Raw genomic sequence first — 57,671 nt, 5'->3', positions numbered from 1 at the left:
CATGATGAGTTGTTTGGAAAGTGAAGTGCATACTTTACGTATGAACATGAACATCAACCGTGTATTCAAATTGGTAGATACTTGTGCGGCTGAGTTTAAAGCTAAAACACCTTATTACTACTCAACATTTGAAGCTGAAATCGAAAGAGCAAACGGAGAACGTTATGTTGATAATGAAAGCATTGTAACAGATAGAAAGAAAGTGATCGTATTGGGTTCGGGACCAAACCGAATTGGACAAGGAATCGAGTTTGATTACTCTTGTGTACACGGAGTTTTAGCGGCTAAAGAATGCGGTTATGAAACGATCATGATTAACTGTAATCCTGAAACGGTTTCAACTGACTTTGATACTGCTGATAAATTATACTTCGAACCCGTTTTCTGGGAGCATATTTATGACATTATCCAACACGAAAAACCAGAAGGTGTAATTGTTCAGTTGGGAGGTCAGACAGCGCTTAAATTAGCAGATAAATTATCTAAATACGGTGTAAAAATCATCGGAACTAGTTTTGATGCACTTGACTTAGCAGAAGACAGAGGACGTTTCTCAGACTTATTGACTGAATTGAATATTCCTTTCCCAAGATTCGGAATCGCTGAAACGGCTGATGAAGCTTCTAAATTGGCTGATACTTTAGATTTCCCGCTTTTAATTCGTCCTTCTTATGTATTAGGAGGTCAGGGAATGAAAATTGTAATCAACAAAAAAGAGCTTGAAGAGCACGTTATCGATTTGTTGAAAGCAATTCCAGGAAACAAATTATTATTAGATCACTACTTAGCAGGAGCCATCGAAGCAGAAGCTGATGCGATCTGTGATGCTGATGGAAATGTTTACATTATCGGAATTATGGAGCACATCGAACCTTGCGGTGTTCACTCCGGAGATAGTAACGCAACATTGCCTCCTTTCAACTTAGGAGAATTTGTAATGCAGCAAATTAAAGATCATACGCATAAAATTGCAAGAGCTTTAAAAACGGTTGGTTTAATCAATATTCAGTTTGCGATTAAAGATGATACAGTTTACATTATCGAGGCAAACCCAAGAGCTTCAAGAACGGTTCCGTTTATTGCAAAAGCTTATGGCGAGCCTTACGTAAACTATGCTACGAAAGTAATGTTAGGCCACAATAAAGTAACCGACTTTGATTTCAACCCGCAATTAAATGGTTATGCCATCAAACAACCGGTTTTCTCTTTCAGCAAATTCCCGAACGTAAACAAAGCGTTAGGGCCAGAAATGAAATCAACAGGAGAAAGTATCTTGTTTATTGACGACTTAAAAGACGATCAGTTCTACGAATTGTACTCCAGAAGAAAAATGTATTTGAGTAAATAATCTCAAATCTATCATAAAAAAAAGCTCCAATGAAAATTGGAGCTTTTCTTTTATGTTTTTCGATGTTCCGTAGGAACATGTTGTCGGTAGAGATGTTATTTGTTGTCGTTGTTTTACGTTCCGTAGGAACGTTTGGTGCAGGTGCTATTTTTAATAATGTTGTATCAAACGTTCCCACGGAACGTATAATTCTATTAGGCGTTTTTTCTATCGACGAAACATTCCTGCGGAATGAAACCTTGATATGAATGGGGAGTTGATTTTGTTAACGGAACAAACAAAATAATTGTCAAAAAAAAGCTGTCTCAAAACCTGAAACAGCCTTCTCTTTTATTTTACTCAGTTGTAAATCTTATTCACCTTGACCAAAGTTCATATTGTCTCTGGTATTTTTTTGTACTGAAATAGCACCAAACAATGCTAATAAGAACGCAAACGCATAGAAACCTTTTTCACTAGGTAGGATAGTGGCGTTCCAAAGTCCGACTGTTAACAGGACAATTGACAATAAGGTTCCGAACCAGCAGATTCCATAATAAATATCGGTTACCGGAAGATTTTCAAGTCGGTCTCTTACGCTCTTCTGTAGTGAAACTACGGCAAAAAGACCAAACATTAAAACGGTGAAATAATATCCTTTTTCGTTTAGAAGCATTTCAGCTCTGGCAAGTCCAACAATAAATCCAATTGTTCCTGCTCCAAGGGCAACCCATGATGCCGCTATAAAGGCATTTGATGTTTTTTGTATCATAAATAATACGGTTTTTGGTTAGGTTTTGAAATTTAAGTTTTTTGACGATGCAAAAATCTCTTGGGGTAAATGTAATTATTTTTGATTCATTGGATGATAAAAATAACTTAAAATTTAGTAAGTATAATCCTGTAATTGTTATATGTGAAAAATATAAGGATTACTTTAAAACTTCGAGGGCTTTTAAAATTACAGGATCTGTCTGGTTTTCAATATCCTGCCGGCTGTTTTTGATTTCAATTTTTACAGGTACCCCAGTGTCTTCAAGCAGTTTGTTGTCGGTAGAATAATAGCGCTGGTTTGAAAGTGTAAAAGATATTTTTCCTGATAAATCGGTTCCAAACATGTCCGACATCATTCCGGAAGTATTGGTGCCAATGGTGGTGACATTAGACTGCTGGTAAAGCGAGATCGTAAAATCCTCTGCAGAACTTGCTGTTCTGTCATTCGTCAGGATTACAATGGGTTTTAAATATTGTATTCCGTCATTAGGAACAATAGAGATAGGTTCAGGAGTGGTGAAATTTTCGTAATTCCCTTTCTGTCTGATCGATTTGTAGTGGGTAATTCTTTTTTCGGCAGCAAAACGTCCGGCCAGTTTATCGCCTCCGTGACCGCCTCCGTTTGACCGCATATCGATGATTATGCCTTTGGTATCTGAAAATGATTTCAGAATGCTGTCAAAAAGAGTCAGCATTACCTCAATATCTTCTTTTTCTTTTTGGTCATCAAAAAGACTCCCTACATTTCCAAAACATCTGGAAATCCGGATATACCCAATGTTATTGTTTCTTGCCGAATTGTATAAAGGAATGTCTTTAAACAGAGGTCCGCTGCCTTTTATTTTAGAAAAGCCGCTTTTTTCTAAAGTGATAAAGCTGGTTTCCCATAATTTGTTTTCGATTCCTTTGAATTCATTTAGAAATGCAGATTCTTTTTTGACTTTATAAATAACATCGTCGCCTTTTGAAATGGTAATATGTCCGTCTTTTAGGGGACTTACCATTTTTTCAAATACGGCAATAAGTTCTTTTTCTTTTGTTTTTTTCGTTATTAAAGGACGGAATTGGGTATAGGTGTCGTCCCAGTTTACTTTTTTAAGTTCAAAAAAAGCATAGTTGTCCCTGAATGCTGTCCAGAATGTTTCGAAATCTTTTTCGGGCTGGCTTAGCTTTTTTGTGTTTTGAGAATGAAGAGAAATACAAAAGAGAACTGAAACATAAAAAAGAAAGTGTTTTAATTTCATTACGATGGTTTTAGGTTTGTTTTTGGCTTAAAAATAATTGTTTAAAGATAGAATTAAAAATAAAGAAAGCTCCGTTTCGGGAGCTTTCTTAAAGTGTAGAGTAAGATGTTTTTTATTTGATTAACTGCTGTAATGGTTTTAATTGTTCCATGTCGATTTTTGACTCTTTCAAAACAGACATCAGTGTTATGATGTTGTTTGGGTTCATATTGTTTCCTAACACCCGGACAACAGCAAAACCATTTTCTTTCCTGTTGGCAAAAACGATAAACTCTTTAATGTTTTCATCTGAACCGACATAACTTATCGAAGCGCCGTCCTTACCGGATCCTACCTTCATTAATTCCTGATATTTTGGGTCTTTTAAAATGGAAGTCACTTTTTTGCGTTCCGTTTCAAATTCTGTCTGATTGTTATCGTTGGCTCTGAATGCTAATATATTCATTTTGTCAAACGATCTGATCGCTTCTTTCTGCTCAGTTGATAATTTAGTCTGATCCAGGTTTAAAATGTCTGACGAAACATCAAGAGCAATAAAGTCTTTTTTGTCCGTATTCTCAACAAAGTATTTTTGCAGAGAAGGTTCGGAATTACAGCTTACCAAAGTAAGTAAAGCTAAAATGGCTGTGGTGAAAACGCTGGCTTTCATATTATTTTTTGCCTTTTGATGCTTTTTTCAGGTCAGTACCCCCCGGAAGCTGCATTTTGTCTGTTAGTACCGAAATCTCATTTAAGTCAAAATTACCGGTAAGGGACAGTAAAACAGTATCGTCGTTTTTGGCACCGTCAACAAACATAAGCAATTCTTTGATCTGTGTATCCGTAGCCCCTGATTTTACCATGATTTTGACATTTTTTCCGCTGTCATTTATTCGCATCAGTTCTTCTAAACCGGCTGTTTTGATGTATTTATCAGCAGAAGCTTTCATATCAGCCTCAATCTTAGGGTTTTTAGTTGTAAACACTTTTAGGTAATCCAGTTTTTTGATTAAGTTGATGTACTGCTGTGTTTCTTTGTCAGAAGCATCTACTTTTACTTTGCTCATTAAATCGAACATTTTTTTGTTAACGATTACAGAGGTTACGTCGTCCTGACCGTCAAATTTGTCAAATGCGCCCTGTGCATAAAATGCATTTGTTACTAAGGCAAATACTAGTGTTATGATGAAATTTTTCATTTTTGATTGATTTTAATTACTGTTTAAAAATTTTGTTTTTTGTCTGTTCGTATTCATTAATGTATTGTACACTTTCGATACCTACATTAACATTGTTTGATAATAAGGCTAAAGCTTTTTGTGTTGCTTTTAAAGCTTCTTCCGGATTATCGTAGGTTCCTAATTCTGACTGTGCCGTAACCGGTGTTGTGCTTTTTTCGCTGGCAAAGAAATAGGTTCCAATTCCCAGTAAAACAACTGCCGAAGCTGCGATTGATAACCACGCCGCATTTCGTTTTTTGTCCCGAGCCCTCGGGAGTGGAATCTCCTGAGTCGATTTTTGTTGTTTTACCTGAGAGAAATAACCAAAAATTGGTTTGTACTGCTCCAGATGCTGCGCAACATCCGGCGATGAAAAGTAGTCTCTTAACTGATTTTCTTCGGCAATAGTAGTTTCTCCCTGAAAGTATTTTTCTAATATATTTTCTATTTTATCTAATTCCATAACTGTGTGCATTTACCATTGATTCTCTTATTTTTTTTCTGGCTCTTGAAAGGGCCACCCTGATTGCCGTTTCGTTCATGTTTACAATTTTGGCAATTTCTTCAAATTCATATTGTTCTACATCCCGGAGCTGGATTAACAACTGCAGCTGCTCCGGCATCTGATTTATTATTTTTTCTACCCATTCTAAACTGTCGGCATCTTCCAGTTTCCGGTCTAACTGCGGCTCACGATCAGTAAAGTTATTATGGACAATCTGAAGGTTTCCGGCTCTTTTTGATTTTAACTGGTCCAGACAATAATTTTTGGTCATGGTCATCGCCAGTGCCTCAACATTGTTGTAAGTGTCCAGGTTTTCTTTTTTATTCCATAATTTAACCATTACTTCCTGAGTAGCGTCCTCGGCTTCCTCCGTACTGGTGAGCAATCGTTTGGCCAGACGAAAAACTTTGTCTTTAAAAGGATTAACTAATTCTATAAACACATTCTGGTTCATAAATTAAAAGGTTATTCGTTAGCTTATATAGTCAAGACGAGGCACTATTATTTTTGTTACAGCGATATTCTAATTTTTTCTTAAAAAAAGAATACTACTTAAAACTAAAGGTAGTATTTTTACGTTAGTATTAGACCGAAACCTAATTTTATGAAACCAATTTTAAAATCTTTGTTATTTTTATTTGCCCTGACCTTTTTTCTGCAATCTTGTGAAGATGAAGATGATGTAAGGGTTCCGGCAAATCTGCAGGTAAATAATTTTATCTGGAACGGTTTAAATACGCTCTATTTGTGGAAGGGCGATGTGCCTAATTTAGCAGATGATCGTTTTAGCTCCCAGTCGGAATTGAATGCTTTTTTAGAAGGATATTCAGAACCGGAAGAACTATTTCAGGATTTATTAAATAAACCAATCAGTAAATATCCGAGCAATGCGATTGACCGTTTCAGCTGGATGGTCGATGATTATACTGTTTTGGAACAGGAACTTAGCGGAATTACCAAAAATAACGGGGTAGATTTTAAACTTACCCGAATTTCAGAAGGGTCAAATGATGTAGTAGGTTATGTTCGTTATATTATTCCTAATTCTGATGCATCCGGTAAAGCCATAAAACGAGGTGATTTATTTACTAGTGTTAATGGTACTAAACTTACAGTTTCTAATTATCAGTCCTTATTAATAACTCCGGATACTTATACTTTGGACCTGGCAGATTATAACGGTTCTGCATTTGTTTTAAATGGCAAGTCGGTTACCTTAACCAAGACTATTTTAGAAGAGAACCCAATTTTGATTAATAAAGTAATTGAAACTGGAGGGCATAAAATAGGGTATCTGATGTATAATGGTTTTTATTCTGATTATGATTCGAAATTAAACGAGGCTTTTGGGGAATTAAAAACAAAAGGTATAACTGAGCTTGTTTTAGATTTAAGATATAACGGAGGAGGTTCTGTACGTACAGCAACACGTTTGGGCAGTATGATTACAGGACAGTTTACCGGACAGGTATTTTCTAAGCGACAATATAATTTCAGGCTGATGGCTGGTTTAAGTGAAGAGCAGCTGGAGGAGTTAAGTGAAAGATTTGTAAGCAACTTCAACGGCGTTTCTGTAAACAGTTTAAATCTGCCAACTGTTTATATTTTAACGACTTCTAACACAGCATCGGCGAGCGAACTGGTTATAAACGGGTTAAAACCTTATATTAACGTAATTCAGATAGGAGAGACCACAACAGGTAAAAACGTGGGTTCGGTAACTCTTTATGATTCAGAAGATTTTACCAAATCAAAAGTAAATCCAAATCATAAATATGCCATGCAGCCTCTGGTTTTTAAAATTTCAAATGCTGATGATTTTGGTGATTATACGCAGGGACTGGTTCCAAATTATGTTCAGAATGAGCGTATTTCTAATTATGGTGTTCTGGGAGATCCTTCGGAGCCCTTATTAAGTCTTGCGATATCTAAAATTACAGGTGTAGCGGCTAAAAAAGCACTGAGCGGCGAAGATTTAATTTTACCATATGTCAACGATTCTAAAAAACTAAACGGATTGCGAAATGAGATGTATCTGGAAAGTGCTCCAAAAGAATTATTAAGACATTAAATAAAAAAAGGCTTTCAGAAATGAAAGCCTTTTTTCCAAAAACTAATAAACTAATTCGAAACAAATTAATCATTAAAATAAAAACCGTTTGATCCCACCCCGGTGGTTAACATTTTTTGCAGGTTACCGCTTAAATTATAGATATAAGCTTTTCCGTCTGCAGTAAAGGTTCCGTCAGCTACATAAATGCGGTTATCTTTAACGGCAAAGCCATACACATAACCAGCATCAGAAGTAACAATTGCTGTTGTAGACGGCGCTGCAGCATTTAGAGCCATCGCATAAACAGAGCTTCCTGCGGTATAATAAATTTTATCATCTTCAATATCCATAAAAGCGGCACCGTCTAAACTTTCAGGGAATGTAATTTTAGACACAGATTTGTCTGATATTTTTACTTTAACAAGCTCGCTTCTGTCTCCGTAAGGACCTCTTAAAATATATAAGGTTCCGTTTTCTTCTTCAATACAATCAGCACTGTAACCAATTTCTATTGGAGTTCCTACTGCTTTTGTGGCAATATCTACGACTAATAATTTACTGCTGTTATAAGGTTCTGTAATATATAATTTACCATCCTCTTCTATTAATCGGTTTGCAGTGGCATTTAAGTTAATTTTAGATTCAACAGTGTTGTTTGTTAAATTAATTACCGCTACATAATCGTCTGTATTTCCATTTGGGTTTTCTTCTGGTTTTTCGTAGTTATAGTAGGTATTGGCATTGGTAACATAAGCTTTCCCGTCTTTTACAACACCATATCTTGGATTAGCAAGTCCGCTGTCAATTTTGGCAATTAATTTAAAAGTGTATCGGTTTACAATATTAATCACATTGGATCCTCCTGCAATGATATAAGCTTTATCGCCGTCAAAAAAGATATTTTGGACAAATTTCCCAAGAAGTTCATTTTTTCCGTTTACAGTAGTGTAAACATCTTTTGTGAAAGTACTGAAGTCATTACTTGAAAATGAAACAGTTCCCACATCAGAGCTTCCTTCATTTAAAATGAAAAAACCGTTTTCATACTGTCCTTTTGGTTCGTCAGTATCGGTGTTATCATCATTATCACTCGAACAAGAGGCTAATAGTGATACGCTGAGTGCTATTAAAAGTAATTTACTAAGTTTCATAAATATTAAAATTTTAGAGTTAAATACATATTGAAATTGCGGCCAGGCATAGGTCTGTTTTCCAGACTTTCATAATCTTCATTGAAAAGGTTCAGCACCTGAAAACCTAGTTTGAAAGAATCCAGAAATTTAAAATCATAGTCAATTCCTAAATTAGAGACGGTGTAGGCTTCAATAATTTCATCAGGATTATTATCTGCTCTTGTGTATACAAAACCATTATACAAAAACTGATAATAGGCTGATATCCGGTTTCGGGAATAGGCTGCCGAAGCAGTTACTTTGTTATAAGGAACAAAGAACAGCTGATTTTTGGTTTTTTCATCTTTAGAAGCGGTATAGGCATAAGCCGCATTGGCACTCAGATGATTTTTGCCCAGTTGTTTTTTCCAGCTTAAGAGTGTTTCTGTTCCATAACTATTAACTCTGTCCTGATTTTGGGGAGTCCAGATACCGCTTTGTCCGGGTACCCATTGCAGCAGATCTTTAATTTTCATGTAGTAGAAAGTCTGTGTGAGTGAAATGTTTTTAAATGTAAACACATTTCCAATCTCGGCCTGATAAGAGCTTTCTGGTTTTAAATTAAGATTTCCGCCCGGTTCCCAATACAAATCATTATAAGTTGGAATTCTGAAGTTTCGGGATACATTAAGTTTAAAAGTATACCATTCATTAAACTGATAAGAAGAACCCAATGAAAACAAAACCGGGGACTTATAATTGTCTGTGAATTCTTTTCTGATTCCCAATTCGTTTTTCCAGTTTTTGGAGAAATCCTGTTTTATTAATATTCCTGCTGAACTGATCTCTCTGATATGATCGCCAAAGCTGGTTCCGTAACCTTTAGTTTTATTATAGTCTAAGATTGCGTTAACCTGGGTAGATTTAAAAAAGGTATAGCCTAAATCTGCTTTAGTAATTAGATTTTCGGTTTTACCATAGCTGTAATAGTCTTTTGTGTTGTCGGCGTAATATTGGTAGTTCTCAAAAATATAGGCCGTTTTGAAATTAGCTTTAAGTTTTCCGAAATTACCATCGTATTCGAGAAGGTTTCGATTAAAGCCATTTACATATTTGCTTTTAGTGTCCGATTCGGTAATTAAAGAAGTATTACGATCGGTATTTGAGGTCTGACTGTACAGTTTGAGTGTGTTTTTGGCATCAATTTTATATCCAAGATTAGCACTTGCGGTTATTATATCGTACTGCCCGTTTTGGTTCCAGCGCTGTTCGCCCCTCCAGGTATAACGGTTCAGATATTTATAATCGTTTGTCGAACTGTTTTTGGAAAAGCCAATTTGAGCGCTCCATTTTTTATTAGAGATATTAGTCTTATAATTTATTCCAATCGTATTAAAACTTCCGTAATCCAGTTTTAAATTATTCTCAAAACGATTATTAAATACTAAATCGTTATTTAAATGAACCGTTCCGCCAATGGCACCGCTTCCGTAAATAACACTTCCGCCTCCGGCTTTTATGCTGACCGAATTATAATCGGAACCCGAAATTGTATTAAAATCGGTACTTCCGTTCATTTGCGAATTGATATTGATCCCGTTCCAGATTACGGCTGTCTGCGAAGAAGTAGTTCCTCTAAAGGAAACCGTAGAAAGCATGCCTCTTCCGTATTCTTTGAAATAAAGCGTTGAATTGAAGTTGAGTAAATCGGTCAGTAAAGCTTCGTTTCTGTTTATCACAGAATCATTGAGTTTTACAACAGACTGAGAATTGGAGAATTTTTTAAGCTGGGTATCAGAAACTACCACTTCTTTTAAGGCAATAGAATCTCTCTGCGCCGAAACGAACTGACACAGCATTAAAAGAAAAAAAATAAAACGTATTCTCAAAGTCATAATTTCTCCACTCTTTTTCCCGAGAGCTCGATATTGGTTATAAAGGCAGGTCTCCTGGCTTGCGTCTTGTTGTTTACCTTCCCATTCGCCGGGGCGAGCAGTGGTTTTGCAGTTACAACAAGCATTCTTTTCAGAATTAAGCTTACAGTTGCGGGTACAGCTCAAGATTCTACTTGATTCCCTTTTAATGTGTTTTATAACAAAAAACACAACCTTAATTTGCTGCAAAGATAGAGTTAAAAATATTCATTATTCAAATTTGTTTGGGTTTTAAGAGTAAATAGTCAAACAAAGGCATGATTTATAATTCTATTCTTATAATTTCGCCAAAATTCACTTTATTTTCAAAAGCATCTTTTAAAGGCGCAGAAGTTTGATGACACAAAATACTTCTTATAACACCGGCATGACAAACAATGATTACGGGATGTTTTATTGCTGAAATTTTATCAGCTAAAAACTGCCCGACCCTTTCATGTAATTCCACAAACGATTCACCATTGGAAACCGGAATATTAACAAAATCTTCCATCCAGGGATTTAATTCTTCCGGCGGGATTTCATTCCAGTTTTTCAGTTCCCAGTCACCAAAATTCATTTCTTTCAAACGGTCGTCTTCCTGATAAGAAATGGGATTTATATTTTCCTGAATATGTTTAGCTAAAAGAGCGCAGCGTTTTAATGGACTTGAGAAGATAACAGCTTCCCTTGGTAATCCTGAAACAATTGTGCTGAAAGTTTCATCAAAAGGAACTGCGATATCTACATCAGACTGACCGTAACAGATTCCTTTTTCACAGACTGTTTCGGTATGGCGTACTAAATAAATTTCCATATAAAAAGTATACTGAGATAATATATAATTTCACAAACCTGCTGTGTCGCTCCCAGACAGTCCCCCGTATAACCGTCAATCCATTTTTGAAAATACCGGGCTAAAAAATATCGGGTAATAAAAACCGGAATTATGGCTAAAATCAATCTAAGGTTAAAATAAGCGAATGCAGACAACGGAATTAATCCAAAAAAGAAAGAGCCGAAAACTTCTTTCCAGGTAAATTGTTTCGCAATGGGTTTGCTTTTACTTGAAGCATCTTCACGTGAATAGTCATGAGTAAAAATGATGCTGATTGCAGCCAGGCGACTCAAAGAATGAGCCGAGATAAAAAGTAAATAAATTAAAAGATTACTAGTTGTAAAAAGGGAAATAGATTCTGAAAGCAGTCTGAATTTTGCCAGAAAAAGTAAAACAAGACCAATCGCACCATAAGCGCCAATAGCGCTGTCTTTCATAATAAGGAGGATTTTTTCTTTGGTCCAGCCGCCGCCAAATCCGTCGCAGACATCGGCAAATCCGTCCTCGTGAAAAGCTCCGGTTGTTAAAACTGAGGCAATAATGGCAAAAATAACAGCTGTTTCTACAGAAAGAAAAAGGGAGAAGACATAAAAAAACAGAAATGAAATACTGCCGACAATCCAGCCGATAAAAGGGAAATACCGGGTGGCTTTATTTAAATAATCCGGATCATGATTAATGTTCTTCGGACAGGGAATACGGGTGTAAAACATTAAACAGGTAAAGAAAATATGAAGTTCTTTTTTCATTTAAAGGAGATGAATTGAAAGGTTATATTCTGATAAAACTGAAAACTGAGACCGGGGACCGGGACTAAAAAAACTACTTCCTGCTGACACCCGCACTCTCAAAACTAGCCATTTCATTCAAAAAAGCTTCAGCCGATTTTAAAACTGGAAAAGCGACAGCGCAGCCGGTTCCTTCGCCTAAGCGTAAATCAAGATGTAGAATAGGTTTTGCTTCAAGATAATTTAACAGTTTTATATGTGCTTTTTCAGCAGAACAATGACAGAAAACAGCATTGTCTTTAATGTTAGGATTGATTTTAGAAGCGATTAAATAGGCAGCTGTACAAATGAAACCGTCAACCAGAATAATCATTTTATTTTCATAAGCGGTTAGCATGGCACCTGCCATCAGGATAATTTCAAAACCTCCAAAATAGGCCAGATACTCTTTTAATTCCGGTTTTCCGGGATAATTTTCTAAAGCCTTTTTGAGTATTTTTTGTTTTTCCTGTAATTTCTGGTCACTAATTCCGGTTCCCTTTCCAACGCATTCTTCAATAGGTAAACCTGTTAAAAGACTCATTAAAACAGCAGCAGTCGAAGTATTCCCAATTCCCATTTCGCCAAAACCAATACAGTTCGAACCTGATTTCGCAATATTTTCAACAATAGATTTTCCTTTTTCAAAACACAATTGAACTTCCGTTTCGCTCATTGCAGGTACCTGAAGAAACGACTGGGTTCCTTTGGCAATTTTAGCATCTATTAATTTTGTGTTTGTCGGAAAATCATAATTTACTCCGGCATCAACAATAGATAATTCGATATCATTTTGTTTACAGAAAACATTTATGGCTGCTCCGCCCTCCAGAAAATTAGAAACCATCTGGCGGGTTACATCCTGTGGATAATCGCTTACGCCGTGATTGGCAATGCCGTGATCGGCTGCAAAAACAACGATATTGGGGTTTGTGATTTTTGGATTTAAAGTTTCAAAAACTACTGCTAACTGAAAAGCTAAGGTTTCTAAAGTACCCAGCGAACCAACTGGTTTTGTTTTTGAATCTATTTTTTCCTGTAAAAGAGTATTGAAATCAGCAGTGCTTCCGATTTCAGTTTTCTCTTTTAGTTTAAAATCAGGAATGTTTATTTTGTGAATTTCTGAAATCTCTGTACAGATTGGAGCTTCCGATTTTTGTTTCCAGTGCAGCTGCTGCAGCATGGGCTGATTGTTATAATTGGTAGCCGGTTTTCCGATGCAGAAATAACCCAGCGGTTCTATGTTTTCGGGTAAATCGAGGATTTTTTTAAACTGGTAATAATTTAAAATAGAAACCCAGCCCATTCCGTATCCTTGTTCCGTCAGTGAAAGCCAGATATTCTGTGCCGCACAAACGGAGCTGAATTTAACCGCTTCATTACTGCCGATAGTCCCAATGGTAAACTGGTTCAGAACCGAGCGGTCATAAGCAATAATAAGTCCGATTGGAGCTTCTTCAATAGCTTCGAGTTTCAGCGAATTATACAATTCTTTTTGTTCTTCGTTATCGGTTCGTTCCGCTGCTTTTTTGTTGTAATCCAAAAACAGCTTTTTGATAGAAGTTTTAACTTCATTCGATTTAATGAGATAGTATCGGGTCGCATCTGTCAAGCCAACAGAAGGTGCCCAATGACCGGCCTGTAAAGCTTTCTGAATGACTTCATCAGGAACGGTATCGGTTGTAAAATGCCGGGTGTCACGACGTGATTTTAATATATCGTCTAAGTGGGTCATAAATTTCAAATTCAAAAATCAATATCAATGTCAATTACAATTTTCACTTTATGTAAAGATACTCCACGATATTTGAATTTGAAATTTAAAAGTTTAGAATTTGTTTTTTGATATTGCAATTGCCATTGATATTGATATTGTCATTGATATTGTCATTGATATTGTCATTGTCATTGATATTGCAACTAAATTTTTGTTACCCTTTTATCTTGACCGGAATTCCGGAAACCATCAAAACCACTTCATCTGCTTTTGAAGCCAGAAACTGATTCATCCAGCCTTGCAGTTCTGTAAATTTTCTCCCAATATGAGTTTCTGCGTGAACACCCATTCCGATTTCATTTGTTACAATAATGATATTGGTATTTTCCTGATTGGCAATGGCAAGGAATTCTTTTTTAGCTTCTTCCAAACTTAGCAGAACATCATTTTTAGTATCTGCAAAAAAGTTAGTAAGCCAAAGTGTGACGCAGTCTATCAAAGCTGTTTTTCCGGAGAAATCAATTTTACTTAAAAACTTTTCTTCTTCAATATTCGTCCAGCGTTCGTCCCGTTCCAGCTGGTGGCGGTCAATACGGTTTTGAAAATCAGCATCCCATTTTCGGGCTGTTGCAACATATAGTGGAGTATCTGAAAGCTGCAGTGCCAGATTCTGGGCGTAACTGCTTTTTCCTGACCTTTCGCCGCCTGTAATTAGGTAAATCATTTTTTTAGGGGAGTTATAAGTTAAAAGTTATGGGTTAAGTGCTGCACTATGAGACAAAGATAACGAAGAGTTTTTCAACTCATAACTATAACTCTTAACCTAAATTACCTTTAATAAGGACAGTGACGGCATTTGTTTCCGCAGCAGTTTCCCCGTTTTAAATGAAACCAGGATTTGAATACCGTATTGCCATTTTCAAGATAATAGTCAATTCCTTCAATTAGTTTCTCTGTTTTGGGTAAAGATGCGGCTTTGTTTTTTAAGGCATTTTTGGGAGTGACAGTTTCAACGTAAGCATCTATTTTGTCTTCACAGGCTTCTTTAAAACAAGCAGGACAAAGGCAGTCTCCTCCTTCAGAAAGATTGAAAATAGGCGGATAATCATTACACCAGCATTTATTTTCAACCGAAATATCTCCACAGCTGAATTCAGATTCACAGCCGGAGCAAATTTTTGTTTTAATGGTATTCATAGTGTAAAGATACAAATTGTTTAATTTTGTAAGAATAAAGGTAGACAAAAAAAATAGAAAATGCTTTACCTTTGTTCCTTTCGAAAACGTAAAATATGAGACATTTATTCCCTAAACTGATTTTTATTTCCTCTTTTTTTATCCTCTTTGGATGTAAGAAGAACGAAACGAGCGAAGTAGCAAAATCAGAAACTGTTAAAAACAGTATTGAATATGCATCCGGGCTTTCTATTGTAAAATACAGCGATTATTCGGTCGTAACCGTTTCAAATCCATGGCCTAACGCTAATAAAGACTTCAGGTATATCTTAAAGGAAAAAGAAGCCAAAGTTCCGGACAGCCTTCAGTCTTATACCACAATTCAGGTTCCTTTAGAATCTGTAGTGGTAACTTCGACAACGAATATTCCGTTTTTGGAAATGCTCGAAGTAGAGAATAAATTAGTAGGTTTTCCGCATACAGATTATATTTCGTCTGAAAAAACCAGAGCACTAATTGACAAAGGTTCTGTGAAAAACGTTGGACAAAATGAAAAGTTAAACATCGAACAGTTAATCGAATTAGCGCCGGATTTGATTGTGACTTTTGGGGTCGATAATAATAATCCTATGCTGGATAACTTAAAGAAAAGCGGCCTGAATGTTTTGATTCAGGGCGACTGGATGGAGCAGTCACCATTAGGAAAAGCCGAATGGATTAAATTATACGGGGCTTTGTTTGGTAAGGAAGAAAAAGCAAAAGAATTATTTGATAAAATTGCCGACAGCTATAAACAGGCACAGAAATTAGTAGCCGATAAACCTTCAACATCGAAAGTTTTATATGGCTCAATGTATGAAGATGTGTGGTATGTGGCGAAAGGAAACAGCTGGGTAGCGCAGTTTATGAAAGATGCCAGAGCCAATTATGTCTGGGAAGACCTGCAGGGAACCGGAAGTGAAGGTTTGTCTTTTGAAAAAGTACTGGATAAAGCAAAAGATGCCAATATCTGGATCGCCTCAGGTTCATTTAAAAGTCTGGATGAACTGCAGAAAGCGAATCCGCATTACAGTGAATTTGATGCTTTTAAAAATAAATACGTTTACAGTTTCGAAGGAAAACTGGGAGCGACGGGAGGAACCGTTTATTATGAGCTGGCACCAAGTCGTCCGGATTTGGTTTTAAAGGATTATATCAAAATTTTTCATCCTGATCTGCTTACAGGTTATGAATTTACTTTTGCATCAAAACTGAATTAAATTGGCTGACAAAAAACGAAATACGATTTTATTTGTCATTTTGACCCTTGGTCTTTTTCTAATGTTTTTTGCCAGCATTAGTTTAGGATCGGTTACCATTCCGTTAAAAGAAGTTTTAATGAGTTTAACCGGAGGGCATGCCTCCAAATCGACCTGGGAATATATTATTATCAACTACCGTCTGCCTAAAGCTATTACGGCAGTTCTGGTGGGAACAGGACTTTCGATAAGCGGGCTCTTAATGCAGACCTTGTTTAGAAATCCGCTGGCAGGGCCTTATGTTTTAGGACTAAGCTCCGGAGCCAGTCTTGGGGTTGCTTTTGTGATTTTAGGAGCCGGGTTTCTTCCTTCATTTTTAAGTGTCATTGCCCTGTCTTCCTACGGAATTGTAATTGCTTCTACATTTGGCAGTACGCTGGTATTGTTATTGGTTCTGGTCGTTTCTCAAAGATTACGGGATACCATGGCTATTTTAATCGTAGGATTAATGTTTGGAAGTTTTACAACGGCGATCGTAAGTGTTTTAACCTATTTCAGTACGGCAGAACAACTGCAGAAATTTACCTTTTGGTCTATGGGAAGCCTTGGAAATCTTTCCTGGCCCACAATTGGAATTTTGACATTTTGTGTTGGAACAGGACTGCTCTTAAGTGTTAAAAGTATCAAACCATTAAATGCGCTGCTTTTAGGAGAGAATTACGCCAAAAGTATGGGACTGAATTTTAAAAGAGCCCGTTTAATAATCATTTTTGCAACGAGTATTTTATCAGGAGCGATCACGGCCTTTGCGGGACCCATTGCTTTTGTTGGATTAGCGGTGCCGCATATTGCCAAACTGACTTTTCAAACCAGTAATCATACGGTTTTATTCTGGAGCACTTTATTCTTTGGATCGATTATAATGTTGTTTTGTGATATCGTTTCGCAAATGCCGGGATTTGAAGTCACACTTCCTATAAATGCGATAACGTCTATTATTGGCGCACCGGTTGTTATCTGGCTTTTGGTAAGAAAAAGAAATTTCAAGTAAAAACTTACAAAATATTTTTATCTTTATTTTTTAAACACATAGAAACATAGTTTTAAAAGCTGTTGAAAGGCGTTTCACTTTTTTAAACAATCATTAGATTTTGCAGAAAAGAAGATGGTTTCTATCAATTAATCAAATAAATGATTACTCAAAAGTATTTAGATCAGTTAAGTTATGATGTTATTGGTGCTTGTATTGAAGTACATAAAATAATTGGAAAGGGATTGCTCGAAAACATTTATCATGAATGTTTGAAAGAAGAATTAGCTGAAAGGAAGCTGAATTTTGTTACGGAAATGAAGGTGCCTTTAGTTTATAAAAACAGACAATTAAATGCGGATATGAGATGTGACTTGTTTGTAGAGAATTGTCTGGTGGTGGAATTGAAAGCAGTATTGGAAATAAATCCAATCCATGAAGCACAATTAATGACCTATATGAAACTATTGAAAGCGCCAAAAGGGATTATAATTAATTTTAATTGCTTTAATATTTTTAAAGAAGGCCAGAAAACATTTGTAAATGATCATTATAAACTATTACCGAAATTTTAAGTTCGCAGGCTATGTGTTAATTTACAAGTAAATTTTATTTGAGCTTTCAATACAAAGAAAAACTATGTTTCTATGTGTTTAAAAAACATTCACAATGATAAGAAATATCTTAAAAACATCTAATTTAAATATTGGTTATAAAACCAAAAAAGGGATTACGACTATTGCCGGAAATCTCAGTTTAAATTTGAATTCTGGAAAACTGATTGCTTTAATAGGAGCAAACGGAATCGGAAAATCAACGTTACTGAGAACGATTACCGGAATTCAGCACCCTTTATCAGGAAGTGTTTTTCTGAATGATAAAAATATTACGGGTTACACGCCCTTAGAACTCGCACAGAATTTAAGTTTGGTTTTAACCGAGAAGCTGCCGCCCAGTAATCTTTCTGTTTTTGAATTAGTGGCTTTGGGGCGTCAGCCTTATACTAACTGGGTGGGCACTTTAACGGATGCAGATATTGAAAAAGTCAGAGAAGCCATGCAGCTGACTCAGATCGAGCATCTTTCTCAGAAAAAACATTATCAGATAAGTGACGGACAGTTACAGAAAGTTTTAATAGCCAGAGCACTGGCACAGGACACACCGCTGATTATTCTTGATGAGCCTACTACACATTTAGATTTACTGCACAAAGTTTCGTTGTTTAAACTCCTGAAAAAACTGACTCAGGAAACCCAAAAGTGTATCTTATTCTCCACACACGATATTGATCTGGCCATCCAGTTAAGCGATGAAATGATTGTGATGACACCGGAAAATGTGGTACAGGATACTCCTTGTAATTTAATTTCGGATGGAAGTTTTACGGCTTTGTTTAAAGATGAACATATTCTGTTTGATGCCGAAAAAGGGAAGTTTATTGTGACTTAAAGTATTCAGGTTATTTTAGCCTTAGCCTTTATCAGGTATTTTGCTTTCCAGAATTTTGGTTAAACTTAATAGGTTCAGAAAAGAAAATACCTTATGAAATATTATTTTCTTTTTTAAATCTGCTTCGGTGAACAGCTAAAACAACATTTAATTCGCCGGCATTTGTACTTAAGCCTTCAAGATCAAATTTCATTATCTGACCCGGCTCCACAATATAATAAATGAAATAATCCGTACCATCATCTTCTTTGTTGCGATATTCCCGAACCGTTCTTTCGTTCTCTATATTACTCCACGGAATTAAGTCATTTCCTCTGTACTGAATCCCTTCGGAGTTAATTCTAAACTGAATTTCATCGATTCTCTTTACCGATTTAATAAGAAGAGGAATTTGAAAAACAAAAACAGCAAACAAAATAAGAACCGTGATGCTTTGATTTTCTGTAAAATAATAACCAATCGCTATTAACAGACCAATCAGCAGTACGATTCTCAGGAGAATATCTCTTCTTGTATAATAAATCAGAAATTCTTTGGAATGACTGAGATTATTGGTATCAATAAAAGGTCTCATCTTATTTGCTTAACCCAATTTGTCTTTTAGCCTCGCCAATTACAAAGGCAACAGAATTGGCAATATTAAAAGAGCGGATAAGCGGTGACATCGGAATTGTCAAATGATTTTCAAATCTGGCCATAAACTCTTTGCTTAAGCCAACGCTTTCTTTTCCAAAAACCAGCCAGTCGCCGTCCTGAAATTCATTTTCCAGATACGACTTCTGAGAATGTGAACTCATTAAAAATACCCGGGAATGATCCGGAATCTGCGCCATCCATTCTTCCACATTCTGATATTCGGTTACATCCAGATGTACCCAGTAATCCAGCCCGGAACGTTTCAGGTTTTTATCATTAATGACAAAACCAAAAGGATGAATCAGGTGAAGTTTGCTTTCGGTCCCTACACATAATCTTCCAATGTTTCCGGTATTATTTGGTATTTCAGGTTCTACAAGAACTACGTTTAGCATTTTTTTTGAGTTATGAGTTAAGGGTTAAAGGTTATGAGTTATGAGTTATGAGTTATGAGTTATGAGTTATGAGTTAAGGGTTGTGGGTTATTAGTTATGGTTTTTTTGGAATTATCTACGGGCTCATTATCTAATTTAAAATCGGGTACTTCAAGAACTTCTCCGGCTTTTAAGTGCTGCAAATATACGTTTCCTATCCGAACCCGCACCAGACGTAAAGTAGGAAAACCTACTGCAGCAGTCATTTTTCGTACCTGACGAAATTTTCCTTCTCTTACCGTAATCGAAGCCCAGGAGGTTGGACCGTGGCGTTCATCTCTTATTTTTTTGGCACGCAGACCAAAATCCGGGATTTCAGTAACAATAAATGCTTTACAGCGTTTTGTTTTATATTTACCGCCATGAAGACCTATTTCGACTCCGTTCTGCAATTGTTCGATTGCTTCGGGAGTAATTACACCATCGACCTGAACATAATACTCTTTGTCTACTTTTTTGCTTCGAACCAGTTCGCTCATATTTCCATCAGTGGTCAGCAGAAGCAAACCTTCAGAATCTTCGTCTAAACGCCCAATCGCCATAGTTCCCTCAGGGAAATCATGTAATTCGCCCAAAAGTTTTTTCTTTCTTTTTAGTTCATAAATAAACTGGCTCAAATAGCCGTAAGGTTTAAAAAGAATGAAGTGTCTGTGCATTTTTTAATTTTTTGCAAAGATAGTTCTTTCACAAAATAAAAAACGAACATTTAATAAGGGATACCGGTGCTGGATTTCATCTTTTTTAGCCATTGATATACAAACCAGACTGCGGTGATAATAAAAACAGCAATTAAAATAAAGTAATGATCGGCAAAAAAATCATGAAAGTAACTTCCGGCCAGAATATAAGCAGAAGCCATACAAAGTTTGATGAGAATAAATTCAGCATTGGACCAGCTGGTTTTGATGGTAAAAAAGTTCATAATAAATAGAGTTTAAGTTATAAAAACAGCAGAATAAAGGTAAGAAAAATAGTAGATATTTTTAAGTCCGCAAACCCAAAGTAGTGTTAAACCTTTTTCTTTTACAATTTAGAATTCGTAATATTAATAGAGAAACTGAAAATAATAAAAGTATGGAAACGAATAATTTAGGCTCTAAAAAGATAAACGGAGTACAGAAAAACACAGAGAAAACCAAAGCAAAAAATGTTTCGCATGACGAAAAATCAAATACGACTGATTTAAAAAAAGAGGTTGTGACAGATGCTGGCGGTAATACCAAAATAGTAGAAAGAGCACGAAATGTAAACGAAGACATCAAAGTCAAAAAAACGATAGACCCTGATAATCCAAATGCAGGAAGGGGAGTGACTACTGATGAGGAAGCTAAAAAGACAGTGGAGAATAAAGACCGGAATTCGGATATAACACCTGATCGGTATCCGGATTCACATCCGGACAATAAGGAAAACCGTGGGAATATGAAACTGGATGAAGAAAAAGAATAAGCATTTTTTTTGGATTTGAGCTGCTTAAATGTAAAATAACATTTGATTGTGATAAAGTCTTAATTTTATGATAAACCCTTATTTTTCTATGGCTGACGGCTAATATCTTTGTAAATTACAGCTACAAATTTAAATCGTAATACTATGTCACTTTTAGAAAATAAAGTAGCTTTTGTGTCTGGAGCAGGTTCAGGAATTGGACGTGCAGTAGCAGAAGCGTATGCCCGTGAAGGAGCAAAAGTTGTACTTTCGGATATCAATACAGAACACGGTGAAGAAACCGTAAAACTTATAAAGGAAAAAGGCGGGGAAGCCTTTTTTGTAAAAGGCGATTCGTCAAGTGCCAGTGATAATAAACATATGGTTGAAGTAACGGTTTCAAAATACGGCCGACTGGATATTGCCTGTAACAACGCAGGTATGGGAGGTCCGGCCAAACCAACCGGGGAATATGAGCCTGAAGCATGGGACCGTGTCATAGCACTTAACTTAAATGGTGTTTTTTATGCCTGCCGCTACCAGTTAGAACAGATGGAAAAAAACGGAGGTGGGAGTATCGTAAATATTGCTTCTATTCACGGACAGGTAGCAGCTCCGTTAAGTCCTGCTTATACAGCCTCTAAACATGGAGTGGTAGGACTTACAAAAAATATTGCGACTGAATATGCTCAGAAAAATATCCGCTGCAATGCTGTTGGGCCGGGTTATATAGAAACTGCTTTGTTAAAAGATAATTTAAATAAAGATGCTATGAATGCAGTGGCTGCAAAAGCGCCGATGAATCGTTTAGGAACAGCAGAAGAAATTGCAGAACTGGTCACTTTTTTAAGCTCTGAAAAATCCTCATTTACAACCGGAAGTTATATCATTGCCGATGGCGGATATACAGCGGTTTAGTTACTGTAATAAATAACAATGCACAAAAAGCTGTTCTGTCCGGAACAGCTTTTTTTATGAAAAAAAATAAAAATATAGCGATTAAGGTGTTTTTTCTTATTAATTAATAAAGAGGGCAGTGTGAAATCAAAAAGAACAAAACGTCTGTAAAAACGCATTATGTTTGAATAATTGTGTTTTTGTAAGTGTAAATTCCGATTTTTAAAAATACATAACTAAAAAATAACTTACAATTAGTTTATGGTTTTAGAATATTCCTTTAACTTTAAAGAAACTAAGTTTGATTTCTAAAAACTCTATTTTTAATGTATACGTTTATGAAAAACATTTACCCCCTAAGGCATTTAATAGCCATTTTTAGTTTTTTTTATTCCGTGAGCCTTTTGGCGCAGACGTTTCCGACCCCTCAGAATTTACCTTATCAACAGGATTTTTCTTTTGCTCCGACTATCACAGATTATCCTTCAGGTTTTCAGGGCTGGACTGCCAGTACGAGTCCGGGATCTGTTTTTAATACCAATGCGGTATTAACGGCAGACAGGCCTTTGACAGCCAGTAGTACCGCAGCGACTACCAGTGGTAATTTTCATAATTACGATGGTAAAATAGGCTTTTTGAATACCGGTTCATTAGACCTTACTATTGGTTTTGCTTTTAATGCAGCTGGTCAAAGCGCCATACAGGTTCAATACGATGTGATGACGATTCGTAATCCTTACGATATTCCTCCGACAACCGGAAATACCCGTATCAACGAAATGGTTTTACAGTACCGTGTTGGTACTACTGCGTCGTTTGTTTCTTTACCTTCTACCGTTTACAGTAACAACGATGTAAAACAGACTACAGCGGTCACAACCCCGCAGAATGAACAGACTATAAAAGTAACGCTGCCGGCTGAATGCGACAATCAGCCTGTGGTTCAGATAAGATGGATTTCCAGACAGGTTTCAGGAGCAGGTTCCCGTCCGTCATTTGCTATTGATAATATCGATATCAGAAGTGATGTACTGCCTCCGGTCACTATTACCGGTTATCCAAAAACCGACCACATTTTATCAGATAGTTTTGATTTTATTACCAAAACTGACGAAGCTGCTAAAACGTATTTTGTATTATTGCCAGGAGGAAGCCCCGAACCTTCTGCGGCACAGATCAAAGCCGGACAGGGTGCTTCAGGTGCAGCTGCATTACAGTCCGGATTTTTGGATATCATCAATCCTTCTCAGGAATATGTAAAAAGTTTTACAGGACTGGAACTGAATACGGCTTATACCGTTTTTTCTATAGCAGAAGATCCGCATGGAAACATTCAGGCAGTTGTTAGTAAAGTAGATGTTACGACTTCAAGTGTAGTGGTTCCTGCTATTTCGGCCTCGGTTACTTCCTTAGATTTAGGATTTTCAGAATCCGGCTATGATTCAGAAGTTTTAAATTACCAGATTCAGGCATCCAATCTTACTAATGATGTAATCCTGACTGCTTCGGCAGGTTTTAGCCTGTCAAAAGACAATACAGCCTTTACATCGTCGATAACATTTTCTGTTGGAGACTTTGTTTCCAATACGGCTCAGACGGTTTATGTAAAATTTACACCAGATGCTGTAAATATATTTTCCGGAGAGATTACCCATGAATCAACCGGAGCAGTAACCAAAACAGTAACCCTTACCGGAACAGGAATCAATCCTTATATACAGGGATTTAATGATGCTAATGTTTTGTCGAACAGCGGCTGGACACAATACAATGCCGCAGGAACCAATAATAAGTGGACTTATACCGCAGTTGCCAGAAACGTAAATTCAGGTACAGGAGCTGTTTTAATGAACGGATATTCGGATTCAGGACCAAGTAAAGACTGGCTGATTTCGCCTAAACTGCATCTGGACAGTTTTAACCAGTTTGCTTTATTGTCTTTTTACTCCCGTAAATTTTATGCCGGACCATCTTTAAAATTAATGGTTTCCACTGATTATGACGGCAAAAGTAATCCGGAAACAGCCACCTGGGCAGAAATTGACGGGAAATTCCCAACGGTAACCGGAACCTATACCAAATCAGAATATATTGATTTAAGCGGATTTAAATCGCCAAATACGTATGTTGCCTGGGTTTATGAAACAACGGCAGGAGGGAACAACTTTGCCGCAGAGTGGTCAGTAGATGATATTGCCATTACTGATGAAGCGGGTTATGTAAATTCAAACCCTGTTTTAGATTTTGGCGATGTGAGTGCCAATACTTTTTCTGACAGCCAGTCTTTTGTTTTTAAAGCTGAAGGTTACGGCGATATTACCATCACGGCTCCTGCAGCTTACGAATTATCACTGGACGATACGACATTTCAGTCAAGTGTTTTGATAGAAACAACAGCTGCGGCCAATAACAAAACGGTATACGTAAGGTTTGCCCCAACAGTTAAAGAATTAACTATTTCAGGAGTTTTAACAGTAACCGGAACTTCATTAAACAAACAGATCGGTTCACTTACGGGTTCTTCATGGCCAAAAGCAGATACTTTTGATGTGGTAACGTATAACCTGGAGTTTTTCGGTACGGATGTAAAAGGAACTGACGGTGTGGAATTTGGTCCGACAGATGATGCGCTCCAGATTGAAAATGTGGCCAAAGTAATGAACAAACTAAATGCAGATGTCTATGTAGTTCAGGAAGTCTCAGACGATCCGTCAATTGATAGTTTAATTGAAAAAATTAACATCAACGGAAAAACATTTGATAAAACTATTTCTGCTTCCTGGTCGTATTCCTTTCAGGAACCGGATCCTAATTTTCCTCCTCAAAAATTAGTAGTGCTTTATAATACACAAACCACTACGGTAAAAAACACCCGTGTTATGTTTAAAGAATTCTACGATGAGGTTCGTGCCGGAACAAAAACGTTAGCCAATTATCCGGGCGGAAACGGCAGCAGTTTTTTCTCATCAGGACGTTTGCCTTATATGGTTACGATAGAAACGGATATTGCCGGGGTTAAAAAAGAAATTAATCTTATCGACCTTCATGCCCGTGCCAACAGCGGAACTGATGTTTCAAGATACAATATGCGTAAATACGATACCGAAGTTTTAAAAGACAGTCTAGATACCCATTATGCTAATTCTAATTTGATTATTTTAGGGGATTATAATGATGATGTAAAAGCCTCTGTTATTGCAGGACTTCCTTCTTCGTATGAAAATTTTGTGACGGATACAGATGGTTATAATGCCCTTACTTTAGGAATCAGCCAGGCAGGGGCCTACAGCTTTTTGAGTTCGGGAGGCTTTTTAGATCATATCATGATTTCAGACGAACTGAACGATGAATATATTACGAACTCAATCGCGGTTTATGATCCTCGTAACGATATTACTAATTATACCACAACAACTTCAGATCACGGACCGGTAATTGCCCGTTTTGAACTGAAAGCAGATGTTTTGTCTACACCTGATTTTGGAGCCCGGAACGGATTCTATGTTTCTGCTTATCCAAATCCGGCTTTTGATGTCTTAAACCTGAGCCTGAAAACAAACGATACTAAAAATCTTAAATTGAGACTTTATGATGTAAACGGACGCGCTTTAGGAAAGCCTGTTGAAATTACAAGCAGTCAGGAATTAAGTACTACTGTAATGTCAGTTCGCGATTTACATCCGGGAGTTTATATTTATACCGTTTCAGAAAATAATAAAGTTGTTTTTAAAGGAAAAGTTCTTAAGAAATAATACCCGATAGATAACTTCCATAAAAAAGGGCTGTCTCAAAATTTTGAGACAGCCTCTTTTGTTTTTATAATAAAAGTATATGGATTTTCAGGTAAATATTACAGCTGCTGCCTGGAAATAAGAAATATTCTAATGGTTGTTTTTTAACTTTTACCGCCGTTTGACTAAGTGCTTTTCTTTATTTAAAAATTGACATTAAGACCAAAATTCAGCCCCCATTGAAATTGATTAAAAGACTGATTGTTCAGCGGGTTTACATAATAATTTACAGCAGGCTCCACAAAAACATTGGTTTTCTTATAAACACGATATTGTATAGTACTACTAAGCGTAGAGCCATACACATAATCGTTGGCATTAACATTTTCGCCAATAGAATTTCCGTCGATGGCAATACTGTTTGAAATTAATTTTCCAACAAAACCTCCCGTATTCAAATTAATGCTCGTTTTATTTTTACTGAAAACAGAATAGGAAACTTCCAAAGGCATTTCGATATATCGTAAATTCTGGTCTAAATTACCCGTTTCGATATTATTGCTCTGAATGACTTCTTTTGTACTGTTTGAAACCAAAACATAGTTAGGGCTGCTCGCCAGTTGAGGAACAGTTGAATTTTTTACAAGATAATCGCTGGAAGCAAAAAGTGCCGTGTTTCTCACATTCATATAAGAAACATTCGATACACTCTGCCCAAGTTCGTTAATTTTAAAGCCCGAAGCCACGGCCCATTTTTTATTGATTTTATATTGTGTTTTTACACCATAGGAATTACTCTGTTTAGAATCGTTGGTGTTTCCTAAAGTTTTATTGTTGCCGTAATTTTCAGAATTGGCTACACCTGCAAATAACTGCAAAGCCCATTTTTCTCCTTTTGAAAGCAGTTTATCCTCTTTTTTCTTTTTCTCCTCTGTGCCGGCAATGCCTTTTTCAAGATTTTGAAGTTCAGCCAGTTCAGCCGAATCTTTTTTAGTTAAGGCAGAAAGAGTCTCTGAGGTAGTATTATGTACTGCATTTTGTTTTTGCACAGCGGCAATAGTATTGCTGCCCGGCTCAGTTTTTAAAATACTTTGTCTTTCTTTATTTGAATTGACAGTATTGGGCTTTCCGTTTAAAGAAGGGCTCAGGTCATTATACACAATCGCATTTGGATTGGTGTTTTTCGAAGCGGGTTTGTTTTCAAAAATAGAATTTGACAAAACAGAGTTAGATCCATTATTGAATTTGTTTTCTCTTCCGGCATTAAATGTTTTTTCAGCCAGTACTTTGTCTGCATTTCGCTTTTCAGGATCCTGTGAAGGTTTTTTCGAAACGGTATTGAATGCATTGCTTCTGGTCGAAATAAAAGACTTTTCAGCCACAGCATTTTGTTTCGAAATACCGTTTTTATCATTTAGAGACGGATTTTGAATTCCCTGATTAAAGCGGTTTTCCCTGGCCGGACGGAATGATTTTTCAACAACTGCATTGTTGTTTTCTTTTATTGCTTTAGAAACAGGCAGGACGTTAGTTTTGTTTTTAGATCCGGAAGGAGACAGCGATACTGTTTCTTCCGCTTGATTTAACGAACTGCCGTGTGATTGATTTGCCGTTTTTTCTGATGATGAAACTCTGCTTTCGCCTGCGGATTGTTCTTTGAGAATATTTTCTTTATCGGATCTATTTTTATTGGTGTCTAAATTTGGTAATTCATTTTTTTGGTCAAGTACAACATTGCTGTTTCCTGATGCAGGTTTTATTTCAGCATCAGAATTAAAGTGAAGGACAGAAGGGAGCAGTAAGCCCAATAATAAGCATGCAGCCGCAGACCACCAAAGAATTGCCCTCTTCTTCTTTTTAGGCTGGTCCAGTTTTTCTTCAATCTGACCCCACAATTCAGGAGGCGGAACACTGGAAAAGTCTTCCATTGATGAAAAAATATCTTCTATTTTTTGCTTCTTCATGCTGTCTTAAAATTTTTTATACTCAGTATTTTTTTTTGCAAAATGTGCTTGGCACGGTTTAAATTTGATTTTGAAGTACCTTCGGAGATTTTGAGCAGTTCGGCTATTTCTTTATGTTTCATCTTTTCAAAAACATACAGGTTAAAAACCGTTCGGTACTGATCAGGTAAATCCCGTATGTATTCTAACAGTTTTTCCTGCTCGATCGGGATGCTGTCCAGTTCTTCTTCTTCAACAAAATCAGTATCGGGATCAAATACATCCAGAAAGAAACTTTCTTTTTTCTTCTTATTCAGAGTCTCGATAAGTTTATTTATGAAAATGCGTTTCATCCAGCCTTCAAAACTTCCTTCAAATTTATACTGGCTTATTTTTTGAAAAACAATGACAAATGCTTCCTGGAATACATCTTTGGCGTCATCTTCATTTTTCATATATTTTAAGCAGATACCATACAAAACAGGAGAAAACAACTGATAAATTTTCAGTTGTCCCTCCCTGTCATTTTTCATGCACAGCTTAATATATTTTTCTAAATCGTCTTTCAAAAAATGGGTTACTTTTGGTTTTGCAAAAATAGTTCTTAAAAGCTTACAAAATGATTTTTGCGGCTGATAAGAACTAGTTTTTGTTTTTTTAGTTTTTTGATTATAAAGGACTTGTTTCTTTTTTTACTCCTTTTCAGGGCAAACAGGTTCCTTTTTTATCCGGGTTATTTTAAGCTGTTGATTTTTTCTTTAATAGCCATTTTGAAAGCTTTTACTTCAGAGCTCTGGTCATCCGTATCATTATTGTCGATGTAAATCTTAGTGACACTGATTCCCTGACGCCATTCAAAATAAACACCGCCCTGGTCTTCAGAATCCGGAGTACCATAGGTTTTAGTCTGACCTTTTAACGCCGTAATTTCAGTTGGAACTCGTTTCAGGAATAAAGTATATTCGCTGTTTTTGGTTACTGCGTTGTATTTGTACTGTTCAAAATTGTATTTATCTGTAATAACCCCTAAAAATTTCAAAATATTGTAATCATTGATCTGGAAGAAATTGTTAGTACTTCCGAAACCTCCAATAATCATTGTATCAGGACTTTGATTTGTTCTGTTGAAAAGGATCGTTTTAGATGTTTTCGGGATCAGAATAAAATCAGTAGGATACGTTGGAGCCTGTGTAATATTTTCTCCGGCAAGAGGCGCTTTTTCATAAAAGCTGACGATAATTTCACAGTTATTTTCTACAATAGAAGTGATTTTTATAGCATAACCGCTTGTAGGTTTTACTCCCGCAAAAAGCGCCACCATGTAATATTTTGAAAAATCGATTACAGGATCGCTTGCTACTTCACAGGTATTGGCATGTTTGGTAAAATAAGCATCCATTTTTTCCTGCGATGTTATGATCAGGGCACTTGGAGTGTTTGGCAGCGTTTTTACACTATAATTACATAAAAGAGGAAAACCGCTGAAAGCTAAATCAGCATTACTTCCGCAGTCAACATTAAGATCGTCATTACTAAGAGAACAGGCACTAAATCCAAAAGCTATAAACAAGCTCAACATTAATTTTTTCATGATAGAATTTTAAATAGGTTATATCATGTAGATGCTGCTTTTTTTAAATGGTTGCGTGCCAAAATATTTTTTTGTGAAACAGGCGTGAAAGAAAAATGTTTGTTTAATTTAGAATCAGTACTAATTCGTGAAAATTTGATTTAAAAACACAGAACTACGTATTAATGCGTATTTTTACTTAATAAAAACTTAGTTATGTTTGATTTCCTCCCGTATTTACTGGCTTTTGTTATTGCCTTGTTTCTGGGTATTTACCTTGGCAGACTGTTGTTTTCGGCCAGATTTCAGTCCGAAAAAGTGGGACTGGAAGAAAGACTTCGTGCTGGCTCTGCACAGCTTCAGCAGCAGAAAGAACAATTTGAAAATGAACGTATTCATTTTCAGAAACAACTCCAGCTCACTAATTCTGAAAAGGAAATTATCAGGACAGAAAAAGACAGTCTGGCTATTCAGCTTTCTAAAAAAGAAGTTGATTTTGAAAATTTATGGGAACGCCATAAAGAACAGAAAAGTGAAATAAACGAACTTCAAACTAAGTTTACCAAAGAGTTTGAAAATCTGGCCAATAAAATTCTCGAAGAAAAATCGGCAAAATTTACTGAGCAGAACAGCGAAAATATGAAAAATATCCTGCTGCCGCTTCAGGATAAAATTCATGTTTTTGAACAAAAAGTAGATCAGACCCATAAGGAAAGTATTGATTATCATGCGGCACTTCGACAGCAGATTATTGGTTTAAGCGAAATGAATGCCCAAATGAGCAAAGAAACCCTGAACCTGACCAAAGCACTAAAAGGAGACAGCAAGATGCAGGGTAACTGGGGCGAATTGGTTTTAGAGCGTGTTCTCGAAAAATCAGGACTGGAAAAAGGCCGTGAATACGAAGTACAACAGAGTTTTATAAATGCCGAAGGAAACCGTGTAATGCCCGATGTAGTGATCAATCTGCCCGACGGTAAAAAGATGGTCGTCGATTCTAAGGTTTCACTTGTGGCCTATGAAAAGTGGGTAAACGAAGAATCGGATATAATAAAAACTGAATTTTTGAAAGAACATGTTTTATCTATAAAAAGACATGTAGAACAGCTGGGGAATAAAAACTATCACGATTTGTACCGAATGGAAAGCCCTGATTTTGTCCTGCTTTTTATTCCCATCGAACCCGCTTTTGCTATTGCCTTAAATGAAGATCCTGCTTTATACACCAAAGCCTTCGACCGGAATATTGTTATTGTAACTCCAAGTACCTTACTGGCGACTTTAAGAACAATCGACAGTATGTGGGCGAATCAAAAACAGCAGGAAAATGCTTTTGAAATTGCACGGCAGGCCGGAGCATTATATGATAAATTTGAAGGTTTTGTAACTGATTTACTGCGGATAGGCAATAAAATTAAAGACACCAAAACAGAATATGAAAATGCCATGAATAAACTGGTATATGGTAAAGGAAACCTCATTACCAGTGTTGAAAGATTAAAGAAAATGGGAGCCAAGGCCAAAAAATCGCTTCCTGAAAATATCATCAACAGAGCTGGTTTAGATACTAATGAAAATGAATTATTGAATTAAATACATACCCAATTTCCAAAAACAAAAAACATGACTGCAGATTACAAACCCGTTTCCTCATCAAAAATTAGTATTTCAGAATTAATGCTTCCGTCGCATACCAACTTCAGCGGTAAAATTCACGGAGGGTACATTTTGCAGCTGCTGGATCAGATTGCCTTTGCATCGGCATCCAAATTTAGCGGTAATTACTGCGTAACGGCTTCTGTTGATACAGTAAACTTTTTAAAACCAATTGAAGTAGGCGAATTAGTGACCATGAAAGCATCCGTAAATTATGTAGGACGCAGTTCCATGATCGTAGGTATCAGGGTCGAAGCAGAAAATATCCAGACCGGAGTTATTAAACATTGTAATTCTTCCTATTTTACAATGGTTGCCAAAGATAAAGACGGAAAAAGTGTTCAGGTTCCCGGGCTTATTTTATCTAATCTGGAAGAAGTCCGTCGTTTTAGAAAGGCTGTTAAACATATCGAAGTGAGGAAAGAAGTAGAAGAACACGAAAAAATTGCCAATGTCAGTTCTATTGAAGATCTGGCAAGCTTAGATAAATACAACGTCCTGCTGGAAATCAGCTAAATTTTCCTATCTTTATTTTATACACTTTTAAATTTAAGATACTATGGTAAAGTTTGGATATACAATTTTGTACGTTGATGACGTTCAGAAATCAATTGAATTTTATGAAAATGCGTTTGGTTTTGAAAGGAAATTTATAAGTCCGGATAATGATTACGGAGAACTGAATACCGGCGAAACCACTCTTTCGTTTGCTTCTAAAAAGCTGGGAGCCCAAAATCTGGAAGATGGTTTTCTGGAAAGCAGTTTAGAAGACAAGCCTTTTGCGATCGAATTAGCCTTTGTAACAGAAGATGTGGGCGATTTGGTGCAAAAAGCAACTTCTTTTGGAGCCGTTTTGGTAGCCGAACCTAAGAAAAAACCATGGGGACAGGTTGTGGCATATGTAAGGGATACAGACGGATTTTTACTGGAAATCTGTACGCCGGTACACGGATAAAAGCGCGCCAGGCTGCCTTTTTAATACTCACTAATTAAGTGTTTTATCTCCGAAATATTCACAAATATTTAGCATTAATTCAGAAACTCTGTGTGAAGAAATTTCGTAACTTTAGTAATAACCAATTCGGTTACGGAATTATTTCACGGAGTACTGCCGTTCTATTTTTTACAGTCCAGTATTTTTTCTTCTCAAAATGAAAATAGAATGACATAATTGTTTAATTGCTGACGATTATGAAAAGAACTACATTACTTATTTTACTTTTTACCGCATTTTCGCTATTAGCCCAGGATAAATTTAAAACCAGTACGGCAATTGTAAATTTTGAAGCTTCAGTTCCTTTTTTTGAAGAAATAAAAGCGGTAAATAAGCTTGGAACCATTGTTCTTGAACCTGCCACCAGTACACTAATCTGTACGGTAATTATCAAAGATTTTCGTTTTAAAATGGATCTGATGCAGGAACATTTTAACGATAATTATATTGAAAGCCATCGTTATCCAAAATCAGTTTTTAAAGGTAAGATCGAAAAATTTGACCTGAAAGATATTGATGATTCTGAAAAAGAATATACGGTAAAAGGAAAACTATATCTTCACGGAAAATCAAAGATGATTGAAATGAAAGCCCTGATAAAGAGAGTTTCTGAAGGCATACAAATTTCGTGTAACTATCCTATTTCGGTTGCGGATTTTAATATTGCCATTCCGGGCACAGTTGCCAGTAAAATTTCAAAAACAGCCAATACTTACTTATTTGGAGTGGTACAAAATGAGAGAACGATGTATGCAACTTTAAAGTAAGGACTAGTGAATACAGCTGATAAGGGCTTTTTCTAAATCAGTAAACTGAAATTCAAAGCCGGTTTTCTGGATCTTTTCTGATGATGCCCTTTGTCCTTTTAGAACTGCTTCACTCATTTCTCCTAAAATAATTTTTAGAAGGAAAGAAGGAATTTTAGGCAGCCATATTGTATAGCCATATAATGAGGCAAGTAATCTGGAGAATCTTGAATTGGTAGTATTATCTGTTACTGAGGCATTGTACGGACCATACATTTGGCTGTCTGATACAGATTTGCAGTAAATCTGGCATAAATCTTCAATGTGGATCCAGGGTAAATATTGTTTTCCGCTTCCTAAAACAGCACCAAAGCCCGATTTAAAATTAGGGCTTACTTTTTTCATGAATCCTTGATTTCTTCCTAAAACAATTCCGGTTCTGATTTTAACGGTTCTGATTCCCAGTGCTTCAATCGTATCAGCCGCATTTTCCCATTGTACACAGGTTGTGCCCAAAAAGTCGTCTGCCGGAGGAGTTTCTTCTGTGCATATTTTATGACTGGTTACAGCACCATAATACCCTATTCCCGAGGCCGATATAAAAGCATTTAGTTTTTTGTTGTTTTTTTTCAATACAGAAAAAATTAATTCAACAGGTTTTACCCGGCTGTCCAGTATGGCTTTTTTTCTTTTAGAAGTCCATCGTTTTTCTACTATTCCTTCGCCTGCCAGGTGAATAATAAAATCAGCATTAAGAACAGCACTTTCGTCAATATAATTTTTATCAGGATCCCATCGGTAATAGGTTACCGTTTCTGTATTTTCTTTCTGACCACGGCTTAAAACAGATACTGTATAGCCGGCCCCAGTTAAAATAGGGGTTAAGTAACTTCCTATGAAGCCGCTTCCGCCTGTTAGTAGAACATTTTGAGCCATAATAGTTTATAATATATTTAACAGTCTGTATTGTTTAAGGATTAGTAAAGGTACTTAAACAATGTTTACCTTTATGGCAAATTCTAAATTTTAATAAAATGGCGACTAAAAAAAAGACAATTACCAAAGATGATATCGTTTCACTATACATGGATCACGTTTTAGAAAATGGCCAGAAACCCAAATCAGTGTATCATTTCACTAAAGAAAATGATTTTACAGAAGCTGAGTTTTATTCCTTTTTTGGGACATTAGAAGGTTTAGAAAAAGAAATATTCCGACTGTTTTTTGAGAATACAGTCAGTTTACTTCACAAGAACGAAGAATATCAGCAGTATGATATGAAAAACAAAATGCTGAGTTTCTATTTTACGTTCTTCGAAATTCTGACAGCTAACAGAAGTTATGTGCTGCAGACGCTTAAAATAGATCGAAATCCGCTTAAAAATTTAGTACAGCTCACGACACTTCGCGAAAGCTTTAAAAATTATGTTTCAGAAATCCTGACTGATGATTACAGACTGGAACAGGAAAAATTTCAAAAGTTTCAGGAAAAGACCATTCAGGAATCAGCCTGGCTGCAATTAATGCTGACAATTAAATTCTGGATGGAAGACGAATCGGCTGCATTTGAAAAGACCGATATTTTTATCGAAAAGTCAGTTAATGCCTCATTTGAACTAATGAATGTAGCGCCAATGAACCATTTAATAGATTTTGGAAAATTTCTGTTTAAAGAAAAAATACACAGCAGATAATGAAAACAATCGATTATATTCCAACCTCAAAAATAGAAAGAGCCGGAAAACTGGTTCAGACCGGAGCGAAAATCGGAGTCAATTATATTAAGCATTATGCTGAAAAAGTAGTAAACCCGGATTTGACCCGCGATAAACTAAACGAAAACAATGCCGAAGATATTTACGACGGACTAAAAAGCTTAAAAGGAAGTGCGCTTAAAGTAGCTCAGATGTTAAGCATGGACAAGAATTTCCTGCCTCAGGCTTATGTGGAGAAATTCTCCTTATCGCAGTTTTCCGTTCCGCCGCTTTCGGCACCTTTAGTTTTAAAAACCTTTAAAAGTAATTTTGGCAAAACGCCTTACGAAATTTTTGATGAATTCAACCCTAATTCAGTAAATGCTGCGAGTATTGGTCAGGTGCATCTGGCTAAGAAAGATGATAAAAAACTGGCGGTTAAAATTCAATATCCGGGAGTTGCCAATAGTATTTCTTCGGATTTAGCTTTGGTGAAACCCATTGCCATTAGAATGTTTAATCTGCAGGGAAAAGATTCTGATAAATACTTTAAGGAAGTTGAAGATAAACTGATTGAAGAAACGAATTATCTTCTTGAATTAAAACAAAGTCAGGAAGTAGTGGATGCCTGCAGTAAAATTGAAAACATTACTTTTCCGAATTATTATCCGGAGTTTTCGTCAGAGAAAATCATCACAATGGACTGGATGACGGGAATTCATCTTTCTGAATTCACGGCTCAAAATACCAATCAGGAAATTGGTGATACAATAGGGCAGGCACTTTGGGATTTTTATATGTACCAAATTCATGTGCTGCGAAAAGTACACGCCGATCCGCATCCCGGAAATTTTTTGGTTGACGATCAGAATCAATTGATAGCATTGGATTTTGGCTGTATGAAGCAGATTCCGGAAGATTTTTATACGCCGTATTTTGAGTTAATCAACAAAAATGTGATTACCGATGAAGCGTTGTTTAATAAAAAATTATTCGAATTAGAAATCCTTCGCCCGGACGATACGCCTGCGGAAGTGGAGTATTTTACCGAAATGTTTCATGAATTGCTGTCTCTTTTTACGAAGCCTTTTCAAAATGAAACTTTCGATTTCGCCGATGAAACTTTCTTTAACGCTATCGCCGAATTAGGAAAACGTTTCTCTGAAGACACCAATCTAAAAAAAATGAACGGAAATCGCGGCTCTAAACACTTTATCTACATGAACCGCACTTTCTTCGGACTTTATAATTTAATGTTCGATCTGAAAGCGAAAATTGTGGTGGAGAATTATTTGAAATACTAAGTTGGGAAATTCCAAATTCCAATCTTATAATGTAGACCTTTGTCAAAGTTCAAAACTTTGACAAAGTTTTTTTTTCATCCAGTTTGTCATCTCGACGAAGGAAAGATCACACACGTAGCTCTACAAAGATTAACGACATACTGCACGGAATTTCTTGTGTGATACTTCCTCCGTCAGGATGGCAAGATTGCGTATAATTGGAATTTGGAATTTAAAGAATTGGAATTTTACTTAAATATTTTGGTAATAATTGGAATTTGGAATTTAAAAAAAATTGGAATTTTACTTAATTATCCCCGCTTTATAAGTCGCAATCGCGCGATCTCTTGCAAAAGCGTGATCAACCATTGGTTCTGCGTAACCAAAATCAAATTCCGGAATCCATTTGCGGATGTATTCGCCTTTTTCGTCGAATTTCTTTTGCTGGATGTCAGGGTTAAAAACCCTGAAATACGGTGCAGCGTCGCAGCCTGTTCCTGCTGCCCATTGCCAGTTGCCTACGTTGGAAGCCAATTCAAAATCCAGAAGTTTTTCGGCAAAATAAGCTTCACCCCACTGCCAGTTAATTAATAAATGTTTGCAGAGAAAGCTTGCGACAACCATACGAACACGATTGTGCATATAACCGGTTTCGTTAAGCTGGCGCATTCCCGCATCAACCATTGGATAACCAGTATTTCCTTCGCACCAGCGTTTAAAATCTTCTTCATTATTACGCCATTGAATGCCGTCGTAAGCCGATTTGAAATTATGATTGACACAATTTGGGAAACTAAACAGAATCTGAATAAAAAATTCTCTCCAGATGAGTTCACTTAAAAAAGTCTGGTTTTTTCGGTTGGCCCAGTTTACCAGTTTGCGAATACTCACAGTTCCAAAACGTAAATGCGGCGAAAGATAAGATGTGCTGTCTAAAGCAGGAAAATCGCGAGTTTCTTTATAATGGGCAATTTGGGTTAAGTTGTGAGGAAGGACTTTTATAGCACTTCTTTCAAAACCAATTTCGGCTAAATCAGGAAATTTAAATTGATTTTTTGCAAAGCTTGAAACCAGCGACCCCGAATCATATTCCGGAGCTGAACCTGAAAAAAGATACTTTTCAAGCCATTTATTTTTATATGGCGTATACACGGTGTACGGAAGCCCGTCGGCTTTTGTGATTTCTTTTTCTTCGAAAATAACATGATCTTTAAAACAGAAAACTTCGATTTTGTTTTCTTTTAAAAGGGAAGAAATGGCAGTGTCACGTTTGATAGCAAACGGTTCGTAATCTTTATTGAAGAATACATTTTGAATATCGAATTCTTCCAAAAGCGATTTCCAGACCGCTGTCGTTTTTCCTTTTTTGATTAAAAGAGATGATCCGAAAGTGTTTAATTCGGTATTTATTTTTTGAAGTGAATCGTAAATAAAACTAACTCTGGCGTCATTTTTTGGAAGATGTTCCAGAATATCATCATCAAAAATAAATAAAGGAATTACCGGAAAATCGGATTGTAAAGCGTGGAATAATCCGGTATTGTCTTCTAAACGTAAATCACGCCTAAACCAGAAAAAGGAAACTTTTTGTTTTGTCATTGTGTGGTTTAATGTTTTGCCACAGATTAAAGGATTTTAAATGATTTTTTAATCTGTTTTTTAAACACATAGAAACATAGATTTTATTTTTTTCTTGTAAAAGAATATGGAAAGAAACTAGTTTCTAACACATAGTCCCGATAGCTATCGGGATGTTTTTATACAAGTGAAACGCCTTTTTATGCGCAATGAAAACTATGTTTCTATGTGTTTAAATTTATATGCTTTTTTGTTCCGTATTAATTTGAATAATCTTGGGCTGTGATTTGGAATTGAATAATTCTTCGATTTTGTTGTATCTGAAATCAAAAATACGCTTCAGTTTATTTCGAACGATTATTTTATTCATTAAACGTCCAAGAATTCCCAAAGGAAGCGCATAATGAACAATATCTGTCATTTTGGTTCTGCCGTCCGGAGTTCGTTCAAAAAAGTGTTTGTGATGCCATAATTTGTAAGGACCAAAACGCTGAATGTCTACAAAGTATTCATTTTCCTTACAGGCAGTGATTTCAGTAACCCAGGAAATTTTGATTCCTAAAAGCGGTCTCAAAGTATAAGTTATGATTTGTCCGTGATACATTCGCCTGTCGTCAAAATCCTTAATGGTGAAATTCATATTGTCAAGCGTGATTGTCTGCAGGTTTTTGGGACTGGAAAAAAAATCCCAGCAGTCTTCAACGCTGGCATTTACATATTGAACGGTTGCTATTTTGTATAATTTCATCTTATTACTTTCAATTGTTACAAATGCTTCTTAAAAACACGTGAGCGTTAGGGATTGCAGTGGAGCTCTTTTTGTGGCTGGCTTTTTCTGCCAGACATAAAAAAGCGGGAACGGAAAGCCCGATCCGCCGCGGCGGAGAACGCCCAAAATATTTTACATTTTATAATACTTAAAGGGTACAAACAACATTCCGAAACATTCTCCTTTTTCTTTTCCAAGGTGTTTATGGTGTATTTTATGCGCTTTTCTGAGTCCGATGAGGTATTTGTTTTTGGTGTTTTTAAACCATTTAAAACGCTGATGGATCAGAACATCATGAATTAAAAAATAGCAGGCTCCGTAAAGGGTAACACCGCAGGCAATAAAAAACAAATAATTGAATCCGCCCTCTACTCCAAAATAAAACAAGAGAATACTTGGAATGGCAAAAATGACAAAGAAAATATCGTTGCGTTCAAAAGTATGTTCGTATCTCGGCTGATGATGGTCAGCATGAAAATACCACATAAAACCGTGCATTACATATTTGTGAGTAAGCCAGGTAACACATTCCATAAACAGAAAAACGCCTATAAAGATTAAAAAAGAAATCATTTTATAAATGTTGTAAATTAAAATTATGATTTTATTTCTTTTGAGTTTTGTTTTAGATAATAAAAGATTAACTCTAAAAGATTTTTTATTTATCAGTTTTATTATTGATTCTCTCATTTTTTGTCATTTCGACGAAGGAGAAATCTCCGCGAGAAACTCCGCAACGAGAATCCAATCTTTGTCGAGCTGCTTACGGAGATTTCTCCTTCGTCGAAATGACAAACTGTTGGCTGTATCGCGGTGAAACTGTTGGCTGGATTGGAATAACAAAACGAATGAATTGTTAAACCAGCTTCAGCTTATAAGTCACAAAAGACTGCGCTAAAAGCCCCGCTTTGGTATAATTAGAAACGCGAATTCTGGAATTTCCAATTTCATGAGACGGTGTGTTTTTTAGCTTTTTGAGCAGTTTTTTATAATAAACATAAGCGGTATAAACTCCAAATTTGGCTTCGATTGGTAATTTTACAATTCCCTGATAAGCAATTCTGAAATCTTCTTCAATTTCTTTGATGATCTGCTCTTTCGAATCTTCATTGAAATTGCTGAGGTTGATTCCCGGAAAATAGGCCCGGTTTAAAATGGTGCTGTCATCTTTTAAATCCCGTAAAAAATTGACTTTTTGAAAAGCCGATCCTAAACGCATCGCTTCGTCTTTTAACTGCTCGTACTTGTGTTCTTTTCCGGCGACGAAAACTTTGAGGCACATTAAGCCCACAACATCGGCCGAACCGTAAATATAGTCGGCATATTCGGTTTGGGTGCTGTATGTTGATTTAATCAGATCGAGTTTCATACTTTTTAAGAATGCCTGAACCAAATCGTCGGTGATATTATATTCTTTTACCGTATGCTGAAAGGAATTTAAAATAGGATTCAGGCTGATGCCCAGTTCCATTGCTTTGTAATATTCTTTTTCAAAATCGTCGATCAGATATTCCTTTTCATAGTTATGAAATGAATCTACAATTTCATCAGCAAAACGGACAAATCCGTAAATGCTGTAAATGGCATCACGAATATCTGGTGACAGCATTTTTACGGCAATCGAAAAAGACGAGCTGTAGTTTTGGGTAACCAGCTTACTGCATTTGAAAGATACGGCGTCGAATAGTGATTTCATTTTTTAAGATCTTAAAGATTTTTGAATTAATTCAGCGGCTAGTTTTCCTGAAATTAAAGCAGGTGGAACACCCGGACCGGGAACGGTTAACTGCCCCGTAAAATATAAATTACGAACTTTTTTGCTTTTTAGTTTCGGTCGCAGAAAAGCTGTTTGCAATAAGGTATTGGCCATACCGTAGGCATTTCCTTTGTAAGCATTGTAATCTTTTACAAAATCATTTTTGCAGAAGGATTCCTTAAAGATAATGTTATTTCTGATTTCCTGCTGGGTAAGCTTTTCAAAACGGGTAATTATCTTTTCGAAATATTCTTCACGCAGTTTCTCATTATCTTCAATTCCGGGTGCAAGCGGAATTAGGAAAAATCCGGTTTCCATTCCTTCCGGAGCAGCGCTTACATCTGTTTTAGAAGGAAAGTTGGCATAAAACAACGGTTCTTCCGGCCATTTGGGATGATCATAAATATCAATAGCATGCTGATCAAAATCGGTATCGAAAAATAAGGCGTGATGCGAAATGTTCTCTATTTTTTTATTGAAACCAATAAAAAACAGAAGTGAAGAAGGAGCAAAAATCCGGCTTTCCCAATAAGCATCAGAATAAACACGGTGTTCTTTTTCTAATAAAGTTTCGGTATGCTGATAATCGGCTCCGCTTAAAATAATATCCGCTTTTATAGTCTCACCGTTAATTACAATACCAGCGGCGGTTTTGTTTTCAACGGGTATTTTTTCGATTGGGGAATTGGTTTTGATGGTCACACCAAGTTCTAAAGCTAATTTTTCGATTCCGCGAATAACATCAAACATTCCCGTTTTAGGATGCCAGGTTCCAAGACCAAAATCGGCATAATTCATAAAATTGTAAAACGAAGGTGTTTTGGTGGGTTTTGCTCCGAGAAATAAAACCGGAAATTCCAGAATCTGAATTAGTTTTTTGTTTTTGAATTTCTTACGAATATCGGCACTCACATTTCCTAAAAACTGATTAAGTTTTAGAGCCGTTTCTTTTGTAACCAGTTCCAGCGGCGAAACTCCGGGGCGGTAAACCAGATCTTTTATCGCAATATCGTAATTGCTTTTGGCTTTATTGATAAAGGTTTCGAGCTTTTGACTGCTTCCTTTTTCAATTTCTTCAAAAGTAGATTTGATCGCTGCAAGATTGTCGAAAATGCTGATAAAATCATTGATGCCAAAATAAACCCTGTAAGCAGGATTGAGTTTTACCAGTTGATAGTAATCAGAAGGTTTTTTATCGAAATCCTGAAAAAAGCGTTCGAAAACATCGGGCATCCAGTACCAGCTTGGTCCCATGTCGAAGGTAAAGCCGTTTTTTTTGAATTGCCGGGCGCGGCCTCCAATGGTTGGATTTTTTTCATAAATAATTACCTCGTGCCCTTGTTTTGCCAGGTAACAAGAGGCGGCTAACGAAGAAAAGCCTGATCCTATTATGATGATAGTTTTTGTCATTTGTTTAACAAATATACAAAAACTTTAAACAAAATAATTAAATGGTTTCCATTGTTTCTTCCATCGAATCGAAAATGCGGATTCTTTCAGGTAAAACTTTTCGGTCTATATGTTCTACCATTTTCCCCATAAGCCATACTTCGTTGTTTTTCTGAAGCAGTTTTTGTCCCATAGATTTTACATACTGGTTAATAACACTGCGGTCCGGCTGTATGGTCATAAACGATATAAACGTGATGTTTTCAAAATGTTTGGTTAAATCCTGCAGGTTTTCTATAGGCATGCTTTCTCCCAGATAAATGGTTTTATATCCTTTGGACAAAATTTCATACTGCAGGTAGAGAAGGCCAATCTGATGAATTTCATTTAATGGCAGAGAAAGTACAAAAATCCGGTCTGTTTTGGTTGGTTTCTGGATTTGAAGGCTTTCGGTATAAATTAAGATTTTTTGTTTGATCAAATGGCTCATGAAATGTTCATTTGCCGGAGTTATGGTTTCAGACTGCCAGAGTAAACCTAATTCTTTTAACAACGGTAAAAAATGCTCTTTAAAAACTTCTTTGAATGTTTTTTCAGAGATCAGCCAGTCGAAGGTATTGAAAAACAATTCCTGGTCAAAATTCATCATCGCCATTTTAAAAGAGGTGATGGCGTAGTTCTGGGAGTTTTTCTTGGATATAATTTCACGAACCAGCTGCGGAATTTTTTCGTCCGGATAGGTTGCTATTTTAGAAATCTTATAACCATATTCATGTAGTAAAGTAATGTTTAAAAGTTTCTGTAAGTTTTGCAGGTTATAAAGCCTGATATTGGTATCAGTACGCATAGGTTCCAGAATGTTATATCTTTTTTCCCAGATACGAATCGTGTGTGCTTTAATGCCAGATAAATTTTCAAGATCTTTTATACTGAAAACAGTTTTTATATTGTTTACCATTTTATACGATTAAGTAAACAAAAATAAAATAAAATCTTAAAAATCCCCTAAAACTTAGTAAAAATGATGGTTTTAGGGGAGTTTGTAGTAGGTTACTGATTTATTTATTAAGAGACAGACTGACTCTAAATAATAAATTCTTTATTTCAGCTTCATAATGTATTTAACAAAAGATGCTCTTTTGAGGTGTCTTATTGTTTGATAATTTTTTGACTGCTGTTTCCTTTTTCATTAGAAAGAGAGATAAAATAAATTCCTTTTGGATAAAGGCTGAGGTCTTTTTTTATAAGAGTTGAATTAGGGCTGGATTCGTATAGTAAATGACCTGAAGCATCATATATTTTGTAATTTAAAACAGGCTGTCCGGACTGAATAGTCAGGGTTGTGGTTACAGGATTAGGATACAATACCAGATTTTGGAGTTCAGTATTCCCGGATACGGATAAATGGGCATCTGAAGCAGCCGTCCAGCTTGATGCCAAAGCATTGTCAAGATCTGTACTGGTTAACTGCAGGTAACTGCCATTGCCATCGGCATTGGGCCACGGAGCGGTATTGGTGTATTCAACAGAATCAATTGTGTTGCCAAACCCATCTGCGAGAACCAGTTTTTGTGAGGTATTCAGCAGATTGCGGGAAAACTGCCCGTAGGCGGTTAGACCGTATTTAGATTCAAAAGCGGTTTTATTACTTACAATATAAATTCCCTGATTGGACGCAATTGTGGCATTTGCCGGGAACTGATAGGAAAGCCCCAGTTCTTTTAGATAAACTCCGGTTAGGTTAACGGCAGTATTTCCGGTATTTTTTATTTCAATAAATTCGAGGTCATTGCTAACAGGAAATGTGGCAGAAACGCCCGGATTGTAATTAATTTTTGTAATCACCAGCGAAGGAAGTTCGATGTTGCTGCAGCTGCTGAAATTTCCTAACTGCGAAGTTATCCAGTTGATTCTGTTGAGCAAAAAAGTCTTTAGATTGGCAATTTCAAGTGCATAATTAGGGATAGTTCCCCATTTTTCGTTTTCTCTTATTCTGGCTTCGTTGATGTAAGCTGTTGTTTCGTCGATAAACTGAGTAAGGCTGTTGTAATTCATAGGCTGTCCCGTTTGTGTAAGTTCGTTCCAGCGTTTAGAAATATAACATTTAAAAACCGGTTCTGAAAAAAGATCACGCCAGAATTTTGCACCTTCGTTGTCGCCATTAGCAAACTGCCAGATATCATATTTGCTTCTGTCGAGTCCCCACATGAACAAATCATTTCCGTAGGTCAGGTTAAAATCCCATATAGGACCGGCACGCAGTTTTCCTTCTTTATCTTTATGAAAAAAAGTACTGAATTGATAACTGTCGACATTTGAGGCAAGTTCTGCCAGAATCATATAATCTACAAAGGAAGGTACATCTATAACCGTGGAATAACCGGAAGCCAGATCGCTATTTTGTGTACTGGCTTTAACCGCCAGGTTTTGGAACTGACTTTTGATATAATCATTTTGTTGTGTGGTAACGTTTTCCGGTTTTGGCAGTTCATGAATAAACTCGACCATGCCGGCATAAGAAGGCATCGTCCAGGCAACAGGATCCCCTCCGGTAGTTTTATCGGCTTTTGTAATGTAGCCGCCGCTGACATTGGGTAGTGTATTATCCGTATCCCCCATTTTAACAACATTCACCCGGTTAACATTCGATTTGATTTTTTCCTGTAAAATGTATAATCCCTGATAAACGTCGTTAATCACTACTTCGCAGTAAACGGTTCTTGAGGCATAATCGCCAATCTGACGCGATACATTGTAGGAAATATAATCCCGGATGCAGGAAGGATCAAAAGCCAGCGAATTTAAAATCCAGTCGTTTTCAGTGGGCATTCCCAGCAGGCTCACATTATTATTACTGGTATTGTTGGCTTTTAAAGTGGTAAGACCATACGGTTTTTTAGGAAGGGACTGCGAGGTTGACCCTCTGATTTCGATGCCAATACGGCCGTTATAATTCAGATAGGCTTCGGTATCACGATCTGTAAGGTAGTTTCTGCTTCCGTCCGGTCTTTTAATAATTTTCATTGTGGCCAGTACTTTTGGATCGTCCGGAATTTCAGCCGGCTGCTGGGTAACAGGATCAATGTCGGTATTAATAATAACAATTGGAAGGTTACTATCTGTAAAAGTCTGTGATTTTACTTTTGAAGAAAAAAGAAAAATCACTAAGATAAAAGCGATTTTGGTAATGTAAGTTTTTGAAAAATAGTGTTTTATCATGGTTAGGTTAGTTTTGTAACAAATGTAACAATAACTGCATGATTAAAATACCAGGATTCTTTTTTTACGAAAAAACTATAAAAAACAATCTGCAAACGGATTGTTTTGCAGATTGTTTCCTGTTAAAACGATTTTGATTTATTATTTACAAAAAGTGCTTCTGTTTTTAATGGCACTCTGACTTCCCAGTTCGATTGCTTTGGAGAAATCTTTACAGGAGTTGGTTTTGTCTCCAATCTGATTATAAGCCAGTCCTCTTAAATTATAAGCAATATAATCTTTTGGGTTTAAACCTAATGAAGAAGTACAGTCTTCGATGGCCTCATCGAATTTTGATAATTTGAAATTAACATTGGCGCGTCCGGTAAAGGCATCGGCATTCATGCTGTCCAGTTCAATGGCTTTACTAAAATCGGCGAAAGCCCCTTTTAAGTCATTCAGTTTGTATTTGGCAACACCGCGGTTTTGATAAGCTTCAACAAACTTAGGACTCATTTTAATTGCCAGATTATAATCGGCAAGGGCACCTTTGGTATTACCGGCTTCGGCCTTTTTCATGGCTCTGTCAAAGTAGCCGGTTGCAGATTGTGCCCATGAAGAGCAGGCGATCATGAGAAATGATGCTAATAGTAGGTTTTTCATAAAACTAATTTGGGATTAGTGATTCATTATTTCGAACGAATTTAGCGAAGTTTTCCTTTTCGGACGATACTTTTTTGTAAAAAAAACGTGATTAAATATTCTGTTTTAATGCGGACTATTTATTTTTCAGTGCCAATCAGATACAGCACTACGCCCGGGCCTGATTTTACGCGGTTGATCTGCCAGTTGTAGGTTTCGTTGTTTTGAAGATTTTTGACAAGGTTCTCCATTTCTGCTACAGAGTACGTCCTTAAAGACGAAACGATTCCGTCCCACAAAACAAACAGGGGAACAATCGGAATAAAATAAGTAAAAAGGATACGTCCAATTTTAAAAGGACGTATAAAAGGAGTGGTGAGTAAAACACTGAGCGGAGAAAAAATCATAGCCAGTATGCTGGGGAAACTTCTTTCCTGAACTTCAAAAATAGCGATCGCTGATTTTGAATCGATTGCATTTTGCAGAATCCGGGCAGCATCGGCAGGGCGAAAATGATGTAAGGAAAGAAACTGTGTCCGAAGACCTTTGAGTTCAGGCGGAACGTTTCGGGCATCTATAGATTTAGGTATATATTCAAAATTATCAGCCTGTTTTTTGGTGTACTCAAAAGCCGGAATATTAGGGTAATAATCAGTCAGGATAATTTTTAGATCCGGGATTTCTTTTTGTAGTTCAGCGTTTAGCCAGATCAGTCCGCCTCCACCTCCTGAAGCCAGATCAATAATGGTATTGGATTGGTTCTCCTTCAAAATAGAAGTGATTAAAGGGACAACTGGTTTGTACATTCCGCTTTTGTTCGAAAGAAACTGTAAAAAGTCAGTGATATAGTTTCTTAAAAAAACGGGAAACCATTTTTGATCTTCAAATTCGAATAAATGTATTCTTCCCATAACAATTAACGTTAAAAGAGATTAGGAAAATTCTGCTGAATTTAGTGTATGAAGGTACAAAAAAAGTAAGTTGGTCTGTAAACAGATTGAAGAAGTTTAAAAAGGGTAAAGGGAAACAGCCGTAAAAATAGAATAAGCGTATATGCTGTAAGGACTGGCAGAGTCAGCGGCTTTGCAAATAACCCAAAAGAATCAAATAATAATCCGAAACGGATAAATAATAAATCATATTCTAATACTAGAAAACATATTATACATTTGTCTCAGAACAAGTAAAATAAAAAATAGTGAGCCCCAAATTACGTTTCCTGATTTTCTTTTTCTTTCTTATTTTAAGCAGTATGATCTATGCGCAGAGCCAGCAGATCGACAGCTTAAAAAGAGTACTGAGCCATATTCAAATGGATACCTCAAAGATCAGTCAGTACAATAAAATTGCCGATTTGTATAAAGAGACCAATCCGGATTCTACTTTTTTCTATGCTCAAAACGCGGAGGTACTTAGTTTAAAAACGGATTACACATTTGGACTTGCTTCTGCGTATGTCAACAAAGGAAATGCTTCGATTATTCTGGGAAAATATCCTGATGCCCTTCGGTATTTTGAAAAAGCCCGGCAGGGATTTAAAAAGATACTTCCGGAAGATTCTAATAAAAAAATCAAAAGCGGCCTTGCCCGTACATATGCGAGTTCGGGTGTGGTTTATTCGGAACAGAGCAATCATACGCTGGCTTTAAAAAATTATGAGGAAGCGCTCCGATTGTATCAGGAAATTGAGGAGCAGAAGAATGTTTCAAAAACACTCAATAATATTGGTATTATCTACAAATCGCAGCAAAATTATCCCAAGGCATTAGACTATCTTAAACGGGCTTCTAAAATCCAGCTGGCTTTGGGAGAAGAAAATGCAGCTGTGACTTATACCAATATAGGGGTAATTTATTTTGAAACAGGCCAGTATCAAAATGCATTTTCGTATTATGAAAAAGCAAAGAAGCTTTTTGAAAACAATAACAATAAACGGGGTTTTGCCCTTTTGTGCAACTATCTGGGAGATTATTATAAAAAGCAGCATAATGAAACGCTCGCAAAAGAATATTATATAAAATCGCTGAATTTATATGATGAGCTGCAGAATAAATTTGGCGCTTCTCTGGCACTTTACAACATTGCCGGTCTGCTTCAAAAACAACAGCAGTATAAGGAGGCACTGCCTTTTGCCGAAAAATCACTGGCTTATGCCAAAGAAATAGAAGTGCCGGACCAGACTTTTCACTCCGAAAAAATAGTAAGCGAACTGTATGAGTCTTTGGGGGATTCTAAAGCGGCATTACAGCATTACAAAAATTACATAGCGGCACGTGACAGTATACTGAATGAAGAAACAAGCCGGAAATTTGCCCTTGCCGAAGTGAATTATGAATACAAGCAGAAAGAAGCTTTGCTTTCTGAAAAAAACAAAAGACAGATTCAGTTTATTATTTTTTCAATCTTAGGAGCGGTGCTTTTGATTGCTTTAATTCTGGTAATTTACAACAGAATGCAGGTAAAACGCCAGCTTACACTCAAAAAAGAAGTGGCAGAGTACGAACAGAAAGCCCTGCATTTACAGATGAACCCGCATTTTGTATTTAACTGCCTGAGTTCGATATCCAGTTTTATTGTTCAAAATGGTACAGATTCAGCCCTGAAATACCTGTCTAAATTTTCAAAATTAATGCGGCTGACGCTGGAATATTCCAAAGGCTCCCTGATTCCGATTGATAAAGAAATAGAAAGCCTGCAGAATTATCTGGAACTGGAGAAACTGCGTTTTCATGACAAATTTGAATTTGAAATACGATCGAGCGAAAGAGTGGAATTTAATATGGGACTGCCGCCTTTACTGATTCAGCCTTTTGTTGAAAATGCGATTCTTCACGGAATCGTACCAAAAGAAGGCAGCGGTAAAATTGAAGTCGATTTTGATGTTGAAAATGAAAAACTGATTTGCACCATTACAGATGACGGAATCGGTTTGACCGAATCGAAACATTTAAAGGAGAATTCAGTCACAGCACATCAGTCGATGGCTTTGGGAATTACCAAAAAACGTCTGGAAATAATGGAATCCATGACTTCTAAACCCGCACAGATTGAAATTACGGAATTACAATCAGATCATAAAAAAACAGGAACAAAAGTAGTGTTGCAGCTGCCTGTTCAGTACATACCTTAAATTTTAAATAGATGATAACAGCCGTATTAATAGAGGATGACCAGCATTTGCGAACCGGTTTAAAAGCGCTTTTAAACCGCTATACAAATGATATTTTAATTGTGGGCGAAGCCGAAAGTGTAAAAACCGGAATTGCCGTGATTGAAAAAACAAAACCCCAGGTCGTTTTTCTGGATATTCATTTAACTGACGGAACCGGTTTTGATATTCTGGAAAAATTAAACAAAGTAAACGGAAAACTAAATGTTCATATCGTATTTATCACGGCGCACGAGCAATACGCATTAAAGGCATTTAAATTCAGTGCTTTGGATTATATCCTGAAACCTGTTGATCCGGAAGAACTGCAGCAGACCATGGCCAAAATTAAGGAAGCTGTTGGTAAAAACAATTCTTTTGAAAACATTGATTTACTGCTGGAAAACATCCGGAAAAAAGTCGATAATTTTAAACGTATCGCACTTTCTACCAGCGATGGCATTCATTTATTTGAAGTAGCGGATATCATTCGCTGTGAAGCAAAAATTAATTACACACAATTCTTTATCAAAAATCATAAACCTGTATTGATTTCAAAAACGCTTAAGGAATATGAAGAACTGCTTTCAGAACATGGTTTTGAACGTATTCATCAGTCCCATTTAATTAATCTGTCCTATCTCAAATCGTATATAAAAACAGACGGCGGATATGTGATTATGGCTGATAATTCTAATATTCCGATAGCACAGAGTAAAAAAGAAAAACTGCAGGAATTAATTAATGCGCTTTAACTATTCTCCCCAATAACCAAAAACATCATTACAATATGAAAAGAAAACTACTTATACTTTTATTACTCGCTGCTGTGGGAATGAAGGGGCAGGTGCTGACTTTTACCGATCAAACATTCAAGGCAATGCTGGTAAACGGCGGATCGGCTAATTTTACAGCTTACTCAGGCGGTGTTGCTGTTACAAGAATCGATACCAATTTTGACAACCAGATTCAGGTTTCTGAAGCAGCCCTGATTGATAAACTCTGGATAGAAGGTACTAATGCTTATGCTGTAACCAGTATCGAAGGGATTGAAGGTTTTACCAATGTAACCGAATTAGGTTTTAACGGCATCAGCACGACTTCGATCAATTTGAGCGGCATGCCTAATCTCAAAACGATTTATGTAAAAAGCCCCGTTTTGACAACCGCAACAGTTTCGGGAATGACGGGATTAACCGGGGTTTCGTTTATGGAAAATGACGTAATGACTACCCTTACCATTTCTAATTGTGCTAATCTGGCCAATATTCTGGCGCAGCGGAACCCTGCTTTTGAAACCATAAATGTGAGCGGTCTTCCGGCTTTAAAACAATTGTATTTAGAAGACAATGTTTTAACGGCACTGGATTTAACCGGCTGCCCGAATGTGGAATTTTTTAATGTGGTTGACAATAAACTGACTGATTTGAAAGTATCCGGATTAACAAAGCTGACGACCTTTTCGGTTACCGATAATCCGACTTTAAAACATGTAAACGCTTCGGGCTGTACACTGCTTAATTTTTCGCAGGCGACATTTTTGGCTAATCATGAACTGGAAACAGCCGATTTCCAGAATTGTACGGCTTTAGATGGTCTTCAGATGCCGGACAATACACTTACAACCCTTAATTTATCTGGTTGTAGTGCGGTGCAGATCGTAAACGTTAAGAATAATGTTCTGACCAATTTAAACCTTAGCGGATGCTCATCACTTTTGACGATCGATTGCTCCAACAACCAGCTTTCGGTACTGGATTTGAGTGCATCATCAGTTTTAGTACAGATTAGAGCTGTATCGAATGTTATTTCTGATTTCAGTCTGGGCGGGACGGCAAATTTAACGAATGTTTATTTAAGCAATAATCAGGTTTCGTCTTTGAATTTTTCAGGAGCAGCGGCTTTGGAAATTCTGGATTTTAATAATAATCCGGCATCCAGTTTAAACCTGTCTGGCTGTACGGCACTGAAAAACCTTTATATTCCGAACGTTCCTTTGGTAACAGCCGATTTTTCAAATTGCAGTACGCTGACCTCTATCAATAATTTTAGTGAAGTGCTTAACACTATAAATGTTCAGGGCTGTACAGCTCTCGAAACACTTTCGATTGCCGGAAGTGCTGCCAATAAAGCACCATTGACTTCTTTAAATGTATCGGGACTGGCTAATTTGAAAACGCTCGATTGTAGTTACAGCAATCTTAGTTCTTTAAATTTAACCGGCTGCAGCGGCCTCACCAGTTTGTTTTGTATTCAGGTACCTATTGCCGCTGTTGATTTTTCAGACAGCCCTGCTCTTAAAATTTTGAATTTTACAAATACCGCTCTGGAAAATATAGATATTTCTAATCTGTTCAGTTTAGAGGCACTTACGGCCAACGGTAATCCTAATTTGAAAATGATCTTTGCTAAGAATGGCAGAGACGAGGATTTTTTTATTAACAGCACAAACAGCAGTTTGATTTTTGTCTGTCAGGACGAAGCTTATACGGCCGATACCAAAAGTTATTTAACGGGACAGGGCATGTCTGGTGTGGTGGTCAATTCGTATTGTACTTTTACTCCGGGAGGAAACTATAATACTATAACGGGGACACTGGCATTTGATGTTGATAACAACGGCTGTGATGCCGCCGATTCTAAACAGGCCAATGTAAAAGTGAATCTTCTGGATGGTGCTGCTTCTTATGCTGCGTTTACGGATCAAAATGGTAAATATACTTTTTATACTCCTGCGGGCAGTTTTTATATTACAACAGCGGTTGAGAATCCGGCTTTCTTTTCGGTTTTACCTGCCGCACCTCAGGTTACGTTTGCCAATAGTAACAACAACACTACGGTACAGGATTTTTGTATAAGCGCCGCAGGGGTAAGCAGCGATGCCGAAATTATAATAGCGCCTCTTTATCCTGCCAAACCCGGATTTATGGCCTGGTACGAAATCCTAATACGCAATAAAGGCAATCAGACATTAAACGGAACAGTAAACTTTACCTATAATCAGGATGTGCTGCATTATGCGCTGGCAACTACAATGCCCAATGTACAGACTCCGGGCATTATAAACTGGAATTATACCAATTTACTGCCTTTTGAAACCAGAAGAATTTATGTAGCCTTAAACGTAAATTCACCAACGCAGGTTCCTCCGGCCAATTTAGGAGATATTTTAAACTTTACGGCCATTATAAATCCTGTTGCAGGCGATAATAATCCGGATGATAATCAGTTTGTGTTTAATCAGGAAATTATAGGTTCTTATGACCCTAATGATATTACCTGTCTGGAAGGTGAAAGCGTTTCTCCGTCGGAGATTGGACAATATCTGCATTATGGAGTTAATTTTGAAAACACCGGAACCGCCGAAGCCGAAAATGTAGTGGTGAAAATTGTGATTGATGAAACGAAATACGATGTTAACTCACTCCAGCTGCTCGATGCGTCTCATGACGTACAGGTTGAGGTAAAGGGAAATGTGGCCTCATTTATATTTCAGAAGATAAATCTGAGCGTTAAAAAAGATCCACCAGTAGGCGGACATGGCAACATCCTCTTTAAAATTAAAACGCTCATTGATTTAGGGCCGGGCGATAAGGTAGAAAAAGAAGCGACGATTTATTTTGATTATAATGAAGGCATTGATACCAATACAGCCGAAACGATTTTTAAATCATTAGGAAATAAAGATTTTGAAAAAGACAGCAGCATTGCCGTATATCCAAACCCAACAAAAGGAGAGGTGTTTATTAACTGCGACACGACGATCAAATCAATAGAATTGTTTGATGTACAGGGAAGAATACTGCAGTCTGTAATGGAAAACAAAAACAGTTCTAAGATTAACCTTTCGGATAAATCAAACGGATTGTACTTCGTTAGAATTACTTCTGAAAAAGGAATTTCGTTACAAAAGATTATTAAGGAATAAATTTAGGTACAGGATTTTATTCTGGTTCAAAAGCCTTTCAGAGTCAGTTGATTTTGAGAGGCTTTTTTCATAATCTTCGTTTGATTTCCTCTTCAATTTGTATTTTATCGGTCTCTAGCCGCTCTCTGAATTTTTCAAGCATCGTTTGATACTCTTTAGGGGTAAAATTTAGTTCTTTAAAACTATCAAACCAATCTACTTTAGAGCCTGCTTTTTCGGCTTCCCATTCAGTTGTTCTGTCAATTCCCATTCTTTTCCATTGTATCATGTTGCCATAATTTTTAATTTCGGCAACGATTAAGGTACAGGAAAAGTCATTGTCGTCCGGGCACATTAAAATGGGACAAACAGCTGTTTCGTTTTCATCTGGCAGAATCCGTTTCCAGACCACTTCTTTTTCGTCTTCCCGCTCCATCCAGTAAACCAGTGTAGGAATGAGTTCATTATAGCCATTGCCAGAATAAAGTCTATCAAGTTCTTCGCCCAGTAATAAGCCATCTATTTGATAGTTGAGAAAGTTCCAGTTGACATTGTCGTTAATTTGATCCTGAATGGCTTCTATTTTGTTCATCCCATTTTTTCTTTCAAATATATTACTTTTGAGCTATTTTTAAGACAGGGAAAAGTTTAATCAGGAGAAGGATTGTTACTTTTTAAGAAGTTAATGCAGGAATCTTTCAGATCGTTTATCACATTATTAATAATGCAGAAATACGTTTTAATTTTAGTTTTTATAACCTCCAATTTGAGTTTTGCGCAAAATTCAAAAGACAAAACAGATCATTATATCAGGGGCATCCGGAAAGAACTGAAAAGAAAGGAAATAACCGATTTTTTTGTGGTTAAACATATTCAGTACGGAACGGCCAGAATTGTTAACAGGAATGATGCCGATTATTGCATAGGAAAAGGATACTACTATAAAATGTATGTTTTTTGGAAGAAAAACAATGACTCCTGGTTGAAAGTGATTGATAATTGCGGTGGTTTTATTCCAATTAAACTTAAAGACACAAAAGTCATCGATTTTTACACTGCAAATTTTGAAAACATAAAAAAGGATGAGGTCGAAAGATATAAACTTAAGCCGGATTCAATCTCAAATGGTAAAGTTTATTCTTTTCTTTCGATTAGAAATCATTCGCCTTTAAGGTATTTTTGGTTTTACAAAGATTTGGTAAAATTTCAGAAATTTTTTAATACATACAATCTGACGTCAATTCCAGAATCTCCTAATATAAATTATCAAGCCAACAATAACCTTATGCTGGTGAAGCTGGACGGTATTTGTGATGAAGTTATTGAGGAATCTGTAAAAACAGAAAACTTAAAAAGAGAAAAGTAAAGGGTTTGATGACCTGCTAATTGCCCGAAACAGGAAAATGATGTAATACAGGTAAAAACTAATGCTTTTGAGAAGAGTTTAAAAAAATACCCCAATTATCGCTTAAAAAATGAATCGATATATTTTTAAAGTTTTAGCCTCGTTTTTCTTCCTGTTTTTTATCTACTGTTTAGTACAGTTTATAAGTACAGATGCTTTTGCAATAAACCCTTACAGAATGAATGTGGATATTAAACTTGCAGCTGTTAGAGTGCTGATCTTATTTGTTTCGGTGTTCTTTTTGGCATTCTTTATCTATATCGATCGTAAAAAGAATAAAAAAACAAAGCAGGGATAAATCTGAGAAATGGATTTTGTTCTGTATAAAAAAGCCTTTCAGAATCTGCTGATCCTGAAAGGCTTTTATGAAATGAGTTATAGAAGTTTATTTTACTTTTAGTAATTTTTCTAAATATTCTACTTTATCTTTTTCGGCCTTAATTAGGCGTTCATAAAGTTTAATTTGCTGTTCGTGTGATTCGATTAATTTATCAAGCGGATTAAATGAACAATGATTTGAGTGTGGAGCATTAACGATACTACCACTAATATCATTATCATAAAAGTTGTTAAAATAATTAAAGACGCCTTCCTCAGAAAAATTCTTTATTGCTTCTACACTTACGCCTAATGCTTTTGCTATTTCGATTAGTTTTTCGTCTTCTACAGTTTCGCTGTTCTCGATTGCAGAAATGGTTTGCTGGCTAATGTTTAATGCTTGTGCCAGAGCTTCCTGTTTCATGTCTCTTAGTTCACGAATACGGCTTATTTTGCGCCCTATATGGTTTGGTTTGGTTACTGTGCTCATAATTCAAAGATACTAATTATCGATAAAAAAAATTAAGAAATAGTACGATACCTGATTTCGCCTGTATTGTACGGAATAAGAATTCAGTAAAAATAATTTTTGTGAATTAAACGGAAGTAAAAATACAATTTTTCATACAAATAAAGCTTTGGGTTTGTAATTTTAGAAACAGAATCATTTATCAGTCGTATTGGTCTTTGGTTCTAAACTTCTTCATCAGATCATTTGCGGTTAAAAAATTATAACCAATATCGATGGTTTTGTCTTTGTATTTAAAATACCTGCCATCGGTATAAATGATGTCTTTTTTGTCCTGATCGTTCCAGAATTCAATCTGATATTTGTTTTCAAATTTAGAAACGGTTTCCTTACCCTTGATTATTTCTGTCAGAAGGTAAAAACTCTCTGATTTCAAAAGATCACAAATTTGGTTTCCTTTTGTAAAGCTTATCCTCGATAATGATGAAAAAGGTTTTTCTGCTTTTAAAGGAGTCAGTTTTAGCTGCTGATATAAATAGTTTAGAGGAACATACGCCCAAATCAGTTCGGCTGTGGAATTTCGGCCATAATCACTGATCGATTTTACGATTTTATTGTTTTTAATAAAAGTTACAGTAACCGTCTGGTCATCTGTCCAGTTTGCGTCATAACTGTCTTTAAGATTTTTTATGCCGGCTTTTTTAAAACGGGTCTGGATTTTTTGATATTCTTCCGGAGTAATTTTAGATTTGAAAATACCGGTTTGAGTAGTATAATATTGTCCATAAAAGAAAATGTTACCAGTATGGTCAACGCTTATATTGGAAACAGGACAGGTACCGAAACAGCCGGAAGAGGAAACGATGATCTTGTCATAATTTTCATTGGGGTCAATTTTATAGTTTGTTCTGGCATATTTAGCAAACAAACTGTCGCCTGTCTGCGTTGTGAGAGTGTCGCCAGTGATTGAGCTTATTTTTTGATTTTCCCAGGTCTTATCGTTTAAATTCAAAATCTTTAAACTATCGTTTTCAATTTTAAACTGGGTTTGGGTTCCCAGAAAAATAGTTCTTTGTTCTTCTCTTTCCTTTCCTTCGATTGTTTTAAAATAACCGGACTTGTTTTCGCAGTTGTTATTTTCTAAAAAAATATAGCCTTCTCTGTGAAAACCGAAAGGCGGCGGAGGTGGGGGAGGCGGTATTCTGTGATTATTGTTTTTTACCGGTTTGCTCAGATCGACAGTCTTAATATACATCCACTCTCCAAGAATGTCTTTGCTTAGCTGTGCGTCGTTATTTTTCTGGCAGGAATATAAAAAGAGGACAGTTATGCCGTATAATATGATTTTTTGCTTCATAAATTTATATTTACGGTTATTATGATACTTAAGTCTTATTGCTTAGTAAATATAAAGGATTTTAAAGTTATATGTGCAGATGGAATTTTAAAGTAAGTACAGTTTATCCGAATAATTATTTTTAATTTGTTTATTCGATAAAAAACTATTTTGTTTCATTTTTTTCCTCTGCTTACTTTTTCTGCAAGCTGCATTGCACTGTATACATTTAAAACCTTTCCTGATTTAGATAATTCAGAAAAAAGAACCTTTTTATCTTTGGATCCGGGTAAGATGACCTCTAGATTGTAAGCAGTCCCGGAATCCATAATAATTTGTTTAACCTGGGCTGCCGTAAAATTGGGATAATATGACCAGATTAAAGCTGCCGTACCACAAACCATTGGTGCTGAGAAGGAGGTGCCGGAATCAAATTTATAGCTATTTTGTGAAGCTGTAGAATATATTTCATCTCCCGGAGCAAATAAATCTACATTTTGCTTGCCGTAGTTAGAAAAATCCGAAACAAAAGTATTGTCTAATTTGTGAGTTACAGATCCAACATTGATGAAATTGGAACAAAATTCTTTAGAATTCTCAAAATCACTATCATTTGGATAAAGAGGACTTTTATCTATATTTACTCCATCATTACCTGCACAATGAACTAAAAGCACATTATGCTCTTCTGCGTATTTTAATGCTTCTTCAACCCAATCTTTGTGTAATGAAAATTCCTTGCTAAAAGACATATTAATAATTTTTGCACCATTATCTACTGCGTAACGTATTGCCATAGTAACATCTTTATCATGTTCGTCCCCTGAAGGTGAAATATTTAAAGGCATAATTTTAACGTTTTGAATTATTCCTTTTATTCCTAAATTATTTTCTCTGTTAGCTCCAATTACTCCAGCCATTTTAGTACAATGATCCTGAATTGGCCTATGGCCGGCTTTATTATTGCTTATGTTGTTATTTCCATATCCTTTTTCTAGAATATTTGGATTATCTCCTATCAATAGACGTTCGTTGTAGTATACATTGAGGTTTTTGTTTACAACAGAATCAAGTTGAGTTTGTTTGTCTACTATGTCTTGCAATGCCTTCTGATCAATTTCTAAATTAACCATCATGTAATCAATTAAAGCACCTAAATCTTTATCGTTATCGTCTCGTCTTTGTCTATATGTTTTGTCATTTATTTTGTGTTTTTTATAGAGACTATCCAATTGCTCATAGGTATAATCTTCTTTTGGGAAAAAATGTTTTAAAGTGTCTTTTACCAAAGGGTAAATCATGACACTATGATTTAAGGATTGAAACCAATTTTTGTAATATTTGTCTTTTTCTATTAGTTTTTTTGATGCTCTATGATATTCATTATATTTATATAGATCTTTAGGATCAATTTGAGATTCTGTTTTATCTTTAAATAATGGTCCCCATTCCTGAACAATACGAACATATTCGTATCTATTCCAGACTACATATCCTCCGTTTTTGGTTCCGGTAAAGCTCCATCCATTGACATCATCTATATAGCCATTTTGATCATCATCAATTCCATTACCTGGAATTTCATTACTGTTTGTCCAAAGCTGCCCTTTTAGATCTTCGTGATTTATATCAATTTGAGTATCTATTATAGCTACTGTAATGGTTTCGTGTTTTGGTTTCTTTTTATTCAAACGATACCACTTATCTAACGAAATACCGGGGATAGTATCGTCTTGATAATCCTTTTGATACCATGTTTGTAACTGTAAAGGCGTTAGATCTTTCTTTAGTTTGAGTTTAGTTTTAGAAATATCTGCTTCTTTTACTGAGCTGCAACCTGCAAAAAAGAAATAAAATAGAATTATAATGTAAAATGGTTTCATAAATTATTTTATGATGATATAAAATTTACCTGTATATGGCTGTATAAAGTGATTTAGTTGCAGCGTTGTGATGAACCGCCATCTTTTTTATCTCCTCCAACAGTTAAATGTAAGTTTTTTTAATTTTGCTGCTTCAAATTTTTCCAGATAAAATTTTCCTGTGTTGAGTCAGGAAAACATCATGCTTTACTGGAAAAGAAAGAAAAATATTTTGATTTATGGAAAAAGCAGAGTTTAGTTTAGATCATTGTGTCGATTTTAAAATACATACAGATGTAATGTTAATCGTTGCATTAATTAAAAAGCCTGAGAATATACATTCTCAGGCTTTTTAATTGTAAAGTGACCACGGTGGGATTTGAACCCACACGCCCTTACGAGCACCACCCCCTCAAGATGGCGAGTCTACCGTTTCTCCACGTGGCCTTAAAAGAAAAAAGGCCGAGTAAAAAAATTACCCGACCTTTGTGACCCGACTGGGGCTCGAACCCAGGACCCCATCATTAAAAGTGATGTGCT

At 36.3% G+C, this 57,671-nt stretch carries 53 protein-coding genes, 1 tRNA gene and 1 riboswitch (1 of these 55 running past the window's edge); of the genes, 19 read left to right on the top strand and 35 right to left on the bottom strand.

Annotation, left to right across the window (positions count from 1 at the left end; all coding sequences use genetic code 11):
* Positions 1-1,348: the final stretch of a carbamoyl-phosphate synthase large subunit gene (gene carB / locus ACODST_RS03890; RefSeq protein WP_488930806.1), read on the top strand. The gene continues 1,508 nt to the left of window position 1, outside the view; only the last 1,348 of its 2,856 coding nucleotides appear in the window; its start codon lies beyond the left edge, outside the window; its stop codon occupies positions 1,346-1,348.
* A 352-nt stretch (positions 1,349-1,700) separates the two neighbouring features.
* Here carB and yiaA read toward each other — a convergent pair whose 3' ends face one another.
* The 6 genes from yiaA to ACODST_RS03860 all read right to left on the bottom strand — a co-directional run bounded on the left by yiaA (position 1,701) and on the right by ACODST_RS03860 (position 5,503).
* Positions 1,701-2,099, bottom strand: coding sequence for an inner membrane protein YiaA (yiaA, locus tag ACODST_RS03885; RefSeq protein ID WP_488930805.1), 399 nt, complete (start codon positions 2,097-2,099; stop codon positions 1,701-1,703).
* 160 nt (positions 2,100-2,259) lie between these two features.
* Positions 2,260-3,345 (bottom strand): S41 family peptidase, encoded by a 1,086-nt coding sequence (locus ACODST_RS03880; RefSeq protein WP_488930804.1) that lies wholly within the window; start codon positions 3,343-3,345, stop codon positions 2,260-2,262.
* Positions 3,346-3,457: 112 nt separating this feature from the next.
* Positions 3,458-3,994: a DUF4252 domain-containing protein gene (locus tag ACODST_RS03875; RefSeq protein ID WP_488930803.1), complete on the bottom strand. Its 537-nt coding sequence runs from the start codon at positions 3,992-3,994 to the stop codon at positions 3,458-3,460.
* A gap of 1 nt (position 3,995) precedes the next feature.
* Entirely contained in the window at positions 3,996-4,523 is a 528-nt protein-coding gene (locus tag ACODST_RS03870; RefSeq protein ID WP_488930802.1) for a DUF4252 domain-containing protein, read from the bottom strand.
* A 16-nt stretch (positions 4,524-4,539) separates the two neighbouring features.
* Positions 4,540-5,007 (bottom strand): hypothetical protein, encoded by a 468-nt coding sequence (locus tag ACODST_RS03865; protein WP_488930801.1) that lies wholly within the window; start codon positions 5,005-5,007, stop codon positions 4,540-4,542.
* Positions 4,994-5,503, bottom strand: a complete 510-nt coding sequence (locus ACODST_RS03860; RefSeq protein ID WP_488930800.1) for an RNA polymerase sigma factor — start codon at positions 5,501-5,503, stop codon at positions 4,994-4,996. Before ACODST_RS03860 ends, ACODST_RS03865 begins: the two co-directional genes overlap by 14 nt.
* Positions 5,504-5,653: 150 nt before the next feature.
* Between ACODST_RS03860 and ACODST_RS03855 the strand changes: the two genes are divergently transcribed.
* Positions 5,654-7,120: a S41 family peptidase gene (locus ACODST_RS03855; RefSeq protein ID WP_488930799.1), complete on the top strand. Its 1,467-nt coding sequence runs from the start codon at positions 5,654-5,656 to the stop codon at positions 7,118-7,120.
* A 65-nt stretch (positions 7,121-7,185) separates the two neighbouring features.
* On the opposite strand, the gene ACODST_RS03850 is transcribed toward ACODST_RS03855, so the two are convergent.
* From ACODST_RS03850 to ACODST_RS03820, 7 genes are all read right to left on the bottom strand, one after another.
* Positions 7,186-8,253, bottom strand: coding sequence for a DUF5074 domain-containing protein (locus tag ACODST_RS03850; RefSeq protein ID WP_488930798.1), 1,068 nt, complete (start codon positions 8,251-8,253; stop codon positions 7,186-7,188).
* Positions 8,254-8,258: 5 nt separating this feature from the next.
* A complete protein-coding gene (locus ACODST_RS03845; RefSeq protein WP_488930797.1) occupies positions 8,259-10,109 on the bottom strand; it encodes a TonB-dependent receptor plug domain-containing protein in 1,851 nt (616 codons plus the stop codon).
* A gap of 27 nt (positions 10,110-10,136) precedes the next feature.
* Positions 10,137-10,341, bottom strand: a riboswitch (cobalamin riboswitch).
* 69 nt (positions 10,342-10,410) lie between these two features.
* Positions 10,411-10,944 (bottom strand): alpha-ribazole phosphatase, encoded by a 534-nt coding sequence (cobC, locus tag ACODST_RS03840; RefSeq protein ID WP_488930796.1) that lies wholly within the window; start codon positions 10,942-10,944, stop codon positions 10,411-10,413.
* Entirely contained in the window at positions 10,929-11,714 is a 786-nt protein-coding gene (locus ACODST_RS03835) for an adenosylcobinamide-GDP ribazoletransferase (RefSeq protein WP_488930795.1), read from the bottom strand. The genes cobC and ACODST_RS03835 overlap by 16 nt, the downstream gene beginning before the upstream one ends.
* A 73-nt stretch (positions 11,715-11,787) precedes the next feature.
* Positions 11,788-13,467 carry a nicotinate-nucleotide--dimethylbenzimidazole phosphoribosyltransferase gene (gene cobT, locus ACODST_RS03830; RefSeq protein WP_488930794.1) on the bottom strand — a complete coding sequence of 560 codons (1,680 nt, stop codon included), beginning with the start codon at positions 13,465-13,467 and terminating at the stop codon, positions 11,788-11,790.
* Positions 13,468-13,663: 196 nt separating this feature from the next.
* A complete protein-coding gene (gene cobU / locus ACODST_RS03825; RefSeq protein WP_488930793.1) occupies positions 13,664-14,173 on the bottom strand; it encodes a bifunctional adenosylcobinamide kinase/adenosylcobinamide-phosphate guanylyltransferase in 510 nt (169 codons plus the stop codon).
* A gap of 110 nt (positions 14,174-14,283) precedes the next feature.
* The gene (locus ACODST_RS03820; RefSeq protein WP_488930792.1) at positions 14,284-14,646 is read right to left on the bottom strand and encodes a C1orf53 family protein; all 363 of its coding nucleotides are present in this window, start codon (positions 14,644-14,646) and stop codon (positions 14,284-14,286) included.
* A gap of 95 nt (positions 14,647-14,741) precedes the next feature.
* Here ACODST_RS03820 and ACODST_RS03815 point away from each other — a divergent pair, with 95 nt between their 5' ends.
* From ACODST_RS03815 to ACODST_RS03800, 4 genes are all read left to right on the top strand, one after another.
* Complete coding sequence (locus ACODST_RS03815) at positions 14,742-15,884, top strand: ABC transporter substrate-binding protein (RefSeq protein WP_488930791.1); 1,143 nt, start codon at positions 14,742-14,744, stop codon at positions 15,882-15,884.
* Position 15,885: 1 nt separating this feature from the next.
* On the top strand, positions 15,886-16,914 hold the full coding sequence (locus ACODST_RS03810) for a FecCD family ABC transporter permease (RefSeq protein WP_488930790.1): 1,029 nt from the start codon (positions 15,886-15,888) through the stop codon (positions 16,912-16,914).
* Between the two features lie 140 nt (positions 16,915-17,054).
* Positions 17,055-17,468, top strand: coding sequence for a GxxExxY protein (locus tag ACODST_RS03805; protein ID WP_488930789.1), 414 nt, complete (start codon positions 17,055-17,057; stop codon positions 17,466-17,468).
* Positions 17,469-17,565: 97 nt separating this feature from the next.
* Positions 17,566-18,342 carry an ABC transporter ATP-binding protein gene (locus tag ACODST_RS03800; protein ID WP_488931082.1) on the top strand — a complete coding sequence of 259 codons (777 nt, stop codon included), beginning with the start codon at positions 17,566-17,568 and terminating at the stop codon, positions 18,340-18,342.
* A 91-nt stretch (positions 18,343-18,433) separates the two neighbouring features.
* Here ACODST_RS03800 and ACODST_RS03795 read toward each other — a convergent pair whose 3' ends face one another.
* From ACODST_RS03795 to ACODST_RS03780, 4 genes are read right to left on the bottom strand one after another with little or no spacing between them, the layout of a single operon-like run.
* A complete protein-coding gene (locus ACODST_RS03795) occupies positions 18,434-18,916 on the bottom strand; it encodes a hypothetical protein (RefSeq protein ID WP_488930788.1) in 483 nt (160 codons plus the stop codon).
* Between the two features lies 1 nt (position 18,917).
* Positions 18,918-19,373 (bottom strand): tRNA (cytidine(34)-2'-O)-methyltransferase, encoded by a 456-nt coding sequence (locus tag ACODST_RS03790; protein WP_488930787.1) that lies wholly within the window; start codon positions 19,371-19,373, stop codon positions 18,918-18,920.
* Between the two features lie 59 nt (positions 19,374-19,432).
* On the bottom strand, positions 19,433-20,068 hold the full coding sequence (locus ACODST_RS03785) for a pseudouridine synthase (protein ID WP_488930786.1): 636 nt from the start codon (positions 20,066-20,068) through the stop codon (positions 19,433-19,435).
* 50 nt (positions 20,069-20,118) lie between these two features.
* A complete protein-coding gene (locus ACODST_RS03780; RefSeq protein ID WP_488930785.1) occupies positions 20,119-20,334 on the bottom strand; it encodes a hypothetical protein in 216 nt (71 codons plus the stop codon).
* Between the two features lie 152 nt (positions 20,335-20,486).
* Between ACODST_RS03780 and ACODST_RS03775 the strand changes: the two genes are divergently transcribed.
* The 3 genes from ACODST_RS03775 (at position 20,487) to ACODST_RS03765 (ending at position 25,489) form a co-directional block, all read left to right on the top strand.
* A complete protein-coding gene (locus tag ACODST_RS03775; RefSeq protein ID WP_488930784.1) occupies positions 20,487-20,861 on the top strand; it encodes a hypothetical protein in 375 nt (124 codons plus the stop codon).
* A 144-nt stretch (positions 20,862-21,005) separates the two neighbouring features.
* On the top strand, positions 21,006-21,758 hold the full coding sequence (locus tag ACODST_RS03770; RefSeq protein ID WP_488930783.1) for an SDR family NAD(P)-dependent oxidoreductase: 753 nt from the start codon (positions 21,006-21,008) through the stop codon (positions 21,756-21,758).
* A gap of 317 nt (positions 21,759-22,075) precedes the next feature.
* Positions 22,076-25,489 (top strand): choice-of-anchor J domain-containing protein, encoded by a 3,414-nt coding sequence (locus ACODST_RS03765; protein ID WP_488930782.1) that lies wholly within the window; start codon positions 22,076-22,078, stop codon positions 25,487-25,489.
* Positions 25,490-25,671: 182 nt separating this feature from the next.
* Here the strand turns inward: ACODST_RS03765 and ACODST_RS03760 are convergent, their stop codons facing one another.
* The 3 genes from ACODST_RS03760 to ACODST_RS03750 form a co-directional block, all read right to left on the bottom strand.
* Positions 25,672-27,432, bottom strand: a complete 1,761-nt coding sequence (locus tag ACODST_RS03760; protein WP_488930781.1) for a hypothetical protein — start codon at positions 27,430-27,432, stop codon at positions 25,672-25,674.
* Positions 27,429-27,944, bottom strand: coding sequence for an RNA polymerase sigma factor (locus ACODST_RS03755; protein WP_488931081.1), 516 nt, complete (start codon positions 27,942-27,944; stop codon positions 27,429-27,431). The genes ACODST_RS03760 and ACODST_RS03755 overlap by 4 nt, the downstream gene beginning before the upstream one ends.
* Before the next feature lie 200 nt (positions 27,945-28,144).
* The gene (locus ACODST_RS03750) at positions 28,145-29,002 is read right to left on the bottom strand and encodes a protease complex subunit PrcB family protein (RefSeq protein ID WP_488930780.1); all 858 of its coding nucleotides are present in this window, start codon (positions 29,000-29,002) and stop codon (positions 28,145-28,147) included.
* Between the two features lie 195 nt (positions 29,003-29,197).
* On the opposite strand from ACODST_RS03750, the gene ACODST_RS03745 reads away from it, so the two are divergent.
* The 4 genes from ACODST_RS03745 to ACODST_RS03730 all read left to right on the top strand — a co-directional run bounded on the left by ACODST_RS03745 (position 29,198) and on the right by ACODST_RS03730 (position 32,398).
* Positions 29,198-30,574 carry a DNA recombination protein RmuC gene (locus tag ACODST_RS03745; RefSeq protein WP_488930779.1) on the top strand — a complete coding sequence of 459 codons (1,377 nt, stop codon included), beginning with the start codon at positions 29,198-29,200 and terminating at the stop codon, positions 30,572-30,574.
* Positions 30,575-30,604: 30 nt separating this feature from the next.
* Positions 30,605-31,153: an acyl-CoA thioesterase gene (locus tag ACODST_RS03740; RefSeq protein WP_488930778.1), complete on the top strand. Its 549-nt coding sequence runs from the start codon at positions 30,605-30,607 to the stop codon at positions 31,151-31,153.
* Between the two features lie 43 nt (positions 31,154-31,196).
* The gene (locus ACODST_RS03735) at positions 31,197-31,592 is read left to right on the top strand and encodes a VOC family protein (protein ID WP_488930777.1); all 396 of its coding nucleotides are present in this window, start codon (positions 31,197-31,199) and stop codon (positions 31,590-31,592) included.
* A 236-nt stretch (positions 31,593-31,828) separates the two neighbouring features.
* Positions 31,829-32,398, top strand: coding sequence for a YceI family protein (locus ACODST_RS03730; RefSeq protein WP_488930776.1), 570 nt, complete (start codon positions 31,829-31,831; stop codon positions 32,396-32,398).
* A gap of 3 nt (positions 32,399-32,401) precedes the next feature.
* On the opposite strand, the gene ACODST_RS03725 is transcribed toward ACODST_RS03730, so the two are convergent.
* Complete coding sequence (locus tag ACODST_RS03725; RefSeq protein ID WP_488930775.1) at positions 32,402-33,313, bottom strand: TIGR01777 family oxidoreductase; 912 nt, start codon at positions 33,311-33,313, stop codon at positions 32,402-32,404.
* 98 nt (positions 33,314-33,411) lie between these two features.
* On the opposite strand from ACODST_RS03725, the gene ACODST_RS03720 reads away from it, so the two are divergent.
* Positions 33,412-34,071, top strand: a complete 660-nt coding sequence (locus ACODST_RS03720) for a TetR family transcriptional regulator C-terminal domain-containing protein (RefSeq protein WP_488930774.1) — start codon at positions 33,412-33,414, stop codon at positions 34,069-34,071.
* A complete protein-coding gene (locus ACODST_RS03715; RefSeq protein ID WP_488930773.1) occupies positions 34,071-35,375 on the top strand; it encodes an ABC1 kinase family protein in 1,305 nt (434 codons plus the stop codon). The genes ACODST_RS03720 and ACODST_RS03715 overlap by 1 nt, the downstream gene beginning before the upstream one ends.
* Positions 35,376-35,657: 282 nt before the next feature.
* Here the strand turns inward: ACODST_RS03715 and ACODST_RS03710 are convergent, their stop codons facing one another.
* The 9 genes from ACODST_RS03710 to ACODST_RS03670 all read right to left on the bottom strand — a co-directional run bounded on the left by ACODST_RS03710 (position 35,658) and on the right by ACODST_RS03670 (position 45,597).
* Positions 35,658-36,953: a cryptochrome/photolyase family protein gene (locus ACODST_RS03710; RefSeq protein ID WP_488930772.1), complete on the bottom strand. Its 1,296-nt coding sequence runs from the start codon at positions 36,951-36,953 to the stop codon at positions 35,658-35,660.
* A 217-nt stretch (positions 36,954-37,170) separates the two neighbouring features.
* Positions 37,171-37,680 (bottom strand): SRPBCC family protein, encoded by a 510-nt coding sequence (locus tag ACODST_RS03705; RefSeq protein WP_488930771.1) that lies wholly within the window; start codon positions 37,678-37,680, stop codon positions 37,171-37,173.
* 153 nt (positions 37,681-37,833) lie between these two features.
* Entirely contained in the window at positions 37,834-38,274 is a 441-nt protein-coding gene (locus ACODST_RS03700; RefSeq protein WP_488930770.1) for a sterol desaturase family protein, read from the bottom strand.
* Between the two features lie 283 nt (positions 38,275-38,557).
* Positions 38,558-39,397: a phytoene/squalene synthase family protein gene (locus ACODST_RS03695; protein WP_488930769.1), complete on the bottom strand. Its 840-nt coding sequence runs from the start codon at positions 39,395-39,397 to the stop codon at positions 38,558-38,560.
* A gap of 3 nt (positions 39,398-39,400) precedes the next feature.
* A complete protein-coding gene (locus tag ACODST_RS03690) occupies positions 39,401-40,867 on the bottom strand; it encodes a phytoene desaturase family protein (RefSeq protein WP_488930768.1) in 1,467 nt (488 codons plus the stop codon).
* 37 nt (positions 40,868-40,904) lie between these two features.
* Positions 40,905-41,804 carry a MerR family transcriptional regulator gene (locus ACODST_RS03685; RefSeq protein WP_488930767.1) on the bottom strand — a complete coding sequence of 300 codons (900 nt, stop codon included), beginning with the start codon at positions 41,802-41,804 and terminating at the stop codon, positions 40,905-40,907.
* 191 nt (positions 41,805-41,995) lie between these two features.
* Positions 41,996-44,065 carry a CotH kinase family protein gene (locus ACODST_RS03680; protein WP_488930766.1) on the bottom strand — a complete coding sequence of 690 codons (2,070 nt, stop codon included), beginning with the start codon at positions 44,063-44,065 and terminating at the stop codon, positions 41,996-41,998.
* Between the two features lie 141 nt (positions 44,066-44,206).
* On the bottom strand, positions 44,207-44,707 hold the full coding sequence (locus tag ACODST_RS03675; RefSeq protein ID WP_488930765.1) for a tetratricopeptide repeat protein: 501 nt from the start codon (positions 44,705-44,707) through the stop codon (positions 44,207-44,209).
* 119 nt (positions 44,708-44,826) lie between these two features.
* Positions 44,827-45,597, bottom strand: coding sequence for a hypothetical protein (locus ACODST_RS03670; protein WP_488930764.1), 771 nt, complete (start codon positions 45,595-45,597; stop codon positions 44,827-44,829).
* Positions 45,598-45,884: 287 nt separating this feature from the next.
* Between ACODST_RS03670 and ACODST_RS03665 the strand changes: the two genes are divergently transcribed.
* The 3 genes from ACODST_RS03665 to ACODST_RS03655 are packed head-to-tail and all read left to right on the top strand — an operon-like array spanning position 45,885 to position 51,762.
* Entirely contained in the window at positions 45,885-47,816 is a 1,932-nt protein-coding gene (locus ACODST_RS03665) for a tetratricopeptide repeat-containing sensor histidine kinase (RefSeq protein ID WP_488930763.1), read from the top strand.
* An 11-nt stretch (positions 47,817-47,827) separates the two neighbouring features.
* Positions 47,828-48,589 (top strand): LytR/AlgR family response regulator transcription factor, encoded by a 762-nt coding sequence (locus ACODST_RS03660; protein ID WP_488930762.1) that lies wholly within the window; start codon positions 47,828-47,830, stop codon positions 48,587-48,589.
* A gap of 35 nt (positions 48,590-48,624) precedes the next feature.
* Complete coding sequence (locus tag ACODST_RS03655; protein ID WP_488930761.1) at positions 48,625-51,762, top strand: T9SS type A sorting domain-containing protein; 3,138 nt, start codon at positions 48,625-48,627, stop codon at positions 51,760-51,762.
* Positions 51,763-51,829: 67 nt separating this feature from the next.
* On the opposite strand, the gene ACODST_RS03650 is transcribed toward ACODST_RS03655, so the two are convergent.
* On the bottom strand, positions 51,830-52,333 hold the full coding sequence (locus ACODST_RS03650) for a hypothetical protein (RefSeq protein WP_488930760.1): 504 nt from the start codon (positions 52,331-52,333) through the stop codon (positions 51,830-51,832).
* A gap of 132 nt (positions 52,334-52,465) precedes the next feature.
* On the opposite strand from ACODST_RS03650, the gene ACODST_RS03645 reads away from it, so the two are divergent.
* Positions 52,466-53,107 (top strand): hypothetical protein, encoded by a 642-nt coding sequence (locus ACODST_RS03645; RefSeq protein ID WP_488930759.1) that lies wholly within the window; start codon positions 52,466-52,468, stop codon positions 53,105-53,107.
* 424 nt (positions 53,108-53,531) lie between these two features.
* Here the strand turns inward: ACODST_RS03645 and ACODST_RS03640 are convergent, their stop codons facing one another.
* The 4 genes from ACODST_RS03640 to ACODST_RS03625 form a co-directional block, all read right to left on the bottom strand.
* The gene (locus tag ACODST_RS03640; protein ID WP_488930758.1) at positions 53,532-53,954 is read right to left on the bottom strand and encodes a helix-turn-helix domain-containing protein; all 423 of its coding nucleotides are present in this window, start codon (positions 53,952-53,954) and stop codon (positions 53,532-53,534) included.
* Between the two features lie 181 nt (positions 53,955-54,135).
* Complete coding sequence (locus tag ACODST_RS03635; protein WP_488930757.1) at positions 54,136-55,290, bottom strand: DUF6438 domain-containing protein; 1,155 nt, start codon at positions 55,288-55,290, stop codon at positions 54,136-54,138.
* 155 nt (positions 55,291-55,445) lie between these two features.
* Positions 55,446-57,152 carry a S8 family peptidase gene (locus ACODST_RS03630; protein ID WP_488930756.1) on the bottom strand — a complete coding sequence of 569 codons (1,707 nt, stop codon included), beginning with the start codon at positions 57,150-57,152 and terminating at the stop codon, positions 55,446-55,448.
* A 343-nt stretch (positions 57,153-57,495) separates the two neighbouring features.
* Positions 57,496-57,578: transfer RNA gene (locus ACODST_RS03625), tRNA-Leu, on the bottom strand.
* Positions 57,579-57,671: the final 93 nt, after the last annotated feature.

Source organism: Flavobacterium sp. FG19, from assembly GCF_057809475.1.
The sequence above is the reverse complement of the archived record's forward strand: the minus strand, read 5'-3'. Positions and strand labels throughout refer to the sequence as shown.

Bases quoted from the DNA above. Each gene is read 5' to 3' on its own strand.
- yiaA (WP_488930805.1), bottom strand. From the start codon at position 2,099: ATGATACAAAAAACATCAAATGCCTTTATAGCGGCATCATGGGTTGCC.
- ACODST_RS03880 (WP_488930804.1), bottom strand. From the start codon at position 3,345: ATGAAATTAAAACACTTTCTTTTTTATGTTTCAGTTCTCTTTTGTATT.
- ACODST_RS03875 (WP_488930803.1), bottom strand. From the start codon at position 3,994: ATGAAAGCCAGCGTTTTCACCACAGCCATTTTAGCTTTACTTACTTTG.
- ACODST_RS03870 (WP_488930802.1), bottom strand. From the start codon at position 4,523: ATGAAAAATTTCATCATAACACTAGTATTTGCCTTAGTAACAAATGCA.
- ACODST_RS03865 (WP_488930801.1), bottom strand. From the start codon at position 5,007: ATGGAATTAGATAAAATAGAAAATATATTAGAAAAATACTTTCAGGGA.
- ACODST_RS03860 (WP_488930800.1), bottom strand. From the start codon at position 5,503: ATGAACCAGAATGTGTTTATAGAATTAGTTAATCCTTTTAAAGACAAA.
- ACODST_RS03855 (WP_488930799.1), top strand. From the start codon at position 5,654: ATGAAACCAATTTTAAAATCTTTGTTATTTTTATTTGCCCTGACCTTT.
- ACODST_RS03850 (WP_488930798.1), bottom strand. From the start codon at position 8,253: ATGAAACTTAGTAAATTACTTTTAATAGCACTCAGCGTATCACTATTA.
- ACODST_RS03845 (WP_488930797.1), bottom strand. From the start codon at position 10,109: ATGACTTTGAGAATACGTTTTATTTTTTTTCTTTTAATGCTGTGTCAG.
- cobC (WP_488930796.1), bottom strand. From the start codon at position 10,944: ATGGAAATTTATTTAGTACGCCATACCGAAACAGTCTGTGAAAAAGGA.
- ACODST_RS03835 (WP_488930795.1), bottom strand. From the start codon at position 11,714: ATGAAAAAAGAACTTCATATTTTCTTTACCTGTTTAATGTTTTACACC.
- cobT (WP_488930794.1), bottom strand. From the start codon at position 13,467: ATGACCCACTTAGACGATATATTAAAATCACGTCGTGACACCCGGCAT.
- cobU (WP_488930793.1), bottom strand. From the start codon at position 14,173: ATGATTTACCTAATTACAGGCGGCGAAAGGTCAGGAAAAAGCAGTTAC.
- ACODST_RS03820 (WP_488930792.1), bottom strand. From the start codon at position 14,646: ATGAATACCATTAAAACAAAAATTTGCTCCGGCTGTGAATCTGAATTC.
- ACODST_RS03815 (WP_488930791.1), top strand. From the start codon at position 14,742: ATGAGACATTTATTCCCTAAACTGATTTTTATTTCCTCTTTTTTTATC.
- ACODST_RS03805 (WP_488930789.1), top strand. From the start codon at position 17,055: ATGATTACTCAAAAGTATTTAGATCAGTTAAGTTATGATGTTATTGGT.
- ACODST_RS03795 (WP_488930788.1), bottom strand. From the start codon at position 18,916: ATGAGACCTTTTATTGATACCAATAATCTCAGTCATTCCAAAGAATTT.
- ACODST_RS03790 (WP_488930787.1), bottom strand. From the start codon at position 19,373: ATGCTAAACGTAGTTCTTGTAGAACCTGAAATACCAAATAATACCGGA.
- ACODST_RS03785 (WP_488930786.1), bottom strand. From the start codon at position 20,068: ATGCACAGACACTTCATTCTTTTTAAACCTTACGGCTATTTGAGCCAG.
- ACODST_RS03780 (WP_488930785.1), bottom strand. From the start codon at position 20,334: ATGAACTTTTTTACCATCAAAACCAGCTGGTCCAATGCTGAATTTATT.
- ACODST_RS03775 (WP_488930784.1), top strand. From the start codon at position 20,487: ATGGAAACGAATAATTTAGGCTCTAAAAAGATAAACGGAGTACAGAAA.
- ACODST_RS03770 (WP_488930783.1), top strand. From the start codon at position 21,006: ATGTCACTTTTAGAAAATAAAGTAGCTTTTGTGTCTGGAGCAGGTTCA.
- ACODST_RS03765 (WP_488930782.1), top strand. From the start codon at position 22,076: ATGAAAAACATTTACCCCCTAAGGCATTTAATAGCCATTTTTAGTTTT.
- ACODST_RS03760 (WP_488930781.1), bottom strand. From the start codon at position 27,432: ATGAAGAAGCAAAAAATAGAAGATATTTTTTCATCAATGGAAGACTTT.
- ACODST_RS03755 (WP_488931081.1), bottom strand. From the start codon at position 27,944: ATGAAAAATGACAGGGAGGGACAACTGAAAATTTATCAGTTGTTTTCT.
- ACODST_RS03750 (WP_488930780.1), bottom strand. From the start codon at position 29,002: ATGAAAAAATTAATGTTGAGCTTGTTTATAGCTTTTGGATTTAGTGCC.
- ACODST_RS03745 (WP_488930779.1), top strand. From the start codon at position 29,198: ATGTTTGATTTCCTCCCGTATTTACTGGCTTTTGTTATTGCCTTGTTT.
- ACODST_RS03740 (WP_488930778.1), top strand. From the start codon at position 30,605: ATGACTGCAGATTACAAACCCGTTTCCTCATCAAAAATTAGTATTTCA.
- ACODST_RS03735 (WP_488930777.1), top strand. From the start codon at position 31,197: ATGGTAAAGTTTGGATATACAATTTTGTACGTTGATGACGTTCAGAAA.
- ACODST_RS03730 (WP_488930776.1), top strand. From the start codon at position 31,829: ATGAAAAGAACTACATTACTTATTTTACTTTTTACCGCATTTTCGCTA.
- ACODST_RS03725 (WP_488930775.1), bottom strand. From the start codon at position 33,313: ATGGCTCAAAATGTTCTACTAACAGGCGGAAGCGGCTTCATAGGAAGT.
- ACODST_RS03720 (WP_488930774.1), top strand. From the start codon at position 33,412: ATGGCGACTAAAAAAAAGACAATTACCAAAGATGATATCGTTTCACTA.
- ACODST_RS03715 (WP_488930773.1), top strand. From the start codon at position 34,071: ATGAAAACAATCGATTATATTCCAACCTCAAAAATAGAAAGAGCCGGA.
- ACODST_RS03710 (WP_488930772.1), bottom strand. From the start codon at position 36,953: ATGACAAAACAAAAAGTTTCCTTTTTCTGGTTTAGGCGTGATTTACGT.
- ACODST_RS03705 (WP_488930771.1), bottom strand. From the start codon at position 37,680: ATGAAATTATACAAAATAGCAACCGTTCAATATGTAAATGCCAGCGTT.
- ACODST_RS03700 (WP_488930770.1), bottom strand. From the start codon at position 38,274: ATGATTTCTTTTTTAATCTTTATAGGCGTTTTTCTGTTTATGGAATGT.
- ACODST_RS03695 (WP_488930769.1), bottom strand. From the start codon at position 39,397: ATGAAATCACTATTCGACGCCGTATCTTTCAAATGCAGTAAGCTGGTT.
- ACODST_RS03690 (WP_488930768.1), bottom strand. From the start codon at position 40,867: ATGACAAAAACTATCATCATAATAGGATCAGGCTTTTCTTCGTTAGCC.
- ACODST_RS03685 (WP_488930767.1), bottom strand. From the start codon at position 41,804: ATGGTAAACAATATAAAAACTGTTTTCAGTATAAAAGATCTTGAAAAT.
- ACODST_RS03680 (WP_488930766.1), bottom strand. From the start codon at position 44,065: ATGATAAAACACTATTTTTCAAAAACTTACATTACCAAAATCGCTTTT.
- ACODST_RS03675 (WP_488930765.1), bottom strand. From the start codon at position 44,707: ATGAAAAACCTACTATTAGCATCATTTCTCATGATCGCCTGCTCTTCA.
- ACODST_RS03670 (WP_488930764.1), bottom strand. From the start codon at position 45,597: ATGGGAAGAATACATTTATTCGAATTTGAAGATCAAAAATGGTTTCCC.
- ACODST_RS03660 (WP_488930762.1), top strand. From the start codon at position 47,828: ATGATAACAGCCGTATTAATAGAGGATGACCAGCATTTGCGAACCGGT.
- ACODST_RS03655 (WP_488930761.1), top strand. From the start codon at position 48,625: ATGAAAAGAAAACTACTTATACTTTTATTACTCGCTGCTGTGGGAATG.
- ACODST_RS03650 (WP_488930760.1), bottom strand. From the start codon at position 52,333: ATGAACAAAATAGAAGCCATTCAGGATCAAATTAACGACAATGTCAAC.
- ACODST_RS03645 (WP_488930759.1), top strand. From the start codon at position 52,466: ATGCAGAAATACGTTTTAATTTTAGTTTTTATAACCTCCAATTTGAGT.
- ACODST_RS03640 (WP_488930758.1), bottom strand. From the start codon at position 53,954: ATGAGCACAGTAACCAAACCAAACCATATAGGGCGCAAAATAAGCCGT.
- ACODST_RS03635 (WP_488930757.1), bottom strand. From the start codon at position 55,290: ATGAAGCAAAAAATCATATTATACGGCATAACTGTCCTCTTTTTATAT.
- ACODST_RS03630 (WP_488930756.1), bottom strand. From the start codon at position 57,152: ATGAAACCATTTTACATTATAATTCTATTTTATTTCTTTTTTGCAGGT.